The organism is Clostridium fessum (assembly GCF_027698965.1).
GTDB lineage: Bacteria > Bacillota > Clostridia > Lachnospirales > Lachnospiraceae > Otoolea > Otoolea fessa.
In genome coordinates, this window is the sequence record NZ_JAQEQF010000013.1 from 1 (window position 1) to 57,671 (window position 57,671).

54 protein-coding genes and 2 pseudogenes (1 of these 56 running past the window's edge) are annotated in these 57,671 nt (G+C 47.2%); 44 read left to right on the top strand and 12 right to left on the bottom strand.

All coding sequences use genetic code 11. From position 1 onward, the window contains the following. The 5 genes and pseudogenes from PG862_RS13755 to PG862_RS13775 all read left to right on the top strand — a co-directional run. Window positions 1–221, top strand: a pseudogene (locus tag PG862_RS13755) (RNA-guided endonuclease InsQ/TnpB family protein); the annotation flags it as partial. 329 nt (window positions 222–550) lie between these two features. Next, entirely contained in the window at window positions 551–1,192 is a 642-nt protein-coding gene (locus PG862_RS13760) for a type I phosphoribosyltransferase (protein ID WP_022359975.1), read from the top strand. A gap of 328 nt (window positions 1,193–1,520) precedes the next feature. Beyond that, complete coding sequence (locus PG862_RS13765; protein ID WP_022359976.1) at window positions 1,521–2,411, top strand: tetratricopeptide repeat protein; 891 nt, start codon at window positions 1,521–1,523, stop codon at window positions 2,409–2,411. Between the two features lie 147 nt (window positions 2,412–2,558). After that, on the top strand, window positions 2,559–3,539 hold the full coding sequence (locus PG862_RS13770) for a DUF4037 domain-containing protein (RefSeq protein ID WP_270707791.1): 981 nt from the start codon (window positions 2,559–2,561) through the stop codon (window positions 3,537–3,539). 108 nt (window positions 3,540–3,647) lie between these two features. After that, window positions 3,648–4,262, top strand: a complete 615-nt coding sequence (locus PG862_RS13775) for a DUF4125 family protein (RefSeq protein ID WP_118570546.1) — start codon at window positions 3,648–3,650, stop codon at window positions 4,260–4,262. A gap of 160 nt (window positions 4,263–4,422) precedes the next feature. On the opposite strand, the gene PG862_RS13780 is transcribed toward PG862_RS13775, so the two are convergent. Continuing rightward, window positions 4,423–5,574 carry a glycerate kinase family protein gene (locus tag PG862_RS13780; RefSeq protein WP_270707793.1) on the bottom strand — a complete coding sequence of 384 codons (1,152 nt, stop codon included), beginning with the start codon at window positions 5,572–5,574 and terminating at the stop codon, window positions 4,423–4,425. Window positions 5,575–5,776: 202 nt separating this feature from the next. On the opposite strand from PG862_RS13780, the gene PG862_RS13785 reads away from it, so the two are divergent. Genes PG862_RS13785 through PG862_RS13795 form a run of 3 tightly spaced genes read left to right on the top strand, consistent with a single transcriptional unit; the run spans window position 5,777 to window position 8,456 of the window. After that, window positions 5,777–6,580, top strand: coding sequence for an N-acyl homoserine lactonase family protein (locus PG862_RS13785; RefSeq protein WP_270707794.1), 804 nt, complete (start codon window positions 5,777–5,779; stop codon window positions 6,578–6,580). Between the two features lie 44 nt (window positions 6,581–6,624). Beyond that, window positions 6,625–7,869 (top strand): Tm-1-like ATP-binding domain-containing protein, encoded by a 1,245-nt coding sequence (locus PG862_RS13790; RefSeq protein ID WP_118471350.1) that lies wholly within the window; start codon window positions 6,625–6,627, stop codon window positions 7,867–7,869. Then, the gene (locus tag PG862_RS13795; protein WP_118471348.1) at window positions 7,866–8,456 is read left to right on the top strand and encodes a class II aldolase/adducin family protein; all 591 of its coding nucleotides are present in this window, start codon (window positions 7,866–7,868) and stop codon (window positions 8,454–8,456) included. Before PG862_RS13790 ends, PG862_RS13795 begins: the two co-directional genes overlap by 4 nt. 104 nt (window positions 8,457–8,560) lie before the next feature. On the opposite strand, the gene PG862_RS13800 is transcribed toward PG862_RS13795, so the two are convergent. Continuing rightward, on the bottom strand, window positions 8,561–9,220 hold the full coding sequence (locus PG862_RS13800; protein ID WP_107000626.1) for a GntR family transcriptional regulator: 660 nt from the start codon (window positions 9,218–9,220) through the stop codon (window positions 8,561–8,563). 288 nt (window positions 9,221–9,508) lie between these two features. On the opposite strand from PG862_RS13800, the gene PG862_RS13805 reads away from it, so the two are divergent. The 5 genes from PG862_RS13805 to PG862_RS13825 all read left to right on the top strand — a co-directional run bounded on the left by PG862_RS13805 (window position 9,509) and on the right by PG862_RS13825 (window position 14,726). Continuing rightward, window positions 9,509–10,633: a C4-dicarboxylate TRAP transporter substrate-binding protein gene (locus tag PG862_RS13805; protein ID WP_227589777.1), complete on the top strand. Its 1,125-nt coding sequence runs from the start codon at window positions 9,509–9,511 to the stop codon at window positions 10,631–10,633. A 140-nt stretch (window positions 10,634–10,773) separates the two neighbouring features. Then, window positions 10,774–11,307, top strand: a complete 534-nt coding sequence (locus tag PG862_RS13810) for a TRAP transporter small permease (RefSeq protein WP_107000625.1) — start codon at window positions 10,774–10,776, stop codon at window positions 11,305–11,307. Next, window positions 11,304–12,632, top strand: coding sequence for a TRAP transporter large permease (locus tag PG862_RS13815; RefSeq protein ID WP_022359989.1), 1,329 nt, complete (start codon window positions 11,304–11,306; stop codon window positions 12,630–12,632). The genes PG862_RS13810 and PG862_RS13815 overlap by 4 nt, the downstream gene beginning before the upstream one ends. 17 nt (window positions 12,633–12,649) lie before the next feature. After that, a complete protein-coding gene (locus PG862_RS13820) occupies window positions 12,650–13,294 on the top strand; it encodes a cysteine hydrolase family protein (RefSeq protein WP_022359990.1) in 645 nt (214 codons plus the stop codon). Between the two features lie 478 nt (window positions 13,295–13,772). After that, window positions 13,773–14,726, top strand: a complete 954-nt coding sequence (locus PG862_RS13825) for an L-lactate dehydrogenase (RefSeq protein WP_022359991.1) — start codon at window positions 13,773–13,775, stop codon at window positions 14,724–14,726. Window positions 14,727–14,817: 91 nt separating this feature from the next. Here PG862_RS13825 and PG862_RS13830 read toward each other — a convergent pair whose 3' ends face one another. Further along, window positions 14,818–14,967, bottom strand: coding sequence for a hypothetical protein (locus tag PG862_RS13830; RefSeq protein WP_181986225.1), 150 nt, complete (start codon window positions 14,965–14,967; stop codon window positions 14,818–14,820). Between the two features lie 129 nt (window positions 14,968–15,096). On the opposite strand from PG862_RS13830, the gene sfsA reads away from it, so the two are divergent. From sfsA to PG862_RS14400, 8 genes and pseudogenes are all read left to right on the top strand, one after another. Next, window positions 15,097–15,771 carry a DNA/RNA nuclease SfsA gene (gene sfsA / locus PG862_RS13835; protein WP_270707797.1) on the top strand — a complete coding sequence of 225 codons (675 nt, stop codon included), beginning with the start codon at window positions 15,097–15,099 and terminating at the stop codon, window positions 15,769–15,771. 29 nt (window positions 15,772–15,800) lie between these two features. Next, on the top strand, window positions 15,801–16,391 hold the full coding sequence (locus tag PG862_RS13840; protein ID WP_117796247.1) for a nitroreductase family protein: 591 nt from the start codon (window positions 15,801–15,803) through the stop codon (window positions 16,389–16,391). A gap of 55 nt (window positions 16,392–16,446) precedes the next feature. Beyond that, window positions 16,447–16,878 (top strand): N-acetyltransferase, encoded by a 432-nt coding sequence (locus tag PG862_RS13845; protein ID WP_118468320.1) that lies wholly within the window; start codon window positions 16,447–16,449, stop codon window positions 16,876–16,878. A 138-nt stretch (window positions 16,879–17,016) separates the two neighbouring features. Continuing rightward, window positions 17,017–17,931: a hypothetical protein gene (locus PG862_RS13850; protein ID WP_243032356.1), complete on the top strand. Its 915-nt coding sequence runs from the start codon at window positions 17,017–17,019 to the stop codon at window positions 17,929–17,931. Between the two features lie 108 nt (window positions 17,932–18,039). Continuing rightward, complete coding sequence (locus PG862_RS13855) at window positions 18,040–18,873, top strand: hypothetical protein (protein ID WP_118652472.1); 834 nt, start codon at window positions 18,040–18,042, stop codon at window positions 18,871–18,873. 18 nt (window positions 18,874–18,891) lie between these two features. After that, complete coding sequence (locus PG862_RS13860; RefSeq protein ID WP_270707800.1) at window positions 18,892–19,647, top strand: TraX family protein; 756 nt, start codon at window positions 18,892–18,894, stop codon at window positions 19,645–19,647. Window positions 19,648–19,717: 70 nt separating this feature from the next. After that, window positions 19,718–20,107, top strand: a pseudogene (locus tag PG862_RS13865) (translation elongation factor G); the annotation flags it as partial. 185 nt (window positions 20,108–20,292) lie between these two features. Further along, window positions 20,293–20,496 carry a hypothetical protein gene (locus PG862_RS14400; RefSeq protein ID WP_333563223.1) on the top strand — a complete coding sequence of 68 codons (204 nt, stop codon included), beginning with the start codon at window positions 20,293–20,295 and terminating at the stop codon, window positions 20,494–20,496. 31 nt (window positions 20,497–20,527) lie between these two features. Here the strand turns inward: PG862_RS14400 and PG862_RS13875 are convergent, their stop codons facing one another. The 5 genes from PG862_RS13875 to PG862_RS13895 all read right to left on the bottom strand — a co-directional run bounded on the left by PG862_RS13875 (window position 20,528) and on the right by PG862_RS13895 (window position 26,398). Continuing rightward, on the bottom strand, window positions 20,528–21,868 hold the full coding sequence (locus PG862_RS13875) for an amidohydrolase (protein ID WP_270707803.1): 1,341 nt from the start codon (window positions 21,866–21,868) through the stop codon (window positions 20,528–20,530). Between the two features lie 47 nt (window positions 21,869–21,915). Then, window positions 21,916–22,821, bottom strand: a complete 906-nt coding sequence (locus PG862_RS13880) for a MetQ/NlpA family ABC transporter substrate-binding protein (protein ID WP_270707805.1) — start codon at window positions 22,819–22,821, stop codon at window positions 21,916–21,918. A 69-nt stretch (window positions 22,822–22,890) separates the two neighbouring features. Next, window positions 22,891–23,559 carry a methionine ABC transporter permease gene (locus PG862_RS13885; RefSeq protein ID WP_022360002.1) on the bottom strand — a complete coding sequence of 223 codons (669 nt, stop codon included), beginning with the start codon at window positions 23,557–23,559 and terminating at the stop codon, window positions 22,891–22,893. Further along, window positions 23,556–24,581 carry a methionine ABC transporter ATP-binding protein gene (locus tag PG862_RS13890; RefSeq protein ID WP_107000613.1) on the bottom strand — a complete coding sequence of 342 codons (1,026 nt, stop codon included), beginning with the start codon at window positions 24,579–24,581 and terminating at the stop codon, window positions 23,556–23,558. The genes PG862_RS13885 and PG862_RS13890 overlap by 4 nt, the downstream gene beginning before the upstream one ends. A gap of 494 nt (window positions 24,582–25,075) precedes the next feature. After that, window positions 25,076–26,398 (bottom strand): sodium-dependent transporter, encoded by a 1,323-nt coding sequence (locus tag PG862_RS13895; protein WP_022360004.1) that lies wholly within the window; start codon window positions 26,396–26,398, stop codon window positions 25,076–25,078. Between the two features lie 314 nt (window positions 26,399–26,712). Between PG862_RS13895 and PG862_RS13900 the strand changes: the two genes are divergently transcribed. Then, window positions 26,713–26,997: a helix-turn-helix domain-containing protein gene (locus PG862_RS13900; protein WP_022360005.1), complete on the top strand. Its 285-nt coding sequence runs from the start codon at window positions 26,713–26,715 to the stop codon at window positions 26,995–26,997. 83 nt (window positions 26,998–27,080) lie between these two features. On the opposite strand, the gene PG862_RS13905 is transcribed toward PG862_RS13900, so the two are convergent. Continuing rightward, window positions 27,081–28,004, bottom strand: a complete 924-nt coding sequence (locus PG862_RS13905) for a LysR family transcriptional regulator (protein ID WP_118468310.1) — start codon at window positions 28,002–28,004, stop codon at window positions 27,081–27,083. A gap of 58 nt (window positions 28,005–28,062) precedes the next feature. Beyond that, complete coding sequence (locus PG862_RS13910) at window positions 28,063–28,947, bottom strand: LysR family transcriptional regulator (protein WP_181357188.1); 885 nt, start codon at window positions 28,945–28,947, stop codon at window positions 28,063–28,065. Between the two features lie 651 nt (window positions 28,948–29,598). Here PG862_RS13910 and PG862_RS13915 point away from each other — a divergent pair. The 14 genes from PG862_RS13915 to PG862_RS13980 all read left to right on the top strand — a co-directional run bounded on the left by PG862_RS13915 (window position 29,599) and on the right by PG862_RS13980 (window position 45,894). Then, window positions 29,599–31,104: an alanine/glycine:cation symporter family protein gene (locus PG862_RS13915; protein ID WP_118629077.1), complete on the top strand. Its 1,506-nt coding sequence runs from the start codon at window positions 29,599–29,601 to the stop codon at window positions 31,102–31,104. 393 nt (window positions 31,105–31,497) lie between these two features. After that, a complete protein-coding gene (locus PG862_RS13920; protein WP_270707809.1) occupies window positions 31,498–33,183 on the top strand; it encodes an ABC transporter substrate-binding protein in 1,686 nt (561 codons plus the stop codon). Window positions 33,184–33,280: 97 nt separating this feature from the next. Next, window positions 33,281–34,297 (top strand): ABC transporter permease, encoded by a 1,017-nt coding sequence (locus PG862_RS13925; RefSeq protein WP_233430204.1) that lies wholly within the window; start codon window positions 33,281–33,283, stop codon window positions 34,295–34,297. Continuing rightward, entirely contained in the window at window positions 34,297–35,202 is a 906-nt protein-coding gene (locus tag PG862_RS13930; RefSeq protein WP_270707811.1) for an ABC transporter permease, read from the top strand. Before PG862_RS13925 ends, PG862_RS13930 begins: the two co-directional genes overlap by 1 nt. Before the next feature lie 2 nt (window positions 35,203–35,204). Continuing rightward, window positions 35,205–36,209: an ABC transporter ATP-binding protein gene (locus tag PG862_RS13935; protein ID WP_270707813.1), complete on the top strand. Its 1,005-nt coding sequence runs from the start codon at window positions 35,205–35,207 to the stop codon at window positions 36,207–36,209. Then, window positions 36,209–37,177, top strand: a complete 969-nt coding sequence (locus PG862_RS13940; RefSeq protein ID WP_270707814.1) for an ABC transporter ATP-binding protein — start codon at window positions 36,209–36,211, stop codon at window positions 37,175–37,177. The genes PG862_RS13935 and PG862_RS13940 overlap by 1 nt, the downstream gene beginning before the upstream one ends. A gap of 80 nt (window positions 37,178–37,257) precedes the next feature. Beyond that, window positions 37,258–38,304: a M29 family metallopeptidase gene (locus PG862_RS13945; protein ID WP_107000987.1), complete on the top strand. Its 1,047-nt coding sequence runs from the start codon at window positions 37,258–37,260 to the stop codon at window positions 38,302–38,304. A gap of 32 nt (window positions 38,305–38,336) precedes the next feature. After that, window positions 38,337–39,569, top strand: coding sequence for a M20 family metallo-hydrolase (locus PG862_RS13950; protein ID WP_118629073.1), 1,233 nt, complete (start codon window positions 38,337–38,339; stop codon window positions 39,567–39,569). Between the two features lie 37 nt (window positions 39,570–39,606). Then, the gene (locus PG862_RS13955) at window positions 39,607–40,659 is read left to right on the top strand and encodes a M29 family metallopeptidase (protein ID WP_107000603.1); all 1,053 of its coding nucleotides are present in this window, start codon (window positions 39,607–39,609) and stop codon (window positions 40,657–40,659) included. A gap of 96 nt (window positions 40,660–40,755) precedes the next feature. Beyond that, complete coding sequence (locus PG862_RS13960; protein WP_147354015.1) at window positions 40,756–42,270, top strand: PucR family transcriptional regulator; 1,515 nt, start codon at window positions 40,756–40,758, stop codon at window positions 42,268–42,270. A 27-nt stretch (window positions 42,271–42,297) separates the two neighbouring features. Further along, window positions 42,298–42,960, top strand: coding sequence for an L-serine ammonia-lyase, iron-sulfur-dependent subunit beta (gene sdaAB, locus PG862_RS13965; RefSeq protein WP_107000601.1), 663 nt, complete (start codon window positions 42,298–42,300; stop codon window positions 42,958–42,960). 111 nt (window positions 42,961–43,071) lie between these two features. Further along, the gene (gene sdaAA / locus PG862_RS13970; RefSeq protein ID WP_107000600.1) at window positions 43,072–43,947 is read left to right on the top strand and encodes an L-serine ammonia-lyase, iron-sulfur-dependent, subunit alpha; all 876 of its coding nucleotides are present in this window, start codon (window positions 43,072–43,074) and stop codon (window positions 43,945–43,947) included. Beyond that, window positions 43,944–44,987 (top strand): asparaginase, encoded by a 1,044-nt coding sequence (locus tag PG862_RS13975; protein WP_270707816.1) that lies wholly within the window; start codon window positions 43,944–43,946, stop codon window positions 44,985–44,987. The genes sdaAA and PG862_RS13975 overlap by 4 nt, the downstream gene beginning before the upstream one ends. 166 nt (window positions 44,988–45,153) lie before the next feature. Further along, window positions 45,154–45,894: a YoaK family protein gene (locus tag PG862_RS13980; RefSeq protein ID WP_118468308.1), complete on the top strand. Its 741-nt coding sequence runs from the start codon at window positions 45,154–45,156 to the stop codon at window positions 45,892–45,894. Between the two features lie 131 nt (window positions 45,895–46,025). On the opposite strand, the gene PG862_RS13985 is transcribed toward PG862_RS13980, so the two are convergent. Both PG862_RS13985 and PG862_RS13990 read right to left on the bottom strand, forming a co-directional pair. Then, window positions 46,026–46,838, bottom strand: coding sequence for an ABC transporter permease (locus tag PG862_RS13985; protein WP_270707819.1), 813 nt, complete (start codon window positions 46,836–46,838; stop codon window positions 46,026–46,028). Next, the gene (locus PG862_RS13990) at window positions 46,828–47,610 is read right to left on the bottom strand and encodes an ABC transporter ATP-binding protein (RefSeq protein WP_118491667.1); all 783 of its coding nucleotides are present in this window, start codon (window positions 47,608–47,610) and stop codon (window positions 46,828–46,830) included. The genes PG862_RS13985 and PG862_RS13990 overlap by 11 nt, the downstream gene beginning before the upstream one ends. 347 nt (window positions 47,611–47,957) lie before the next feature. Here PG862_RS13990 and PG862_RS13995 point away from each other — a divergent pair, with 347 nt between their 5' ends. The 8 genes from PG862_RS13995 to PG862_RS14030 form a co-directional block, all read left to right on the top strand. After that, complete coding sequence (locus tag PG862_RS13995; RefSeq protein WP_022358927.1) at window positions 47,958–48,791, top strand: carbon-nitrogen hydrolase family protein; 834 nt, start codon at window positions 47,958–47,960, stop codon at window positions 48,789–48,791. Between the two features lie 112 nt (window positions 48,792–48,903). Then, complete coding sequence (locus tag PG862_RS14000; protein ID WP_270707822.1) at window positions 48,904–50,019, top strand: response regulator transcription factor; 1,116 nt, start codon at window positions 48,904–48,906, stop codon at window positions 50,017–50,019. A 39-nt stretch (window positions 50,020–50,058) separates the two neighbouring features. Beyond that, the gene (locus tag PG862_RS14005) at window positions 50,059–51,648 is read left to right on the top strand and encodes a sensor histidine kinase (RefSeq protein ID WP_186854859.1); all 1,590 of its coding nucleotides are present in this window, start codon (window positions 50,059–50,061) and stop codon (window positions 51,646–51,648) included. A 179-nt stretch (window positions 51,649–51,827) separates the two neighbouring features. Next, window positions 51,828–52,886, top strand: a complete 1,059-nt coding sequence (locus tag PG862_RS14010) for an ABC transporter substrate-binding protein (RefSeq protein ID WP_118629059.1) — start codon at window positions 51,828–51,830, stop codon at window positions 52,884–52,886. A 189-nt stretch (window positions 52,887–53,075) separates the two neighbouring features. Beyond that, on the top strand, window positions 53,076–54,590 hold the full coding sequence (locus PG862_RS14015; protein WP_107000592.1) for a sugar ABC transporter ATP-binding protein: 1,515 nt from the start codon (window positions 53,076–53,078) through the stop codon (window positions 54,588–54,590). A 2-nt stretch (window positions 54,591–54,592) separates the two neighbouring features. After that, entirely contained in the window at window positions 54,593–55,651 is a 1,059-nt protein-coding gene (locus PG862_RS14020; RefSeq protein WP_118524080.1) for an ABC transporter permease, read from the top strand. Window positions 55,652–55,654: 3 nt separating this feature from the next. Next, entirely contained in the window at window positions 55,655–56,668 is a 1,014-nt protein-coding gene (locus PG862_RS14025) for an ABC transporter permease subunit (protein ID WP_117796234.1), read from the top strand. Window positions 56,669–57,124: 456 nt separating this feature from the next. After that, on the top strand, window positions 57,125–57,671 hold the 5' end (the start) of the coding sequence (locus tag PG862_RS14030) for a sugar ABC transporter substrate-binding protein (RefSeq protein WP_107000589.1). It continues 656 nt past the right edge of the window; only the first 547 of its 1,203 coding nucleotides appear in the window; the start codon lies at window positions 57,125–57,127; its stop codon lies beyond the right edge, outside the window.

A 57,671-nucleotide genomic window follows, 5' to 3' on the forward strand; every position in this document is an offset into this window, starting at 1 on the left:
CCAGCCAGTGCAGCCCGTTTTCACCAGAACTATCAAAAAGATATGCAGAAGCATCAAACAGAAAAGAGCGTGGCATGTATATAACGGATGGAGTAAGATATAATGCGGATGCAGTAGGAGCATTTAATATTCTGCGTAAATATCTTTCCGTATCCGGAAAACAGAAAGAACTGTCCGTAACCGGACTAAAGAATCCAGAAATAATAAAAGTAGCTGTATAGCCGAAAGGCAAGCAGTAGTGGTGTCATGGACGCACCCTGAAAAAAGGCGGTATCCCGCCAGATTTCAGATGCTCTGGTAACTTAGTTACCGAGTAGTTCACAGTCTTAGTATCGGGTGTGTGTTCTGTTTGTGAGAAAAAATGCCTAGAGAAAAGACAGAAAAATAAAAAAATATACATATGATGACAGATTTTATCTTGTTAAACGCCACATTTTCTAGTATAATAAGGGTATCAATCCATGGATGGAAGTGACTGTGAACATGGAACTTTTAGAAGCAGTTTCAAACATTTATGAACACCTATTTAGATGGAGAAGGGGGCGTTTTTATGGAGAAAAGTTATACAAAGATCTACACAACTGGAGCGACAGTACCGTTAAAGATTCGGCCAGGACATTTCGCAACAAACCATGCACATATCAATTATTACATTGATGTGACGACCCTGAAAGCGAGAACGAAAGAGGCGGAGGAAGTTGCACAGGCGCTGGTTGGCATGTATCTGTATGACACTGTGATCGACACGATTGTCTGCATGGAGGGCACGGAAGTTATCGGTGCTTTTCTGGCGGAGGAGCTGGCAAAGGGCGGTTTTCTCTCGACGAACGCGCACAAATCTATCTATGTAATCAGCCCGGAGTTCAACAACAACAGCCAGATCATTTTCCGTGACAACCTGATTCCGATGATCCGCGATAAACACGTGATGATCCTGATGGCATCCGTGACGACGGGACGCACCTTAAATAAGGCAGTTGAGAGCATCCAGTATTACGGTGGTATCTTACAGGGCGCATCGGCGATTTTCAGTGCGATGGATTCGCTGGATGGTGTGCCGATCAAGTCAGTCTTTGGCAAGAAGGATTTACCGGATTATACGTATTCAGATTACCGTGACTGCCCGCTCTGCAAGGCAGGAAAGAAGATTGATGCGCTGGTAAATACGTTTGGATATTCGCCGATGGGGTGATGCGGCGATCGGAAGCTGCTTCGTTTGATGAATACAGGATTTGTAAAAGCTGAATCGTTGAAATGAAACGCGATCCGAATGCGGGTGCTGCATGGCAGCATAGAAAGCATTATTGAGAAAGAGATAGATTTTACAAGGTTTGAGAACAGATAGTGGATACCGCAAAACCACAGAATCCGTGCACTGACCTGTCAGAAATAAGAAGATGGGGAGCAGAGGGATGGGAAAAAGGTTTTGCGGTATCTATTTTTGTGTCAAAGGTGCCAAGGCACATTAATGAAAAAATAACAGAAACAAGAATAAAGAAGGGAAAGAAAGAGGGATAAAAATGGATACACAGCAGATGTTTCAGGAACTGGATCGCCTTTATGCACAGGGAAAACTGGACGAAGCGGAAGAGAAAATGATGGGCTGGATGAAGGAAGGGCTGGATTCAGGGAACAAAAGCCTCTGCCTGATGATGTGCAATGAGATGGAAGGACTCTACCGGAATACCGGACGGGTTGCACAGGCAGTCGATATGGCGGATATGGCGCTGTCCCTGATTGCGGGGATGGGACTGGATGGTTCGATCCACCATGGAACGACACTTTTAAATGCGGCAACCGCGCGCCGGATGGCAGGAGATGTGGAGAAAGCGCTTTCCCAGTACCGGGAGGCGGAAGCGATTTTTAAGAATCTTGGAAAAACGGATGGCTATGAGATGGCAAGTCTCTACAATAATATCAGCCAGATTTATCAGGAACAGGAGGAACATGAAAAGGCGCTGGAATCGCTGGATAAGGCGCTGGAACTGATTAAAAAGATGGAGAACAGCGAGGCGGAGGTGGCAACGACCCATGTCAACCGGGCGCTATCCTTGATGGCGCTGGGACGGCTGGATGAGGCAGACGAGGAGTTAAAGGAAAGCCTGACCTTTTATGCGTCCCCGGAGGGCGTGCAGTCGGGACATTTCGGTTCGGCGCTGGCAGCAGCCGGGGAGCTGGCATGGCGGCGCGGCAATTATGATCAGGCGATCGGGCTGCTGGAAAAAGCACTGATGGTAACGCAGTCACGGTTTGGCGAGAGCGATGCGTGCGCGGTGATCCGCCAGAATCTGGAAATGATCAAAAAAGAAAAGGAAGAAAAAGGTATTACCGGAGCTGCAGACAAGAAGGAAGACAAGGGCGGAAACCCGAGCCACTGTGCGAGCTGTCAGTTCAAGGATGCGAAATTCTGAGACAGGACAAGAAAAAAGCGTTTTTTGAAAAGTTTTCAGATGGAAGATTTGATAAAAAGCGTGCAAGAAACGCGCATGAAAAAAAGATACTGAAAATAGAGAAAACGTAGAAATAGAAAAAACCATAAAATCAGGTAGGGGGATCAGATGCAGGGACTGGAACTGGCAAAACGATATTATGAAGAAGTTGGGCGTCCGATGCTGGAGCGGGAATTTCCAGAGCTTCTGCCGCGGCTGGCGGCGGGGCTGGTGGGCGAAGGTTCGGAATGCCTGGGATTTGACGATGCGATATCGCAGGATCACGATTTCGGGGCAGGTTTTGACCTCTGGCTTTCGGCGGAAGATTATAACCAGTACGGGAAGGCGCTTCAGGATGCTTACGACCGTTTGCCGGGGGAGTTTGCGGGCATTCCGGCACGGCTTACAAGTGCGCGGGGCGGCGGACGTGTCGGTGTGTTTGAGATAGAGGCATTTTACAGCCGTTTTATCGGGATGGAACAGCCGCCAAGGAGCTTGATGCGCTGGCTGCATCTGCCGGAGGATAAGCTGGCGGCAGTTACAGGCGGGGCAGTTTTTGAGGATGGACTGGGAGAATTTTCCGCGGTCCGCGAGGAGCTTCGGAAGTATTATCCAGAGGATGTCCGGATCAAGAAGATCGCGGCGCGGGCAGCGAAAATGGCGCAGTCGGGACAGTATAATTATGGCCGCTGTATGCGGCGGGGTGATACGGTTGCGGCGATGCTGGCGCTCGATGAATTTGTGCGGCAGGCGATTTCGATGGTCTATTTACTAAACCGGACGTATATGCCTTACTATAAGTGGATGTTCCGGGGAATGGAAAACTTTCAGATTCTGCCGGAGGTGGCGGAAAAAATCCGGGAGCTTTCGGTGATGGGAGATACGAGCGAGATGTGGAAGCCGCCGTTTCCCCCGGGATGGAATCCTTATGTAAACCAGTTGGATCCGCGCGTGGGTCGGATCGAGGAAATCTGTCAGGCGGTAGTTGGGGAACTGCGAAAACAGGGACTGACTGACAGCCGGGATGCATTTCTGGAAGCGCATACGTGGGAGATCATGAAACGGATTCAGGATTCGGAGTTGAAAAAATGTCATGTGATGGAAGGATAAGCCGCGGATAGACACATCAAAATGGGAACGCGCATGGACTGTAACTGACAGAAAAGATGCAGGAAATTGATTTGGAAGGGATCTGGCAAGCGAAAGGGAGGACAGCGTATGACGAAACAGGAGAAAATAGAGAAACTGATTCAGATGGAGTGGGAAGATTTTCAGAAAGTCAATAACGAGGGCGGACGTGCTTCTTGTCAGGACGATCCGGAGACATTTTTTATCATGCGACGAAGCCATTTTGCACCGTGGACAGAGGAACTCATAGACTGCGTGCAGGCGGATATGGACCGCGCCCATGAGCAGGGGCGCAATCTGGTAATGGAGAAATATGCGTGGATGATGGCGAGCACCGCACCGGAGCAGTTTAAGAAACTGCATCATTTTCTGATTGATCCGACGCTGGCGGGCGAACAGTGGAGTGATGCGATCGTGAAACAGCAGCTTGCCTGGATGGAAGAGTACCAGGCGAAATATCCGGTGCTGGCGTCTGGAAACCGGCTTCTCTACAGTTCTGAAGATACGCCGTATGATACTTCCTTCCAGACGTACCTGCTTGGAGAACTGCGGACTTACTCGGACAGCACTCTGCATACGTACTGGCAGTTTATCAATGAACTGAAAAAGGAAGGAAAGAGTCTGGCACTTCTGACGATGGAGGCGGAAGTGAAGGCATATGGATATGAGGGGCTGGATGCGGCGGAGAAGGCGCTCTCTAAATAAAAATTAGAAGGATGTATATTCGAAAATTTATGGCAATGATTTCGAAAAAGTGAATGTATAATAGCTAATATACAAGGTAAGTTGAAAAAAATCGGAGAGAATGAATGATCAAAGTTCCTCTCCGATTTTCTTATATCAGCACATTCTTTGTTTCCAATTTTTACGAAAACCGCCGAACCACCCGCATCACCTGTTCCACCGTATCACTCAGATTCTTCCGGGCGGATGTCGGTTCCATTGCTTCTTCCTGCGAACAGATGGAGCGGAGAATTGGGAAAAAGGCGTCGATTCCGGCATCGTTACACTGGATGGCATCTGGGGTGACGCAGCCGGAGAAGGCGAAGACGGGCTTGCCGTATTTTTTAGCCAATCTGGCGACGGCGATGGGGGCTTTTCCCATAGCAGTCTGTCCGTCGAGACGACCCTCACCGGTGATGACGATATCGCTGTCCCGGATGAACGATTCCAGAGAAGTTTCTTCCAGCACGATCGAGGCGCCCGGTTCCAGGACGGCGTTCATATAGCTTAAAAAGGCAAATCCGAGACCTCCGGCGGCACCCGTGCCGGGAACCGTTGGATCGGCGTGTGGAAATTGCCGGGCAGTGAGGACGGCGTATGCCTGCATCCAGCGATCCATGTTTACGATATCTTCCCTGGAAGCGCCTTTTTGCGGACCATAGACGGCACTGCAGCCATTTGGACCGCAGAGCGGATTGGTGACATCACAGGCGATCCGGAAGCTGCACGCGGGCAGTTCGGGAAGAATGGAGCCGATACGGATGGAAGAAAGCTCTGACAGTCCGGCGGCACCCGGGGAGACGGGCGTTCCGTCTTCTTTGAGAAATTGATATCCCAGCGCGGAGAGCATGCCGAGTCCGCCGTCGTTGGTGGCGCTGCCGCCGATGCCGATCAGGAAACGCCGGCAGCCTTGGCGGATGGCGTCAAGGATCAGTTCTCCGACGCCGTAGGTGGTAGTGCGGAGTGGATTGCGTTCCGTAGCAGCCAGGAGCGGAAGTCCGGAGGCAGCAGCCATCTCGATCACCGCAAGCGGTTCGCCCTGTCCCGGTGAGGTGAGAATCCCGTAGTCGGCTTGAAGGGAGCGTCCGAGCGGATCGGAGACGGAGATGGTGCGGATCCTGCCGCCCAGTCCTTCCGTCAGGGCATCCACGGTTCCCTCGCCGCCATCTGCCAGAGGGCGCACGAAGACTTCTGCCTCGGGATAGACACGGAGAATGCCGCCTTTGGCGGCGTTTCCGGCTTCCATCGAGGCCAGACTTCCTTTCAGGGAATCGATTGCAACCGTAATTTTCATATGAGGTTCCTCCTTTTTGGTGTTTTGGATCCGATTCATTGTTACTTTCAGATGGAAATTGAAACTTTTCTTGACAGCTATGCTTCTTTTTATTATAATACTATTGGACACTGGATACAATATTGGATGCTCCATTTTAAGAAACAAATTTGGCATTTATCTCATGTTTGAGATAGCCAGACGAGCGACAGGAGGTACCGATATGAGTAACTTAACAATCAGACCAATCAACACTGGTTTCGTGACGATGATTCCGAAACAGTATCTTTACCACCATTCTACGGTGGCATATTATCCCGATGCTTCCGATCGGGAGGAAGAATACCCAGTTTTTACGTATCTGGTAGAGGGCGGAGACAAACTGCTGCTTGTGGATACAGGCATGGCATACACAGAGCGCGCCGATAAATACCACCATCATGGATCATATCAGCCGGAGGGCATGGCGATCGCGGATCAGCTTGCAAAGATTGGATATAAACCGGAGGATATTGATATTGTAGTGTTTACCCATCTGCACTGGGATCATTGCTTCTATATGGATAAATTCACGAATGCGAAATTTTATGTAAACAAGAAGGAATACGAATTTGCGATGGATCCAATCCCGCTCTATTACAAATCATACGAGGCGCCGCAGCTTGGCATTACCCGCCCATTTGAGGGAATTAAGATGGAACTGGTAGAAGGCGAGGCAGAGATCATGCCGGGCGTGTGCGTATTTGAGACGCCGGGACATTCCATCGGTCATCAGTCGGTTGAGATCGACACGGCAGCGGGCAGATATATTTGCTGCGGTGATGCAATTTTCATTATGGATAATACGAAACCGATCGAAGAGATTCATTATGATATTACGCCTCCGAACCGGTTTTCAGATATTGTCTCCGCCTGGAAGAGCATCGAGCTTATCAAAGCCCGGGCAGAGAGTCTGGATAAGATTCTGACCTGTCATGACCGCGAGATGTTAGATCGGGTTTCGAAAACACCGATCTTTGGTCTTTAAGACGAAAGGCAGGTGAAAGAAGAAGTTCGTGAGACTTCGAGAAAATGGCAGTGGTTGGGGTAATTGCAAGCTGTGACACGAAATATCATGAAGTACAGTTTGTACAGAAAAAAATAAAAATGAGCGGAAACAGTCCGCTGATACTCGATGTCAGCACGGGACCGCATATTCCGATGCGCGCAGATGTCAGCCGGGAGGAGATTCTGGCAATGGGTGGTTATACCTGGGAGCAGGTGCACGCGATGGACAAGAGCGGTGCGATCGCAGCGATGACGGAGAGTATTTCCAAGATGCTGTTAAAACTCGTCGGAGAGAAAAAAATTCACGGCGTGATGGGAATGGGGGGACTGCAAAATACAGTTATGTGTTCTGCGGCGCTGCGGCTGCTTCCGATCGGATTTCCGAAGATTATCTGTTCCACGATCGCCAGCGGATACCGGTATTTTGACACGGTTGTGGGCGATAAAGATATCATGGTGGTTCCGTCGATCGTTGATTTTGCCGGTATGAACCCCGTTAATGAGGCTGTGTTGGGAAATACAGTCAGCGCCCTGATTGGCATGGTGACATATGGGGGAAAACGGATCGATACACATGGGGAAAAATATATCGCGACAACGCTTATGGGGATTACGAATGATACCGTGATGCGGGCATCCGACGAGCTGACGGCGCGCGGCAGGAAGATGATCAGCTTCCATTCGACCGGAATCGGCGGCCGGGTGATGGAGTCGATGATCCGCGAGGGCGTTATTTCAGCCGTTATGGATCTCTCACTGCATGAGATGACAGCGGAATATTTGGGCGATTACGGATACAGCAAGGGTGCGGATAACCGCCTGTGTGCGGCAGCGGAGATGGGGATCCCGGCGCTGATCTGCCCGGGCGGCATTGATTTTGCGTGTCTGAGGAAAGAGGAACTTTTAAAAGATGAGGAAGATCGGGGGTACGTATGGCATAATCAGGATTTAACACATACGCGCCTGTATGAGAGCGAAATTCTGGATATTACACACACGATCGTGGAACGACTGAATCGTTCCAAGGGAAAAACGGAGGTCATTCTCCCGATGGGAGGACTGCGGACAATGAGTTATCCGGGGGAATTTTTCTATAAACCGGAGACAATTCAGAAGATGCGTCAGATTTTCGAGGCGGATCTGAAGCCGGAGATTGTGTTTAAAGCGTATGATCTGAATTTCTGTGATCCTGAATTTGCGGATATCTGCGCACAGGAGATGGAAGCGCTGCTGAATGAAGCGGAGGGCAGCAGAAAGGAGAGCGCATGAAATATCAGGAATACAAAGAGCTGAGCGATGCGATGGAACAGGCGGCTCACAAATTTTATCAGCTCCGCTATCAGATGAGCAACGGCGGAAATCTGAGTATGCGTGCGCCAGGGCATGACTGGATGCTTGTGAAGGCGACGGATGTGGCGTTTGACGAGGTGTGCGCGGACACAATTGTTGTGACGGATTTTGACGGAAACTTGATTGAGGGCAATCGGAAACCATCCAAAGAAGCTCTTTTGCACGGTGCGATCTACCGGGAGCTCCCGGAGGTGTGCGCGATCATGCACTGCCATTCCCCATATGCGACTGCATGGGCGGATAAGCATGAGACGCTTGATTTTTCGACGCACCATTCGGAAATGAAGCTGGGCGGAAATGTGCCGGTGTTTGACACCCATTCGTATGCCGTTCCGAAGGAATATTTCCCGATGATTCTGGAAGAGTTCCGGAAAAATAAAGAGATGAATGCATTCCTTCTGCGCGGTCACGGTCAGGTGACGGTGGCAGGGACGATGCGCGAGGCAGCTTATCTGGCGGAACTTGTCGAGGAGACGGCGCAGATTTCGCTGTTGGCGGGTAGATAAGAAAAGCAGAAAAAAGTAATAGGCGGTGAACGCAGAGAGACAGGAACTGCGCTCATCGCCTTTTGTAATTATACGGCTGTCGATGCTTGGTAGGTGTTTTGTCTTTAAGAAAAATTGGCTTGGCGTCCAACACATTCGACAACATCTTTCAGATGACCGTAGATCGCCTGTTTGGTGGCGTCGATATCGCGGTTTTTCAGTCCCTGGATGATCTTTGCATGCTCGGACAGAGTATCGTTGATGCGTCCCTCCAGAGAGTAGTAGATGGATTTGAAGGAATCACATTTATTCCAGAGTCCCTGCAGGATCTCAACGGTGTCGTCGCAGCCGGAGAGCTCACAGAACCGGGTGTGAAACTGGCGGTCCAGCTGCATAAATTCCTTCGAATTATTGGAAAAATCGAGCATTTTTAAACTAATCTCTTCCAATTGGCGGATATCGTCATCACTTGCCCTGATACAGGTTCTGGCGGCGCAGTACTGCTCCATCAGGATACGGATGTCGTAGATTTCCGTCAGACGTTCCTTGGAGAGCTGGAATACGACTGCCCCACAGTGCGGTTTCGTGATCAAAAGTCCCTCTGCTTCCAGACGTTTGATTGCGTCGCGGACCGGGGTGCGGCTGACTCCAAGTGTTTTGGTGAGGCGTTCCTGGGCGATATGTTCGCCTGGCTTAAACTCACCTTGAATAATTGCATTTTTGACCCAGAGATAGACTGAGTCGGAAACGGTTGTATATTGAATAATTGGTTGTGTCTGATCCATAAACCATGGCTCCTTTTAAATTTCTTTATGATTATTATAACCGAAAAGAAAAGGAATAGCAATAAAATTGGATAATGTATCCAATCTGAAACTAAAATATTGTTTAAACTGTACAGAATGATGTTTATATAAGAAAGTTTATTGACAAAACAGACAGGTGGTGTTAGAGTAATAGTATCAAATTGTATCCAATATCCGGTGTCCAACGGAGAAGCGAAACAAAAAAGAAACGCAGAACGTGAAAAAGAGAAAAAGAAAGGAAGAAGGAACATGAGGAGAAGACGATTTGTGGCATTAGGTTTAGCAGCGATAATGGCAATGACGGCAATGACGGGATGCGGTGGAAGTTCATCTGCGAAAACAGACAGTACAACAGGCGGCGATAAAAAACAGGCAGAAGCAACCAGCGGAAAAGAAAAGATTACACTTCGAATTGGATCCGGACATTCGGAATCCAACCCATGGATCACAGCGCTGGAAGATTATTTTGTGAAAAATGTATCGGAGAGAGTCAGTGAAGAGACAAATTATGAGATCGACTGGGTTAAATCCTACGGCGGTTCTGTTATCTCCCTGGGAAATGAGTTGCAGGGCGTGCAGGATGGTCTGGTCGATATCGGATGTACGATTCTTGTATTTGAGGCATCCAGACTTCCGTTACAGGATATGGTTTACAGTATGCCGTTCTCCTGCTCCGATCCGCTGATTGTGGCAGAGACGATCAAACAGATGTATGAGAAATATCCGGAATTCACTTCGATTTATGAAGACAGCTACAACCAGAAGTTCGTCGGAATCGGTGTATCGGATCCGTATGGATTCTTCAGCACGAAAGAAGTTAAGTCTCTGGAAGATGTAAACGGAATGAAGATCGGCGCGGCAGGCATCAACCTCTCCTGGATCGAGGGCTCTGGTGCAGTCGGCGTCCAGACTTCCTTAAATGATACCTATCAGAACTTACAGACGAATGTATGTCAGGCGACGATTCAGCCGACCCATTCCTGTGTCAACTTAAAGGTATATGAGGTAGCGCCGTATTATCTGGACGCAAACTTCAACGTAGTTCCGTTCAATGCAATTACTGTCAATATGGATACCTGGAATGACCTGCCGGAGGATGTACAGAACATCATTTCCGAGGTTGGCGAGGGCTATCTGGACTATGAGTCTGAGTATATCAATACGATTCACGAAGAAGATATCAAAGCACTGGAAGAGCAGGGCTGTACCGTTACAACTCTGAGCCGTGAAGAGCAGGAAAAATGGGCAGCAAGTCTTCCGGATGTTGTCAATGGTCTGGTAAAGAGCCTTGACGACGCTGGGTACAATGGTTCCGAGATCGTGGAAGATTATTATGAGATTCTGGAATCTCAGGGTGTAGAGAGAGTACGCGACTGGAAGATCAGCGAGTAAGAAAATTGAAGGGAGCGGCTTGTCGCAGAGGAGAGTGTGAGCCGTGTGAAAAGTGCATCGGGACATACAGCGAAGGTATGTCCCGATGTGTTCAGAAAGACAGAGAAAGAACAGACAGAAGAGAGAAAAGGTGGGATGATATGTCAGTCCTTAGAAAATTAGATCGGTGTCTGGAACGTTTTTTGAGTATTATGGATGGAATTGCAGCGATCTCAGTATTTGGAATCATGATTCTGATTACAGCGGACGTTCTAAGCCGATTGATATTAAATAAACCGTTCGCGGGAACGGCGGAAATTGTCAGCAGCATTATCATTATCGTATGTTTTCTGGAGATTCCGTATGTAGCAGTTAAGGGAGCCCATGTCCGGACAACTATGCTGTATGATAAGGTCGGTGTAAAGGGAAAACATGTGATCGATATTGTAGCAGCGCTGATTGGTGTTTTGGTGTATGCATTTATTATCCGGGCAAGCTGGGGAAATCTGTTAAATGCAATTTCGATTCATGAAGCGGAGATAGCCGGATCGGTCCGTATCACAACGGTTCCGGGGCGTTTTTCCATTATATTCGGTTCCGCGCTGATGATTCTGGAATTTATCAACCAGATTATAAAGTATACGTATGAATTAGTTACAGGAAAAAGCTTTGCAGAAGGGGGGAAGGCAGAATGAGTACAGGAGCAGTAGCAGCACTTTCACTGATTCTTTTGCTGGCGCTGATTTTCTTTGGTGTTCATCTGAGCACATCCCTGATGTTTACCAGTGTGCTCAGTGTATTCCTTTTCACGGGACGTTTTTCAACAGCGATGAACGTGCTAAGCCAGTCGGCGTGGGGCGCGGTCCGGCAGTATATGTTCGGCGTTATTCCGCTGTTTGTCTTGATGGGACTTCTGGCGAACTTATCCGGCGCCAGCCAGGATTTGTATGATTCAGCCAGCCTTTTATTAAAGAAAGTCCGGGGCGGCGTCGGAATCGCGACGGTTATCGCCAATGCGATTTTCGCAGCTATCACAGGTGTTACGGTTGCGTCAGCGGCTGTTTTTACGAAAATTGCACTTCCGCAGATGCTTCGTCTGAAATATAACCGTAAGATCGCGCTGGGAACGATCTCTGGCTCTGCGATCTTAGGTATGTTGATTCCTCCGAGTCTTCTGATGATTGTCTACGGCTCGCAGGCGGACGTATCGATCGGCAAGTTGTTTGTGGCGGCGGTTATGCCGGGTATTCTGATGACGATCGCATTTATCATCGTCATTTTGACGGTCGCACATATCAAACCGGATTATATTCCGGAGGTAGAGGAGCTGACTGAGTATGAAAAAGAAAATTTCTGGAAAATTGTGCTGCGTCCGTGGCCGATTGTTCTTCTGATTATCATCTCCCTCGGAGGTATCTGGTGTGGATTCTTCACTCCGACGGAAGCAGGCGGAGTCGGTGCGTTCGGCGCTTTCCTGATTGTGATTTTCCGGAAGCGATTCAACCGCAAGGAGTTCTGGGAGACGCTTTTATCGGCAGGTTCAACCTCCGGCAGCGTCCTGATTCTTCTGGTATCGGCATCCACATATTCCAAGACGTTGTCCATGTGCGGTGTCATCAATGTACTCCGGGATCTGGTAGAAGGTTTCAGCATCCCGCCGATCGGAATCGTTTTATTATTTATCCTGATTCTGATGGTACTGGGATGTATCCTGGATTCTACTTCGATTCTGCTTTTAACGACGCCTCTGATGTGCCCGATTATGGCAGATTTAGGCTATGACTTAGTATGGTTCGGTCTGGTTATGATCATTGCGATTGAAACCGGTATGATTACGCCTCCGTTTGGCATGAACGTATTTACCGTTAAATCGTCCCTGTACGGAATGGATGGCATGGAGGGGATCACAGTCAACGAGATTTTCGCCGGTTCGATGTGGTTCTTGGCAGCGATCATTATTGTCGATTTGATTTGTATTTTCATTCCGCAGATTGTATTATTCCTGCCGAATGCGATGTAATAGGAAAGGAGAAGTGTATGGCACAGATTAAGATTCCGAAAGAGAAAGTTGCGATTGTTTTGATTGAACCGCAGAATGACTTCTTGTCCGAGGGCGGAACGATGTACGCCCACATCAAGGAGCAGCTCGCCGAGCGTCATGTCATCGCCAATCTTCAGGATTTACTGGAGAAGGCGCGAGGTCAGGTGGCAAAAATCTTTTACTGCCCGTTCCATCCGTTTGATCCGGGATTTCCAGAGCTGAAAAAGGGTGGTCCGGCGTGTGAGGGTCTGCGTGGAATCGAGATGGATATGGAAGCAGACTGGGGAACCGGCGCATGGCTGCGCGGCACACCGGGACCGGAGATTATCAAAGAATTGACTCCGCAGCCGGGTGATGTGGTGGTTGAAGGCAAGAAAACGCTAGACGCGTTCCATTCGACTGGTTTGGACTATTATCTGCGGGCAAATGAGATCGAGTATGTAGCATTTACTGGTTTCCATACCGACTGGTGTGTAGAGTCATCGGCGCGTTCGGCGTATGATAAGGGCTACCGTGTCATCGTCATCAACGACTGCACCGCGACCGATACGCAGGAAGAGCAGGATTTCTGTGAAAAATGGATTTTCCCGAAGATTGGAAAAGTCATGAACCATGAGGAATTTCTGGAGGCGCTGGAGTAGCCAGAATGTGAGCGTGGCAGAGCTTTGAAATAAAAAAACGAAAACATCCCACGGGATTGCCGGAAGTAGCAGTTTCGTGGGACTTTTTTTGTCTATCGATGAAAATGTTGATTTTACATGTTTTTATTCAATTTTACATAAATAAGATAGTTACGAAGAACTCTGCCTGCTGTGATGCAAAGTGAAAATAGATTGCGGCAGGATCGAAGCAGCGGGAATGTGCGGAAAAATACATGATGGAAACTCCTCTTTGCTGGTAAACACATTGTCGTCGGATGATCAGAAAGTGTTATAGTTTCTATTTTCGTTGTTTAAACAACTGAAAAAATGTTCCAAAGCATGTATACTTCTTCTTGTAAGCGGTACAATACATATGAATGGCAGGAGAGACTAGAGGTATGCTTGTCCATATGCAGAGAGCGGATGCTAGAAACATGGACATGTAGTATAAGCCGGAGAAAAAAGGAGAAATGAGCGTATGAGCAGAGAGGTAAATCCAAGAAAAGCGGCAGTCATCGGGTGCGGATTTGTGGGTTCAGCAACGGCATTTACACTGATGCAGAGCCGGTTATTTTCCGAGCTGGTTCTGTTAGATGTAAATATGGAAAAGGCGGACGGCGAGGCGAAGGATATCGCGCACGGGATTCCGTTTGCAGGGCAGATGAAGATCTACGCGGGCACGTATGACGACGCGGCGGACGCGGCGATCATCATTATCACAGCGGGGGCGAACCAGAAGCCGGGGGAGACGCGGCTTGACCTGGTGCAGAAGAATACGGCAATTTATCAGAGTATCATCCCGGAGATTGTAAAACGCGATTTTGGCGGGATTCTGCTGATCGTATCGAATCCGGTGGATATTTTGACGTATGTGGCATTGAAACTGAGCGGGCTGCCGGAGAACCGGGTGCTCGGTTCGGGTACGGTGCTTGACACGGCACGGCTTAAATATGCGCTGGGCGAACACCTGGGCGTGGACAGCCGGAGTGTACATTCGTTTATCATCGGTGAGCACGGGGACAGCGAGATCGCGGCGTGGAGCAGTACGAATGTATCGGGCATTCCGCTGAACGATTTCTGCGAGATGCGCGGGCATTTTAACCACGATGCGGCGATGGACGCGATCGCGGAGAAGGTCAAAAACAGTGCTTACGAGATTATTTCGAAAAAACAGGCGACGTATTACGGAATTGCGATGTCGGTAAAACGTATCTGCGAGTGTATCGTCCGCAATGAGCGCTCGATTCTGCCGGTGTCTGCGATGATGCACGGGGAGTACGGCATCGAAGATATCACGCTGAGTATGCCGGCGATCGTGGGAATCGGGGGTGTGGAGACGCATGTACCGATTGCATTGAGTGAGGAAGAGGCGGAGAAGCTGGTGGAGTCGGCTAAGAAACTGAAAGAGGTAGCGAAAGGGCTGATAGAATGATGCCAGATGGGCTGCCGTACATTGGCACGGCAGCCCATCTGAACCAAGCGGTTTTACTATAAAATTCTTTTCTATCAGTAAAGGCCATCTTTTAGGCAGCCGCCTGATTTTCTTTCTGGGTCAGTAAGAAGACAACGATCAGGGTAAGGAAAGAAACCGGAACTGCAACCAGGATGGTTGCCAGACCGAACGGATGTCCCATAACTTCCCAGGTAATCGTAGCAAAGGTTCCGACAAACATGGAAGCGATGCCTTTGCTTTTTGTGTTATTTGAATTGATTGTGATTATTATACTGCAAAGCACAGGCCGCTGCCAGTGAATCCAATCGTGTAAAATGAATGTTTCAGTACATATAATAGGAAACGTCACATGAAATATGATAAGATAGTGAAAGCAATTTTCATAGAACGTCCCAATCGTTTTATTGCGCGGGTAAAGATTGATGGCTCGGAAGAGGTAGAATCGGTTCATGTAAAGAATACGGGACGTTGTCGTGAATTACTGCTGCGGGGGGCGGAAGTGATTTTGGAAGATTGCATAGAAAAGAATCCAAATCGAAAGACTCGCTATGATTTGATTGCAGTTAAGAAGAATAAGATATGGGTTAACATTGATTCTCAGGCACCGAATAAAGTGGTAAAAGAATGGCTGATGACACGGGGGTATGATTCTATTAAACCAGAGTATACCTTTGGAAATAGCCGGCTGGATTTCTATATGGAAAAAGGAAAGCAAAAATATCTAATGGAAGTCAAAGGCTGCACCCTTGAGATAGACGGAGTTGGATATTTTCCAGATGCCCCGACGGAAAGAGGAGTTAAGCATTTAAAGGAACTTGCAGCTGCGTGCGGACAAGGATATAAATGTTTGATAGCATTTGTGATTCAAATGGAAGGCATTAGTGAAGTCAGGCCGAATACGGAAACGCATCCCGAATTTGGCGCTGCACTTCACGAGGCAAAGGCAGCAGGTGTTGAGGTGCTTTTCCTGAAATGTCATGTTGGGATGGATAGGTTGGAAATCATAGGAGAAGATGAGTCTTGAGGGCAAGGTTCTAAAGGAGAGAGAAATCTATGATACGTGAAATTGAGAATAGAAGAAGTATAAGAAAATATAAGCCAGATGAGATCGAAAGGAAGTTAATTGACGAGATCATATACAGTGCTTCCCTTGCACCATCTGCTAAAAACAGACAGCCTTGGAAATTTATTGTATATCAGGGGAAAGAAAAAGATAAACTGGTTGATGTCATGCGTCATGGTATAAATTCAGAAAAAATGACCCATGAACTTATGCCGGAATGGGCATTTGCCATACCGGATGCTGAGAATACCGTTAGAATCATGCAGGAGGTCCCATGCCTTATAGCAGTGCTTAATACCAACCAGCATACTCCATTTGCAAGCATTGAAAATGAAAAGCGAATTGTTGAAATATGTGATTCACTGTCCATAGGTGCGGCGATTGAAAATATGATTCTGACAGCAACGGGATATGGATTGGGCACCTTATGGATTGCCAATACTTGTTTTGCCTATAATGAGCTGATGGATTTTATCGGAACAGACAGCCAATTGACAGGAATTGTTGCGATTGGATTTGCCAATGAAGCTCCGGCTAAAAGACCAAGGAAACCTTTCGAAGAAATTGTTGAGTACAGATAGGTAAATCGTAATGAGTTAATCGTGTTATAACCAGGTTGGATGGAGAATAATCGTTATGATTAGAAAGTTGCAGAAGGTAGATATAAATAGAGTCGCTGATATATGGTTGAAAACTAATCTGAAAGCACATTTTTTTATTCCTGAACAATACTGGATAAGTAATTATGAATTCGTGAAGGAAATGCTGCCACAGGCGGAAGTTTATGTGTATGAAGATGATAAAATGATTCAAGGCTTTATAGGAGTAAGTGATGAATACATAGAAGGTATTTTTGTTTCTGACGAAATGCAGTCATGTGGCATAGGTAAAATGTTGTTGGATTACATCAAGGATAAAAAAGACAAATTACAGTTAAAGGTATATCAGAAGAATGTCAGGGCAATGTCTTTTTATCAACGAGAAGGATTTACTATTCAGAGTGAAGAGATGGACGAATTCACAAGAGAAAAAGAATATGTGATGAATTGGGAATCGTCTGGAATTTGAATACCCATGGCAGGAGGGGATGAACCGCCTGTTTGTTTACAAGATGGAAGATGATTCCCATCGGATGTAGTATTTTGCAGCAAGAATGCCGATGAGATTCTTCACCAGAATAAAAATATCTGAAGGGAGGCTTTTGGTATGAAAAATAGAAAATACAGTCTTGTTTTTATAATGCTTTTGTGTATGATAATGGCAGTTTCAGCATTTCCGATGACAGTCAATGCCGATATGGGACCAAAGGCCTCTGTTCGGATTCAGTTTGAGCATATGGGGGATGAGCTCTGTTATGGAACTTTGCTGTCGAAGGAGAAATCTACTGGTCCGGCAAGTGCCTGGGATGGAAGAACGGAGAGTGCCCAGAAAGAGTACATGGATCCTGGTATCTGGAAGATCTTTGTGAATTACAAGGATCCGGATGGATACTATTTTCTGCAGCGGAGCTGGAAGGTAAGTGAAAGCAAAGAGCTTGCATGGACCTATTATCCGCCGGATGATTTTAAAATCCTTCTGTATTATCCGGAAACGGAAACCTTTGTATCCAGTGGAATTTATGCTCGTTATGCATTTGATACGTATTATACAGTGGATATGGATGGTGTGGATATCGGTTCGGTGGAATACAATGATGATTTGAGTACCAATGAGCGGATTGAGGCCTACCGTTCGTATAATTACCGGCAGGAGATGCTGGCTCTTGGAGCAAGGATCGTCCTTACTATTTTAATCGAAATGCTGGTGGCGCTGCTGTTTGGTTTCAGACAGAAAAAACAGCTGTTGATTCTGGCTGTTGTCAACATTATTACGCAGATTATCTTAAATGTGCTGCTCAATGTGATTAATTATAATTCCGGCCCTCTTGCATTTACATTTTTCTATGTACTTTTTGAGCTGATTGTATTTGCTCTGGAGGCAGTGTTGTATTGCACAATTCTTAAGAGGATATCAGAAAAGAAAAAGGAGGATGCATATTATATCCTGTATTCCTTTGTGGCCAATCTGATCTCATTTGGTGCTGGATTATTCCTGGCGGCAAAACTGCCAGGCATGTTTTGATATAGAGATAAGTTAAGGTGACTTCTCAACGTGTTCAAATAGAAATGGCTCAGAAGAAAGTTCATCCAAAGTGATAACATCTTTTTGAGCAGAGAGGAATGGATATATATGAAAAAACTTCTAACTTTTATGATTGTGTGGACTTGTTTGCTCACCCTGGCTGGCTGTGGCAAGAAGGACATGGATTATACGATGCAAAATGAGTCAAGTGTTGCAGAAAGTGTCCGGGAGACCGGTGAGGAGTCCATATTGATTCAAAATGAGGATGCAGGGGAAGGGGAAAATGCGGCTCCTGAAACTAAGTATATCACCATTGACTTATCCGGAGTTGGGGAGATTCATCCGAAGGGAGATGCAGTTTCACCGTTAACGTTAAAAATTGTGTCGGAAGAGGAAAATGGAATCGATTTTGCGAACGAATGGTATGAAAGCAAACAGTTATCCCTTCCTATGGTCGGAAAGGAATGGAATAATTTCTATGATGACGAATATCAGTATATCTGGTCCGGGGATGCGCTGTATATTTATGAAAATATTTCCGGAAATTGTCTGTATGTGCTGGAGTATCCAACGGATAAATGGTATATCAACGGCAATAATGCCTGCCTCCTGGATGATATCTTTTATGGCATCAGTGTGACAAATGGTTACGCACAGCCGGATAGCTGCTTTATGTTTGCCTATGATCTGGAAAATAACAAGCTTCTTTGGCGAAGTGGGGATCAGACCTGTAACACCATGAATTTTATTGTAAAAAAGGACGTTATTATCTGCGGGTATGGTTTTACCTCGGAAAAGGATTATCTTTATCAGCTCAACCTTCACACCGGCGAGGTTATTGCAAGCCTGGAGCTGAAAAAACAGCCGGATCTTCTGGTGCCTCAGGACAATATGCTTTATGTTCACACATACAGCTATAATTATACGATAGAAATGCAATAGGAAAGGAACAAGAACTGAATGGATTCATCTGCTTCAAAAAACTTTGAACTTACTGCAGCTGTCCTGCACATTATCGCCATGACACTTATGCTGATGGATCACCTTTGGGCGACGCTTCTTCCTGCTAGGGAGTGGCTTACCTGTGCCGGAAGAGTGGCATTTCCTATCTTCGCGTTTATGGCGGTGGAGGGGTACTTCCACACCAGAAGCTTTAAAAAGTACATCCTTCGGATGCTGCTGTTTGCAGTGCTTTCAGAAATTCCCTTTGATTTGATGTACGGCGGTACCTGGTTTTATCCGGTTCACCAGAATGTCCTCTGGACATTCCTGTTGGGCCTTTTAGGTGTCTGGCTTATGGAACAGGTACGGAAAAAAGGAAAAACCTGGATGTATCTGCTGGTGTGCGTTTTGGTTGTGCTGGCAGGTCTGGTACTGGGAACTCTTTGCATGGTGGATTACTACGGGATCGGTGTTCTGACGGTATTTGTGTTCTATTTCCTCCATGGGCGGAAATGGTGGTGCTTCTTGGGACAGCTGGCTGCCCTATACTGGCTGAATGTGGAACTGCTGGGCGGTCTGATGTATCCGGTTCAGCTCTTTGGCATGGAATTTGAACTGTGCCAGCAGGGGCTTGCGCTTCTGGCATTGATCCCCATTTGGCTGTACCGCGGCAGACAGGGCTACCACAGTAAACCATTCCAGTATCTCTGTTATGCATTTTATCCAGTTCATATGCTGCTGCTTGTGGTGGTACTGAATTTCATCAACCGATGATAAAATTTTACAATCCCCGCCATTCATGGTATCATAACAGGTAGTAAAATTGCCTGTGAATACCTTGAATGGCGGTGATTTCCGTCAGTCGGTTTACCGGGCTATCCGTCATGGCCTGATGCAGGCACATTCGATGCTTTTGGAGCCATTTTATGCATTTCATCTGACGATACCGGACAAGATGGTAGGACGTGCAATGACGGATCTGGAACGCCGGTTTGCGGTTTTTGAAGGACCGGTTCTGGAGGATGGAAAGGCGATACTTACCGACCGTGCACCGGTTTCATCCCTGGATGGATATGGACCCTGCCATAATGAGGAAGAGGTCATCGAAGCAGCCGGCTACGATCCGGATGCGGATTTGGCAAACCCAAGCGGCTCGGTCTTCTGTTCCCACGGAGCCGGATTTGTGGTAAATTGGGACGAAGTAAAGGATTATATGCACCTGGAAAGCTGTCTTGGCTCTTCCAATGGACGCCGCCGGATGACCGGATTACGATTATATCGGCCATCGGCAACCATGATGAGTCCACCGGAAGTCCGGAGGATGTAATATCCGCAGCTCTGATTATCGCTGATAAGACGGATGTACGAAGAAGCCGTGTTCGTGAAAAAGAGAGAGCTGCTTTTGATATCCACGACCGTGTGAATTATGCGGTAACAGAGTCCAAACTTAAGATTGAAAAGGATCGTTCAGTTATTGCCCTGAATCTTCAGGTAGATGAAAAGATATGTTCCATGTATGATTATTTCGAGATTTTCCTGGGAAGAATGATGCTTTGCCGGAAGTCGGCGGAGATACTGGGAACGACCTTTAAGTTGACTGTAAATGGACGGAAGGTGCTGTAAAAAGTACCTCCCGTCCTTCTTTTCTGTTATCTTACTGATACGTCTCCGTCCCAATAAAGGAATCCATATATTTGATATACTCCTCTTTGGTAAAGATGGGCTGATAATTCTCTACAATTTCTTTTGCTTTCACAGCCCCGTCCCGAAGCAGGCGGTAAGCGGAGAGTGCGAAGATTTTTGCAGTGACCACATAGGCAAGTTCCTCATCCACGATATCGAAATCAACGGAGTGGAGGCCGCTTACTTTACCGCCGGTGTTGAAGGTAAGGACCGGCTGCAGATGCTGTACATCCCCCACATCGGTGGAACCGCCGCTGTAGGCGTGGGTATCTTCCTGGACGATCTGGTAATCTTTTTCACTGGTTTGTGCGGCAATCTCAGCGGCTGCCAGGACTGATTCATCGGCTTTTTCACTCAGAGCCGGAAGATATCCGGGCATAGTGGTGATTTCGCAGGCAGCACCGACGGCGATGGCACCGGCTTTGAAGGCACGGTCCGTTTTGGCAGCAGCATCTGCGATGGCATCCTTGTTGGCGGCACGTACCAGAGTTTCGATTACCACCTCATCTGGTACTACATTGACGAGATTACCGCCTTTTGTGATAATGGGATGAATCCGGACATGGTCATCATCCCGGAAGGTTTCACGCTGGTAAGCCAGGGCGGAAAGTCCGAGGGAGGCTGCATTTAATGCATTGACTCCCAGATGCGGGGCGCCGGCTGCGTGGGCAGCCAGTCCCTTATAACGAATGACCTTGGAGACGAAACCATTGTTGGAGTGGGAACCCACACTGATATCCTTGTCACCGGTGTGGTGGACGATATCCAGGTCGATATCATCAAAAGCACCGATGCGGATGAGTTCACATTTTCCGCCGCCATATTTGATTTTTCCCTGGGCGGTCAGGGAGTTCTTGAATTCAATCTCACCATATTCCTCTGCCGGTACGGCGAAGAATACAACCTGTCCGTCCAGCTCTTTTTTTACATCTGCATGAGTCAGAGCCAGGGCTGCACCGATGACACCGGCCAGCTGGGCATGATGTCCGCAGCAGTGAGCTCCCTGAGTCTCCGGATTGGCATATTTATGTTCCGGGATGCGGAGCGCATCCAGTTCCCCGATGAGAGCCAGACTTACATTCTTTTTCTCTTCTTCATTTAAGTAGGCTTTGACACCGGTGACAGCCAATCCTTCCTTTGTCTCAAGACCCAGATTTTTCATGAAAGAAGCAAATTTTTCTGCAGTTCTGTATTCTTTATAACCCAGCTCTGCATGGGTGTAGATATCTTTGGCAAATGCGATGATCTCGTTGCGGTGTGCGTCGATGATATCGACAATTTTCTGTTCGGTTTTATCTAAAATGAGAGCCATGTGAAATCCTCCTGTTTCCTGCTGGTGCCTTTTGATGCTGTTTTCTATTAGTTAAACAGTTTCTCCGGAACAAACCATAAACCATTGTTATTCTTGTCTAAATATTCTTTGAATTCATCGGAGTGGTAAGCAGCAACGATATCTTTTGCCCACTGAGCATCTTTATTTTCCTCTTTTACAACGACCTGCAGAATCAGATGCGGCAGAATGTCTTCCTGAAGAAGGGCAGTGGATGGATCGATTCCTGCATTGTATACAATACTTCCGGTGATAACCGCATAATCAAAGTCATCTAAAACAGCTGGAATATTGGTGGAGTTCATTTCGGTAAATTCGATGTTGTAAGGGTTTTCCGTGATGTCTGCCTGGGTGACAGTGGAGAGATCCACATCCGGGTTTAAGGTGATCCATCCGGCTTTCTGTAAGAGTACATAAGCGCGGGCTGTGTTGGCGGCATCGTCCGGAACGGCTACTATGGCACCGTCATGAATGGCGTCCAGAGAGGTTTCGGTGGCAGAAAAGATGGCAGCCGGAACGGTAGGAATCGGGGAAATCGGGACCAGGTTACCCTTCTGGGCTTCGTTGAAATTTTCGGCATAAGCGGTATGCTGCTCTACATTGAAATCGATCTCGCCGTCATTTAAAGCAAGGTCATTCTGGAGAAGGTCAGAGAAATCAACCTCGGTGAGTGTATAGCCCTCTTTTTCCAGAATTGGTTTGATGGCATCCTCAAATAAGACAGTGTACGGACCGGCAGCTTTTCCGTATTTGAGCTCCTTCTTATTAGAATTGGAAGCATCGGCGGAAGCAGCAGATTCAGCGCTGGAAGAAGCAGCTGCAGTATCAGCAGCGGAGCTTCCAGCATCACTCTTTGAGCAGCCTCCCAGAACAGCAGCTGCGAGGATCAGACCGGCGGTCAGGGTGGTTCTTACATAAGCTTTTACATTTTTCATAATTGAGTTCTCCTTTTTCTTTTAAGTGTATTTAAATTAGCAGTTTCTTCAATAGAAATAAGTTATAAGTTACTGATGTGTCCGTCTCTTCTGTGACAGCCGGTTTCCCAGACTCTGGATGATCCAGACAAATGCGATCAGGATGAAAACGGTCGCAAACATTAGCGGGAAGTTAAAGGTCTGATAGCCGTAGGTCAGGGCGATGTTTCCGATGCCGCCGCCTCCGATGTAGCCAGCCATCGCAGTTGCTCCGATGAGGGCGATGGTTCCGGTTGTCAGAGCCAGGATAACCGAAGCAAATGCTTCCGGAAGTACAAAATGAACGATAATCTGGAACGTGGTCGCTCCCATCGACTGGGCTGCCTCGATGATGCCGCCGCCGACTTCCAGAAGCGATGTCTCAAGAAGTCTTGCTAAAAATGGGGCGGTATAGATAACTAACGGCACGATAGCCGCCCTGGTACCGATCCGGGTGCCGACGATGATTTTCGTAAAGGGCATTACACATACCAGAAGGATGATAAACGGTGTGCTTCGGATGATGTTGATGAAACCGTTTAAAATCGTGTAAAGCAATGGATTTTCCTTGAGCCCGCCTTTGCGGGTCAGCCATAAGACAATAGCGATGAAAAATCCGACGATGGAACCGATAATCAGGGAAAAACCGACCATATACAGGGTTTCCCAACCGGCCTTGATGAGTTTGTCCGGCGAAATGCCTAAATACTGCTGAATCATGGTAATACAACCTCCTTATATTCTTCGTTTGATTCGAGAATGTAGCGCTCGGCTTTTTTGATTTCCTCGTCGCTTCCGATGAAGAGGACGAGCATGATGCCGACGACGATGCCCTGAATGACGTTGATGGTGGAGTAGAGAATGTTGGTTTCCACCTCAAACCGCCGGTTGATATCCCAGAGAAGCGGCTCGGTGCTGTCTGTATTTTCCAGCTTGATGCGGAGCAGGCGGCTGTTCCGCGTTTCCCTGCGGATGCTCTCGACGAGCGGTTCCGGAATAACGTCGTGGATGAGATTGCCGACAAACCGTTTGGCGATATCGGACTGCGGGTCTGAGAAAACCTGGATGACAGAGCCCGTTTCTACGACTTTACCGAAATCCATGACGGCGACTTTATTACAGATTTTCTGGATGACATTCATCTCATGTGTGATAATCACAATTGTAATATGAAGAGTTTCATTAATCTTCTTTAGCAAATCGAGAATGGAATCGGTCGTTTTCGGGTCGAGGGCGCTGGTCGCCTCATCGCAGAGAAGAATCGACGGATTATTTGCAAGTGCCCTTGCGATACCGACGCGCTGTTTCTGTCCGCCGGAGAGCTGTCCCGGATAGTAGGACTTCTTATCGGAAAGTTCGACGAACTCCAGCAGCTCATTCACACGCGCTTCGATGTCTTTTTTGGGGGTGCCGTTTAGTTTCAGGGCAATCGCGACGTTGTCGTAAATTGTCTTGGATTCCAGGAGGTTGAACTGCTGGAAAATCATTCCGATTCCCTTTCGGAGGCTGCGAAGCTCTTTTGCACTCAGGCTTCCAATGTCCTTATCTTCGACGAAAATCTTTCCGGAAGTCGGTCTTTCTAGGGCGTTTACCATTCGGATCAGGGTGGATTTTCCGGCACCGCTATAACCGATGACGCCGTAGATATCGCCCTTTTCGATTTCGAAGGACACATCCTTCAGTGCTTCAAATGCACCGTCTTTCGTCTGGAATGTTTTACTTAAATGTTCAAATCGAATCATTTCTGGTCTCCTTTAACTTTGTTTATCTGGGGAAGCACATTTTTAAGGGATAATTCCTGAAAAATGACTTCTGTATGTGTCGCGTTTTTTATACGAATGATATATCTGGATGCAATATAAATATTCAATTTTGCATATTGAAATATAAATGGGTACAAAAAAGGAGGTCTGGTTGTCCAGACCTCCTAAATTGGATTGTATCTATCACTTTCCAGTGAAAGCAAGATGAGAAAAACCTCATGAAGATATCATCCAGTTATCTGTCTGCACAACAAAAGTAAGAGTGTCACAGCAACAGCAGCACATACACTCCATACAACAACACATAGCAGACATAACTGAATAAGATGTTCTCATGAGGGTTTCCTCCTTTCCTTAAAATTCATAAACGGTTATAAAAATATATTTCCTACTTGTTTTGTGGGTTTTAAATGATAGTTCTTATTATAGCGCGGAAATGAGATTTGTCAATCATTTTTTTATATCGTCCAATATCATCCAATACCGCCCAATGCGATGCCTAATATTAATACCAGCACACATACCGGAATATAAATATAGCGGCACACCGGTACAAACCATTTTGAAAATTTCTTTTCGCGGCCTTTGTTGACCTGCGTTTCTGCATAGTCTTTTCCGAATACCCAGAAGAACATGATTCCGGCGAGTCCGGCACCGAGGGGGCAGATGTAGATGGAGAGAACGTCCATCCAGTCGGAGACGATGCCCTGGATTAACAGGGAGACGGCAGCTCCGATGATACCGATAACCGCGCAGGCAGGGACGCGGCCAAGGTGGAGTTTTTCCTGGACGGTGGCGATCGGTGCTTCGTAGAGGTTGAGCAGGGAGGTCATCCCGGCGAAGAGAACGGCTACGAAGAAAATGATCGCGATCAACGTACCGCCCGGCATTGAGCGGATGAGGTTCGGGAGGTAGATGAAGAGAAGTCCCGGACCACCCTGATCAAGTTTTGCACCGGTGGTTGCCATTGCCGGGATGATGACGAGGGCGGCGAGAATCGCGGCGATCGTATCAAACAGGGCAACCCGCGCGGCAGATGCCGGGATGTTTTCCTCATCGGAGAGGTAGGAACCGTAGATTAAGGTTCCATTTCCGGCGACGGACAGGGAGAAAAATGCCTGCCCCAGTGCGAAAATCCATGTTTTTGGGTCTGCGAGGATCTCAGGATCGATGCGGAAAATGTAGCGGTAACCCTGCATCGCACCCGGCTGGAATGCTACGTAGATGCCTAAAAAGACAAACAGGATGAAGAATACCGGCATCATCAGCTTGTTGGCGTTCTCGATTCCGCTTCCGACGCCGAACATCAGAATCAGAATGCAGAAGAAGAGGGCGGCAAGCTGCCAGCCATTGTTTCCAAATGCGGACGCCATCGAGCCGAAAGCAGAGGCAAAACCGTCTGTGTCGGCCGGGGCAAGCGTGGCACCGGTAAAGGCTCCGATGGCATATTTTAGGATCCAGCCCATGACGACGGTATAGCCGATCGCCATCGCGAGGGAACCGGCTGCCGGGATGAAACCGAGCGCGTCACCTAGTTTGCGCCTGCCGCGTGTCTCGCAGGCAGCGCCGAACGCGTCGATTGGACCGGAGCGGGTGCCGCGTCCCAGGCACATTTCCCCGATGACACCCGTGGAGCCGATCAGGGCGACGAAGATAAAGTACGGGATCAGGAACGAGCCGCCGCCGTACAGGGAGACGCGGGTGGGAAACATCCAGAGATTTCCCATACCGACCGCTGAGCCGATACAGGCGAGGATGAAGCCCCACTTACTGTTGAAAGATTCTCTTTTTTCCATGAAATTGTAACTCCTCAAACATTATATAAGATTTGCCGCAAATATCTGGGAGTCCGCCGATTGGAAGCGGTCAGGCAGATGTTTGCATAAGTCCATCTATTATACCAGAAGAGAGGCATTGCTTTCAAGTGGCAGAGCGCGCGAATCGTATGTTTTAGGGGAAAAGGCGATCTAAAGTAATTGCCGGTGGACCGTTACAGGGAAATACCTTGATTTATAGGGTGGAAAGATGGTATTCTATAGAGGACGGCAGCGGCGAGCTTTGGGAGGGTGGCGCCGCGGCAGAGCAGATTCGAAAAGGAGAAGGTAGCACAATGAAAAACGCAAACAGGATTCCGGAGACGTTTCAGACGGATGCGGAATACAGACAGTGGATGGAGCGCTGGCAGCAGGAGGCGCGGGAGGCGACGATCGAGGGATTTAAGCAGAACCGTAAGTTAAACGGCATGACACAGACGGAGCTTGGCAGAAAGGCGGGGATTTCCCAGCCGAATATCACCCGCTTCGAGAGCGGCAGCTACAATCCGTCGCTGGATTTTATGGTAAAGATCGCAGCGGCGATGGGGAAAAGGGTACAGATTACATTGGTAGATGAATAAGAGGCGTGCGCCGAGGCGCACAGGGACCATTTGGGGAATAAACAGGGGAGACAGCGGTGTGTGTGAGGCTGTCTCCCCTGTTTTTAATGAGTGCATTTCAGCGACGATTCAATAAACCGTGAAATCATATTCCACTCATAGCTCTGTTCCAGCCACGCAAATTTGATCGGGTACCGCGCTTCTTCCCCGAGCGTAAAGACATGGAGTGTATCCAGCTGTTCCTTGCTGAGAATAGAAAATGCGAGGTTTTTTGGGCTGATGCAGGCACCTTTTCCCATCGCGCAGAGGGCAAGCAGGGTAGCGATGTTGTCAGAGCAGGCATGAACCGAGGGGACGAAGTTGTCTGTCGCGAGGATATTCCGCCCGATGCGTCCGACTAGATCATGTTCACGGTTTAGGAGAAACGGACATGGAGCCAGAAGGGAGTAGCGGTGATGGCGGCTGACTTCCTGGATAATGGCTTCGGTCTGTTTGCCGTAAATGTTCTGCAGCAGGGCAGTGGAGACGATGAGAACCATCTCTTCCTCATAGAAATCCCGCAGAATGATGCCGGGAATGCGAACTGAAAAATTGGCGATCGCCAGATCAATTGTGCCGTCCAGCAGGTATTTTTGCAGCACATCGTTGGAAGATTCGACGAGTTCCACATCCACGCCGGGATATTCCTTTTGAAAGGCGGCGATCAGCTCCGGCATGATGGCGTGTCCGCGCGTGAATGCGATGCCGATCCGCAGTTTTCCTGTCTGGTTATTTAAAATATCGCCAAATTCGTGAAGCATACAGTCATATTTTGTATTAAATTCCGTTGCATAGCGCAGAAATACCTCCCCCGCATAGGTAAGCTCCAGCGGGATGTGACGGATTAGGAGCGGACATCCAAGCTCCCGCTCGATTCCGGCGATATGGGCGCTTAATGTCTGCTGGGTAATATGCAGCGCATCGGCGGCCCTAGTGAAGCTGCGGTTTTTCGCAACCGCGGCAAAATATTCCATTGATTGAAAATTCATATTCGAATGACTCCTCTTTTCCCAAAACTTTCATCTTAAGTTTCTAAAAAGCATCTGACTATAAAAGTGGCCCTTCTAACTCAAACACCGTCCGCTGCAGCTGCGCGATCAGCAGGCTGGCAGCTGGGGACGCTTTTTTTGCTGACGGAATCCGGACACCGAGCACGCGCTCCATCGGCGGATTGAGCGGCAGCCGGACAACATTTTTAGAAATATCACGGACGACCAGCTCCGGCAGGATGCAGACGCCCAGGTTGTGGCTGACCATCGCGAGCATGGAGTAGGTGTTCTGCGAGGTAAACGACGGCTTTGGCGGTGTGATGCCGAGCTGCTGGAACTGGCGCAGCAGGTCATTTTCACCTTTTTCTTCTATATAAGAAACCTTGGGGAGATCCTTTAAGTCAAAGCGCTCATATTCAGCATAAGGGGAATCGTTCGCGCAGACAGCCAGGTAGGGTTCTTTTTTCAGGGGAAGCCAGTCCATCTTTCCGTCCGGGTGGGGGCCGACGATGCCGAAATCGATGGAGCTATTTTCCAGCCATCCTTCAATCTCCTGTGAACACCCCTCCAGCACTTCAACGGTCATATCCGGGTAATCGGTAAGAAACTTTTTGAGGGCGGGCGGCAGCCATTGGACGGAAGCGCTTAAGTAAGCGCCGATCCGGATGTGCCCGGTCTGGACACCCCGGATGGAGGCAGCTGTCTGATCAAAATATTCCGCCGCCGCCAGCGTCCGCCGGATCGGGGAAAGCAGTGCCTCGCCGTTCCGCGTCAGGGCAAGTCCTCTCTGGGAACGCGAAAACAGGGAAAACCCGAGTTCTGTTTCAATATTTCGCAGCATATGGCTTGCCGCCGACTGCGTGTAACCGTTTTTCTGGGCGGCACGCGTCAGGTTATTTTCTTCTGCAATGGCTAAAAAAAGCCGCATATCTTTGAGATCCAAAAAATACTCCCTCCATTTTCGTAATAAGCGTTCGGTCTGATTCATAAAATGTACAGAGCTGACAGATACCAAAGGAGGATGAGAAGATTTGTAAGAATTATGTAGAATACGAATCTGATTCATACGGAATATCCGGGCGGATTACATGGGTGCGTGTGCGGCGGACATTCATTCCGATGGCTCTGCCAAGTGTCCCTAGTATATCATATTCGTGAAAGAAATGGGAGAAAAAGATAGAAATATGCCCACGATCTCAAATACAACATAAAAATTTCATTTAAATGAAACACACAAAAGGTTAAAAAATAAACAAATGGTAAACAAAATTCATGAAACTCCGAAAGAAAATGGACAAAATTCCGAACGGGAGTCTAACGGAAAATGGTGCAGTTGTAGACAAAATATCATGATATCTTGTGCATTTATACTAATTGACGCCCGAAAAAGTGCAATTTATTTCATGAAAAAAACAGATGAATTCATGATCCTACGCTATATCATGAAAATTCTGCATAATAAATTCAAATAATTTTGTTGAACAAATTTCACTTTAGTGATATAATTTTTTCAAAAGCAAGAAGTTTTTTGAGCGAATTGAAAAACTTGCTTAGCCAGCGCGCGGCACTACATCAAATAAAGGGGGAACTTTATATGGAAGCAATTAACAACATCGTCAATATGTTGAACGGACCCATTTGGGGCGTTGGAATGTTAGTTCTGATTGTTGGCAGTGGTTTATACTTTACAATCCGTCTCGGCTTTTTCCAGTTTGTTCATTTTAAAGATATGTGGAGCCGAATCATTGATAAGTCGGAGTCTGAATCCGGTATTTCTTCATTCGCATCCTTCTGTACAACCATGGCGATGCGTGTTGGTACCGGTAACGTAGCCGGTGTAGCCGTAGCTCTTTACATGGGCGGACCTGGCGCACTCTTCTGGATGATCATCGCTGGTATGACAAACTCTGCTGTTTGTTTTACTGAGTGTACATTATCCGTACTTTATAAGAACCGTATCGATGGTCAGTATCGAAGCGGCGGTGCTTACTGTGCTGAGAGAGGTCTTGGCTGGAAAGCTTATGGTACCTTCTATGCAGCATTCTTCGGACTGGGCGTTGTATTATTCATGCCGGCAGCAGCTACCTATACAATCTGCGATGGATTTAAGAACGCTTTAGGTATTCCGATGTGGATTACGGCTCTGGTTATCGCACTGGCTATGGCAGTTGTAGTTATGGGTGGTGTTAAACGAATCAGTTCTGTAGCATCTATGCTGGTTCCGCCGATGGTAGGCATTTACCTGATTGCAACCGTTGTTATCTTAATCGCAAACGCAGGTCAGATTCCGAGCGTTATCGCTCAGGTTGTATCCTGTGCATTTGGTTCCAAAGAAGCTCTTCTGGGCGGCGGCGTTGGTATCGCTATCCAGCAGGGTGTTAAACGAGGCACATTCTCATCTGCATCTGGTATGGGTGAGTCCATGCCGACCGCAGCAGCAGCAGAGACCAGCCACCCGATTAAACAGGGTATGGCAAACGCAGCTGGTGTTTGGCTGGATACCGTTATCGTATGTACCGCTTCTGGTCTGATGATGCTCTTAAGCGGATGCTACAATACACAGTTTGGTTACATCGGTGGTACCGGTGCAATGCACGATCAGATGGCTCAGTTAGCAGCAGATGGAACATATGGCGTTATCTTCGTTCAGAATGCCTGCAGCACCGTTATGGGAAGTATTGCTCCTCTGTTCATTGCTATCATGCTGGCTCTGTTCTCCTTTACATGCTTAATCAGCTACTATTACGAGGGCGAGACTTCGGTTCTTTACCTGTTCCAGGGCGATGATAAAGCAGCTACCCGTAAAGTAGTTATCAGAATTATGCAGATTGTTATGCCTATCCTTATCTTCATCTGGGGCAATATCGATTCCGGTCTGGCTTGGAATCTTTCCGACCTTGCACTTGGTGGATCTACATGGATCAACATGTTAGTTGTACTGCTTCTGTCTCCGAAGGTATTTGCACTGTACAAAGACTACGAAGAGCAGATGAAAGCAAAGAAAGACCCGTACTACAACCCGGATAAGCTTTGCTGGAAGGGCGTAGACGTTGAGATGTGGAAAGACATCAACAAAAAACGTATCGCAGAAGATAAATAATCGGATGCAAATCGTTACATATTATTAGATATAGAGCTTAACTTCTAGAGTCTAAATATAAAAGGCAGTCCCTGTCGTGTGGCAGGGGCTGTTTTTTTGTTTCATAGGATGTTCCTATGAAACAAAACGCTCCGCTTCACGTGTACAAGTGCTAAAACTGTCCGCCCTTGACGGAAACTGTCCTCCCAGTAAAGGCGGGCTGTTTGTTGGAAACAAAAAAAATGAGATGAATTTGTGGTTGAACACAATTGAAAGAGGAAGGGGTGAATTGCTATAATAATCACATATCAATGAGCGAATCTGAAAATAAACACAAAAAAGAAGAAAATGCCATGAGATGTACGTCTCTTTGGCGGGATAAACCGAAAGGTTTCAGCAGTAAAGGAGGACCAAATGAAAAAAAGACGTGTTTTGAGTGTTGTATTGGCAGCGTCGATGTTTGCTATGCTTTTAACTGGATGTGGCGGTGGGAATCAAGGTAGTGCAGAAGGAAGCCAGGCGGCAGCAATCGGACAGGGGGTAGCGGAAGCGGAAAGCTGCATCAAGATTGGTGTGTCCGGTACACCGGATCTGGATCCGGCCATTGTAAATACTGGTTCTAGCTTAATTGCAGCGATCAATATTTATGATACACTGATATTCCCGTCAAATGAAGCGGATGAAGGCGTTATCCCGAGAGTGGCAGAAGATTGGACAATCAGTGAGGATGGTCTTACTTATACCTTTAATTTGAAGAAAGGAATCAAATTCCATAATGGGGATGAGTTAACAGCTTCAGACGTTGTGTATTCGATGGATCGTCTGTTAACGATTGGTGAGGGATATGCTTATATTTTTACAAGCTATGTTGAGCCGGGAACGACAGTAGCCGTCGATGATTATACAGTTGAGTTTCATCTGAAACAGGCATATGGACCATTTATTAACGCTCTGGTTCGTTTGTATATCCTGAATGAAGATGAAGTAAAGACAAATACACAGTCAGCCGGAAATTACGGTGAGAATGGTGACTACGGAAGAACCTATCTCCTGACACATGATGCAGGTTCGGGTGCGTATAAAGCAGTTGAACTGGTACAGCAGGATTATTTCTATGCTGAGCAGAATCCGGATTGGTTTATGGGATGGGAGAATGAGAAAGCTCCGAAAGCTTTCAAACAGATGGCTATCACCGAAGCAACCACAGTTCGAACGATGATCAACAATAAAGAGATGGATATCACAGATACCTGGCAGAGTGTTGAGACATTGTCTGCATTAAGCAAGATAGATGGTATTTCGATTGCTAAATACAGCAATGGTCTGGAATATAATGTATACATGAACACACAGGCAGCTCCGATGGATGATATTAATTTCCGTCGTGCGATGAACTGCGTAATTGATTACGATACGATCCTTAATTCTATTTTCCCAGATTCCGTTAAGGCAACCGGTCCGGTTCCAGCAGGTGTTATGGGTCATGTAGATACAAAGGCTTTTAAATTTGATATTGAGCAGGCTAAGAAATACATCGCAGCATCTAAATATGCAAATGATTATGCAAACTATCCGATCGAAATTGTTGTTAACTCGGATGTATCTGACCTTGAAAAGATTGCACTGATGATGCAGTCAGCAGCAAAAGAAATTGGAGTGACAATTACAATTGCAAAAGCTCCGTGGGTTTCTCTGATTGATCAGATGGGTTCAGTAGAAACTTCTCCGCAGATTACAATTATCAACTCTGCTCCGCCGTTCGATGATGCAGGTATCTATTTACAGAGCCGTTATGGAGATGAGACAAAAGGAACCTGGGAGAATGGTGAGTGGTTAGCTGATTCAACCGTTAACGATATGATTGAAGATGCACTTGGAACTACAGATACGGATGAGCGTCTTGCAAAATACGCAGATATCCAGAACTATATTGTTGATGAAGTCTGTCCGAGTGCTTGGCTCTGTGACCTTTCAGAGAGATGTGCTTACCAGAGCTCTTATGTTACCTGGCCGTTTGTAGAGCAGGGTGGCGTTCCACAGTGTGTAAATGGTTATAGTCAGGTTTACTCTGAATTTGAGTATAATCTGGATCAAAAGTAAGATTTGTGAAAGGCTCTGCTGCAAAATAAAACATGTTTATAATCTGAATATATGATTTTGCAGCATCCTTTTTGCAGACAATAAGAGGTGAAGCGTAGTGATTAAATACATAATAAAACGGCTATTGATGGGAATCCTGGTATTGTTTGGAACATCATTATTGATATTTACCATTGCCAGAGTTGTTCCCGGTGATGTAGCTACCATCGCTCTGGGAGCCAGAGCCACTGAGGCAGCTAAAGAAGCGCTTCGCATGGAGATGAACCTCTATGATCCGTTCCCGGTTCAATATGTAAAATGGCTCACTAGTGCAGTAACAGGAAATTTTGGAAACTCTTTTGTAACTAAGAGACCGGTAGCCATGGACGTGGCACAGTTTCTTCCAGCAACATTGGAATTGATTATCATGGCTGGTGTATTTATGGTAATCGGAACATTTATTCTTGGACTTCTGGCTGGTAAATACAAGAATACATGGGTAGATGGTTTGATTCGAGTTCTGTCTTATATCGGAGTAGCACTTCCGGCATTCGTAATCGGAATTCTGCTTTTGCTTCTGTTTGGATATAAATTACAGGCAATTCCGGTTTTGGGACGGTTAAGCACAACACTGGTAGCTCCGAAAACGGTAACTGGATTTTTTGTGCTGGATGCGTTGCTGGCAGGTGATTTCACAGTGGCCTGGGATGCATTTTTACATTTGCTTCTTCCGGCACTTGCACTTGCCGTACCGCCGATGGTTCAGGATGCCAGAATCCTTCGCTCTTCTCTGGTTGATAACTCAGCCAAAGAATATATGGCAGTTTCTACGGGACATGGACTTCCTCCGAACCTGTTGATCAGGAAGTATCTTCTGAAACCGTCAGCAACCTCGGCAATTACGACCATGGGTATGGACTTTGCGTCTTTGATGGGAAATGCATTCCTGGTAGAGCGTATTTTCAACTGGCCTGGTATTTCCAGATATGGAATTAATGCAATGTTGTTTAAGGATTTAAATGCTATATGTGCGGTTGTTTTGATTATCGGTATTACATTTTTTGTAGTGAATCTGGTGGTAGACCTGATTGTGGCTGCTCTGGATCCTAGAATGCGGAAGGGAGGAAGTAAGTAATGAGTACGCAAGGTGAAACAAAAGCGGCTCGTAAACCGCTTCTATCTCCATCCACAAGAGAGAATCTTCGAATTTATAAATACAAATTCAGTCGCAATAAACTGTCAGTATTTGGACTTGTGCTTGTATTGCTTTCGTTTTTCTTCGCAATTTTTGCAGAAGTAATTGTTCCGCATCCGGAAAGCATCGGTAGTTTTGTTGATTACGCAAATGCCAGCCTTCCGCCTTGTAAGGACTACTTATTTGGAACTGATCAGATGGGACGTGACGTTTTTTCGCGAGTTATCTTCAGTTTCCGCGGTGCACTGATTATGAGTATCGTTGTTCTGGCTATTTCTGTTCCGGTAGGAACGGTACTTGGACTTTTGGCCGGATATTATCATGGAACTAAGATAGATGCAGTTATCATGAGAATCTCGGACGTATTCCTTTCTGTACCGTCTCTGATTCTGGCACTGTGTGTAGCTTCGATTCTGGAACCGAACATGATGAACTCCATGCTCGCAGTAACAATTATGTGGTGGCCGTGGTATACACGACTTGTATACAGCCAGGCATCATCTATTTCGGAAGAATACTTTGTTAAAAATGCAGAATTAATAGGAGCTTCCAAGGCGCACATTCTCTTTAGAGAAATTCTTCCTAATTGTCTGTCTCCTATTTTTACAAAAATGGCGCTGGATGTAGGCTGGGTTATTTTGATGGGAGCATCCCTAAGCTTCGTTGGCTTGGGTGAGCAGCCTCCTACACCGGCATTTGGACAGATGATTTCTGACGGTGCTGCATTAATGCCGGATATCTGGTGGCTGACAGTATTCCCAGCTGCTGGTATTGCATTTATGATTTTAGGCTTTAACTTCCTGGGAGACGGTATCCGCGACATGTTTGATAAGGGAGGACACTAAGGATGAGAGAAAACATTTTAAATATTGAAGACCTCTCCATTTGGTATCGTACCTATCGCGGTTATTCTAAAGTGGTTGATCATATCAATCTGCAGGTAGGAAAAGGAGAGAAAATAGGTCTGGTTGGTGAGTCTGGCTGCGGCAAGACAACAACAATGAAAACAGTAATGGGAGTTCTGGGAAAGGATTTAATCCATGTTCCAGATGGCAAGATAGATTTTGCAGGAAAAAATGTTCTGGAAATGAAGCAATCAGAACTTTTACAGTTACGACGAACCGGAATATCCATGATTTCTCAGTCTCCTATGTCAGCGTTGAATCCAGTATTTACAATTGGTCAGCAGCTGACAGATATTATCAAGTATTCCGGACTTTATAAAAAGAATGATAAAACAGCCATCACGGAGGCAGCACATCAGGCACTTACCAGTGTTATGTTATCGGATCCGGATCGTATTATGGCAAGTTATCCACATCAGTTATCAGGAGGCATGAGGCAGCGTGTCTGTATTGCATCAGCGTTGGTTACACCGAAGGAACTCTTGATTGCAGATGAACCGTGTACAGCACTGGATGTTACAATTCAGGATCAGATTCATCATCTTTTGCGAGTGCTTGTAGAAGAAAAAAAACGTTCATTGATTATGATTACTCATTCTCTTGGTGTGGCCAGAGAACTGGTAGACCGAATCTATATCATGTATGGCGGAAATATTGTGGAGACGTGTCGGACAGAAGACTTGTTTAAATCGCCGTCTCATCCATATACTCAGGGACTTCTTTCCTGTGTACCGAGGCTTTCAGGCGGCGGATTATCAGCAGGAATTTACGGTTATGTACCAGATTATGTAAATCCTCCGGAAGGATGTCGATTTGCACCTAGATGTCCATACGCAATGGAAATATGTAAGAAAAAACGTCCGCCAGTAGTGGAGATTGAACCGGAACATAAAGTTGCCTGTTTCCGCTATGCAGATGGAGAAACGGAAAAGGAGGGGGCGGAGTAATGGGAAAAGAATTATTGATTGCAAAAGATTTAAAGCAGTATTTCCCCATTGGAAAAGATCGCTTTGTCCGTGCCGTTGACGGAGTTAATTTTTCCATCAATGAAGGAGAGGTTATGGGGCTGGTCGGTGAGTCTGGTTCTGGAAAAAGTACGATTGCCTATACAGTTATGGGAATGTACCGTCAGACGGATGGAGAGATCATTTTTAACGGGCAGACCATTACGAATAAGACAAAGGGACGAAGCAAAGATTTTCGCCGGTATGCACAGATTGTATTCCAGGATCCGGGCTCATCCCTGAATCCGTATCAAGATGTTCGTCAGATTTTAAGTCTTCCTCTTCGCGTACACAATGTAGTTTCAAAAGACGGTATAGATGACAAAATTCGTGAAATTCTTCAGATGGTAGAATTGCCGCCGGATTTCATGTATAAGACACCGAACTCCATCGGAGGCGGCGAGCGTCAGCTGGTATCAATTGCAAGAGCTCTTTGCAGCAATCCGAAATTTATTATTTTGGATGAGCCAACTTCTTCTCTGGATGTTTCTATTCAGGCGAAGATTCTGAATATGCTGATGAAGCTGAAGGAAGAGCAGAAGCTGACATATATGTTTATTACACATGATATGGGTGTTATGAGAAACGTATCCACAAAGATTGCTATTATGTACTTGGGCAAGATTTGTGAGATTGCTCCAACAAAAACGTTCTATGAAGCACCAATGCATCCATATACACAGATGCTGCTTTCGGCGATTCCGGTTGTTACACCGGAAGAAGAAGCATTGAAACCAAAGAAAGTGAAGAGTGAAGGGGAAATTCCATCTCCTGTTAATATTCCAAGTGGCTGTAGTTTCCACACCAGATGTGCCTTTAAGCAGAAAATCTGTATGGAAGTGGATCCTGAAATGCAGGAAGTAGAACCTGGTCACTTTGTCCGATGCCATTTGTGTGGAAAATGTAAATAGTGATTCAGAGATTCCCGAATGCCGGGAATTAAGAATAAAAAAGACACATTGTCCCAAGAGACAATAGAATGGAGGGTGTTATGTTAGAATATGAAGTTCTCGATGCTTGTTTGAAGCTGCTTCGCGACATGTTCATGTTGAAACCTGGAGAGACAATTGCGATTACAACTGATACAATGTCCAGTGATGAGATTGTAGAAGCAACTGCACAAGCAGCAGTGATTCTCGGAGCTAAGCCACTTATCTTTAAGATCGCTGCACCGGAAGGCGCAAAAGCTGGCGATAAAGATATGCCGATGAAAGCACTGATTGATGGTATTAAAGCTTGTGATGCCTGGGTAGAATTCAACTATAAGCTGATCTTCTATTCCACCGTTTATGACAAGATTACAGAAGATCCGAACAATCGTCCGAGATATATGAATCAGAACGGTGTTCATCCGGAACTGTTGGTTCGCAACATTGGTAAAGTAGACAACATTCTTCTGAACAAGTTTATCCAGGGATTCTCGGATTACTGTGAGGCAGGACATCATATGCGCTTTACAACTCCGGCAGGAACGGATTTGGAGTGTGATAATGAACCGGGTCGTGATTATGTAACGGCGGATGGATTCGTTCGTAAGAATGATATTAAGATGTTCCCAGGTCAGATCAGCTGGTCTCCGAACTTTGAGAGTGTAAATGGCGTGCTTGTGGTTGATGGAACTCTTTCTCCGCCAATCGGAGCATTACAGGGACCGGTTAAGTTCTATATCGAGAAGGGCTATATCAAAAAAATTGAAGGTGGAAGAGATGCTGAAAACTTCCGTGCATGGCTGGAGAGCTTCGATGATCCGAATATGTTCCTGATGGCTCATAGTGGTCTTGGATTTGGACCGATGGCACAGCTTAACGGCGACATCGTAGAAGATGAGCGTGTATGGGGCTGTACAGAATGGGGTATCGGAAATGTTGGTCCGCAGCTGGTATCTGATATGGAAGGTGGAATTGCTGCAGCTTCTCATTCGGACGGTATTGCATTGAACTGCAGCCTCTGGATTGATGGTGTGCAGGTTCTTGATGAAGGTAAGGTGGTCGGCCCGACCGAAGAGTTTGTAGAGCTGGCAAGACAGCTTGGTCATTAATCAATAAGTAATAAATTACGGAGAGGTACACGATGGATGTTCAGAAATTGCAGAATCTGATTTCAGAAAAACGGGAACAGATGGTTGCAGATATGATAGAGATGAGTTCGATACCTGCTGTCAATCCGAAGATGGGAGGCACCGGCGAATATGCAAGAATGCAGTGGATCATGCGATGGTTCGATAAGCGCCAGATCCCCTATGAGGTATACGAGGTTCCGGACGAAAATGTCAAAGAAGGCGTGCGCCTCAACGTAGTTGTGACAATCCCCGGAACTAAGCTTACGGATCGTTCTCTGTGGTTTATCAGCCATGTGGACACCGTAGGTCCGGGAGATTTAAGTGCCTGGGATACGGATCCTTTTACTCCTACAGTAAAGGATGGAAGAATCTATGGACTTGGATGTGAAGATAACAGCCAGTCAGTGATTACTACCATGTATGCATGCGAGGCGTTGTTTGCCGAACATATCCAGATAGATAGGAATTTGTGCTTCTATTATGCGTCGGATGAAGAAACTGGAAGTGATTTTGGCATGAAGGCACTTCTTGATAAAGGACTCATTCAGCCGAAAGATGAGGCAATTGTTCCGGATGGGGGCAGCGCGGATGGCTCTTTTGTTGAAATTGCAGAAAAATCGCAGATTTGGCTTAAATTTACAATAAACGGAAAAACATCTCATGCAGCGATGCCACATCTGGGTATCAATGCATGTTATATAGGAATGAAATTTGGTGTTGAATTGGAGGATGCTCTTAAAACGAGATATGATAAAGTAGACACCATGTTCAATCCACCAATGTCGACCTTTGAGGTGACACAAAAATTTGCCAATGTGGAAAGTCCTAATGTCATGCCGGGAAAAGATGTATTTTGTATGGATTTAAGAATTTTACCGGATTATTCAGTGGATGAAGTGATGGAGTTTATCCAAGGACTTATGAAGCAATATGAGGCAAAATACCCGGGAATTAACATGAATGTGGAGTATCTGACCCGGGTGGTAGCACCGCCGCCTACCTCGCCGGAAAGTAAGGTAGTACGGAGCTTGATGGAGGCAATCTCGGAGACGGGAACAAAGGCCTACTGCGGTGGTATCGGAGGCGGCACCTGCGGCGCCATTCTCCGGGAGAAAAATATTCCTGCTGTAATCTGGTCTACACTGGATGATATGTGTCATACACCAAATGAATATGTGGTAATTGATAACTTGGTTCGTGATACAAAGATTTATCTGGCTGCGTTGGCTAGATACGAAGAGTAGGATAAGAAAACAATAAAATGATAGGAGGTACACATACATGTACGAATTAGAATTAACGAATGCGTGCTATAAGCTGCTTCATGATATGTTTGATTTGCAGCCCGGAGAATCCCTTGCTATTACGTGTGATACAGAGTCGAATATGGACGTTGTAAACGCAACAGCAAAAGCTGCTTTTGCTCTTGGGGCAAAACCGCTGGTCCTGAAAATGTCAACACCAAGAGACTGTGGAAAAGCCGGCGATATTGATATGCCGATTGAGCCGTTAGTGGCAGCTATCAAGGGATGTGATGCCTGGGTAGAGTATAACAATAAATGGATCTTCTATTCAACTGCATATGATAAGATTGTAGCGGATCCAGAAGATAGACCAAGATACATGAATCTGTGCGGAGTTAATCCGGAGCTGATGGTTCGTAATATTGGTAAAGTTGATAATAATCTTCTGACCAAATTTATCATGGCAATCTCTGATTTCTGTGAGGCTGGAAAACATTTTGTAATCACATCTCCAAATGGTATGCACCTGGAATGCGATAATGAGCCGGGTAGAGCTTATGTGACAGCAGACGGACATGTACGTAAGGGTGAAATTAAGATGTTCCCAGGACAGATTAGCTGGTCTCCGAACTTTGACAGCATCAATGGAACGATCGTTGTAGATGGTACTATCACACCGCCTCTGGGAGCTGTAAAGAATCCGATTACATTTACTATTGAAAAGGGTTATGTTACCAAGATTGAAGGCGAAGGAACTGATGCAAAGGCTTATGCAGAATGGATGAAATCATTCAATGACAAACAGATTTATCTGGTTGCGCATGGAAGCTTTGGTTTTGGACCGAATGCAATGCTCAATGGCGATATCGTAGAAGATGAGCGAGTATGGGGATGTACAGAGTGGGGATTTGGTAATGTTGGTCCTCAGCTTGTTTCGGATATTCCGGGTGGTATCCCGGCAGCAACCCATTCTGATGGTATTTGCTTAAACTGCAGCGTATGGGTAGATGGTGTTCAGATTCTTGACGAAGGAAGAGTTGTTGGCCCTACTCCTGAAATTGTAGAAATGGCACATCAGTTAGGTCATTGATCAGGATAGAAAAATAGGCAAGGGGGTGCTGCAGATTTGCAGCATCCCCCTTTTTTGAGGGTTTGTGTAATGTGTTGATTTTAACCTTTATTTTAGGTGCAGGTTCGGGCAATTTGTAGTATAATTAATCGCTATATAACACGACTCGGAGGTGCTGGCAGAATGATAAGAGCAATTGATATATTGAATCTGCCTTCCATGCGTGAAGGCTATATTGCAGCGGGAGGAAATGGTGCGTATCGTGTGATACGACGATTCGAGATTCTAGAAGAGACCTATCCAGCGGTTGTTCAGTATTTGGATGAGGGGATTTTTTATCTGACGAGTTTCTGGAGCCTGGCGGATAATAAAGAAAACCGGATACATCTGATTGAGGCGATGATCGAGCATCGATGTGCTGGGATCGGGATAATGCCTGGAAGTTACCTAAATGAGGAGATAGATCCTGAGATATTGAAATTGGGAAATGAATGTGGTTTTCCGATTTTATATATTCCTGTAACTGTTCGGTGGGGAGATATGGTTTCGGAATATAGCATCATCGCAAACAACAGCATGGAATCGATCGAACGCAGTTGGATGGATATGGCATTGGGGACCTTTGTTGATTTTCATGTGAATAAAGATCCGGATATGCTGTGCCGGAAAATGAGTGAGATTTTGCAGCTTCCGATTGTGATGAGTGCATTGACGGTTTACAGTTATGGAACAGAAGGAATTACGGTAGCTTTTTTGATTTCCCGGATTCAGAAGATACGACAGAATGAGGGGAATACGATGCAATCGCCGATGATGCTTCGAATTGATAGTTCACGCCTGGCAGTTGTATATTTTGGAGAAAACAGCATGGTGGCCTGCTGTCCGAGCCGGGGGTCAGTGCAGGAGAATATGCTTCAGCTATATCATCAGATGGCGCCTTATATAGTTCGGGAACTGGATAATATTTCTCAGGGCAGTAAAATACGAAAAATTGAACCAGCAATACCATACTACGGGAAAGCAAAAATATACATAGTGTTCATGCGATTTGATAGTTTTGACAAATCGAAATTAAACTTTGACAGAAAGTATATTTTGTATGAAAGTAACTATAATCAGAAGTACTGTATTTTGTTAATTCCGGAAGAGGAAGGGATGAAATCGCCGTATGATGTTTATTGCAGGTTGTCAGAAGATAATAAACCGAATCTGTTTGTGTTTTCACAAAGAAAATATAAAAATAAGGAACTGCATCGAGAGATCATGCGAATAAAAAATTTATTGAATTCTCTTCTGTTTTTGAAGGGGCTTTACAGTATGGATGAGCTTTCTTTACTTTACCTGCTTACGAATGCGCCGAGGGAACAGAAAGTTCTTTTGTATTCGGCGGATCAATTAAAAATCAAATATTCAGATGAAGTGATAATTTTTTTGAACACACTTCGCCTTTATCTGGTTCTTCGCAGTATTAAAGAAGTATCACAGCTTTTGGGAATTCATGTTAATTCCGTAAAATATAGAATTGAAAAAGCAGTACAGTATATGGAAATGGGGAGCGATTTATCATTGAATGAAATATCATCGCTAGGAACACTTCTTTATCTGGAACGGATGACGGCAGAAAGACGTTAATGCACTCTGACTATTAGGAGGAGAAAGATGGATATTAGTATTATGGATGTGATAGGACCGGTTATGATAGGACCGTCCAGTTCCCATACAGCAGGGGCTGCAAGATTGGGAGGGGCTGCCCGCGCACTTTGCGGAAAAACGTTTAACAGAGCAGAATTTGGCTTACATGGATCGTTTGCGAAAACATATCGCGGACATGGAACTGATCTGGCATTACTTGCGGGTATTATTGGTATGAGTCCGGAAGACGGGCGGATTCCCGACGCGTTCCAGATTGCTGCTGAACAAGGACTCACATGGAAATTTTTTGAAAAGCAGATGGAGGGAGTTCATGAAAATGCAGTAGAAATTCGCCTTTTTGATGGAGAGGAGCAGGTTCTTTGTATGGTAGGATCGTCTATTGGAGGTGGTCGTATCATGATTAATGATTTAAATGGCTGCCGGATTGATCTTTCAGCTGAGTTGCCTGCAATTGTGATTAGTCACATGGATCGAAAAGGCATGATTCATCAGATTACCAGCGTTCTTTTGGACGAAGACATGAATGTAGGAACTCTGAAGCTGACGAGAAATACGAAAGGAGAGCATGCACTGAGCATTATAGAGGTGGATGAGTCGGTGGATGATAAAATTCTTGAACGTCTTCGCCGGATTCCGGATGTATTGAGTGTACAGGCAGTACAGATATAACTTTCGGCAGGAAGGCCTAAGGTTACTGGGCACGTATGCGTGAACAGTAACGACCTAAGATATGTGCCAGGAATATGCAGTAGAATATAGAAGAAAGTGGGGAAGGCAGAGGTGTATAATACAATTGAGGATTTGTGCCGTACAGCCGAGGAACGAAATCAGCCGATGTGGATGGAGATTCTTGAAGATGAGATGCGTTGTACGGATAAATGTGAGGATGATGTCTGGAAAGAGCTGGAGAATCGATATGACATCATGAAAAATGGAACGACAGCGGCACTTGGTGAATCTGGAAAACGCCTTCGGAAAACAATGATCACCGGTATGGCGGAGCGCCAGTTCAGCTATGCAGAAAACGGAAATAGTCTGTGTGGGGTGGGTATCAATAAAATGATGGCACGTGCCATTTCGTTAAGTGAGACGAATGCGGCGATGGGTAAGATTTGTGCGGCCCCGACTGCAGGCTCGTGCGGAATTCTTCCAGCCGTTCTGGTTACGATGGAAGAAGAGTGGAATCTATCTAAGAGAAAGATCCTAGAAGGACTTCTCATTGCTTCCGGAATTGGAGCGGTGGTAGTGAAAAATGCCACTGTTGCAGGAGCGGAGGGAGGATGTCAGGCAGAATGTGGAGTGGCGGCTGCTATGGCAGCTGCAGCCGTAGTGTATCTGGCAGGTGGAACCTGCAGACAGCAGGCAGCAGCGGTGTCATTGGCATTGATTAATGTGATGGGATTGGTCTGTGATCCGATTGCAGGATTAGTTCAGATACCATGTGCACAGAGAAATGCGTCTCAGGCGGTGAATGCCATTGTCAGTGCAGATTTGGCACTGGCAGATACGGTGTGTCCGGTTCCGGCAGATGAGGCAATTGAGGCTATGTACAGAGTAGGGAAGCAACTGCCAAGAGAACTTCGGGAAACTGCATTAGGAGGAATTGCGGAGTCTGAGACAGGGAAGAGAATTGCCGATGAAATAAGGAATCAATGAGTAGTTTAGTAAAAGACAGGGTATTAAAGCGAATTTTAATGGTTGGAACGGGAGGCACGATTGCCTGTAAAAGCAGTGAGGATGGGCTCAAGCCCCTTCTTACATCGGAAGAATTGCTTAGGTATGTTCCGGATACAAAAGAGTTTTGTAAGGTGGATTCGCTGCAGGTGATTAATATTGACAGTACGAATATGCAGCCGCGTTACTGGCTGATGATTGCAGAGACCATTGAAAAATACTATGAAGATTATGATGGATTTGTGGTCTGCCATGGAACCGATACCATGGCTTATACGGCGGCAGCGCTTTCTTATCTGGTGCAGAATTCGAGAAAACCTATCGTTGTGACCGGCGCACAGAAGCCGATTGATTTGGAAATCACCGATGCCAGAACAAATCTTTCAGACAGTCTGCGGTTCGCCAGCTGCGATAAGGCATATGGTGTAACGATTGTCTTTGACGGCAAGGTGATTGCCGGAACCAGAGGAAAAAAAGAAAAAACGAAGAGCTACAATGCCTTTTCCAGTATCAATTTCCCTTATATTGCAGCCATCCTAGATGGGCATATTATTTTCTATCTGGATGATAAAGAGCAGATGAAAGAACCGGTGAGGTTTTATCATTCATTGAATCCGAAAGTGGGCCTTTTGAAGCTGATACCGGCCATGGATTCCGGCGTGCTGGATTACATGGCAGAACACTGTGATGCGGTGATTTTGGAGTCCTTCGGTGTCGGAGGCATTCCAACTTATGATTCGGGTGATTTTCATAAATCCATTGAAGATCTGGTGCGGACCGGAAAAACAGTTGTCATGACCACTCAGGTAACCAATGAGGGCAGCAATATGTCAGTCTACGAGGTGGGAAAAAGCATTAAAAAGGAATTTGAACTCTTGGAGGCCTATGATATGACGCTGGAAGCGGTTGTGACAAAATTAATGTGGATTCTGGGACAAACCAGTGATCCGGAAGAAATACGGGAGATGTTTTATAAAACCATTAACCGGGACATGCTTTTTACTTGTGCGGTGCATGATTAAAGGAGATAGAAAAAACACTTCGGACAGTTTTTTTGGGAGACTATCCGGAGTGATTTTTTTGCCATTATATAGATAATGTCTATGATAGAAATGGTAATTTTTTGTAAATTGTCATTGACGATCCAGCCGCCGCGCGATACAATCAACCGCGAAAGGCGGTAATGGTATGGTACAGAAAGTGATTCGGGATCGTCTGGATGCGATCCTTCATTGGAATATATCCCTGGTCGGGGGATTTCTCGGAGCCTATGCGATTTTGCTTCATGCCGGAAACTTTGGCTCCGCTCAGACAGGCAACCTGATGGAGATGGGAGCGGAACTGGTATCGATGGAATGGTTTAACGTCCTTCTGCGCCTGGCTGCGCTGGTGCTGTTTGGACTGGGCGTGGCATCCGCATATCTGCTCACGAACTTTACGAAGATAAACATGCGGAAACTTGCCCTCTGGGTGGATGCGGCTGCGCTGGCACTGGCGTCGATGCTGCCGCTTGAACCGGCGCTGGTCGGAATTTATCCGATTTTCTTTGCATCCGCATTTCAGTGGGGCGTCTATTCCGGTGCCGACGGATTTAACAGCGCGACGATCTTTATGACGAACAACTTCAAACAGTCGGTGCTTGGCTGGCTGCAGTACGGTCTGACAAAGGATAAGGAATTTAAGAGAAAAGCAATTCTTTATACCTATACGGTCATCAGCTTTTTCCTGGGCGTGGTACTCGGAGCGTGGGCGGTCGGTCAGTTCGGCATCTACAGCGCCTATGTAGGCTTTTTGCCATTGGCGGCTGCGAGAACCTTTATCGCGGTCGGTACGGCTCCGCTTGAAAGCGAGACTCCGGAGGAGACGGCAGTCGAGGCGGCAGAGGAGATGGAAGAAGCAGAGAAGCTGGAGAAGGAGCAGAAGCTGTAAAGTCTGTTCCCTGCAAGTTTTCTACAAGATGCAGGAAAGAAAAGCGGCAGGAAACAGGCTTTGGCGGGAACAGGATGCGGAAAAATGCAGGCGCTTAAGAACAGCAAACGTGAAGCAGTGGACAGATTGCTTTAATGCTGGTGATATTGCTGCTGTAGGAATTTTCCCAGTATTCCTACTCCTTGATATAGCGCCGCAGACATAATACATAAAAGAATAATACTCATCACAACCATATCCATCTGGAATACCTGTGAGCCGTAGATGATCAGATATCCGAGTCCCTGTTTGGCAGCGAGAAATTCACCGATGATGACGCCGACCAGGCAGAGACCGATGTTGACCTTCATGTTGGCGAGAATCAGCGGGATTGAGCCTGGCAGCAGGACTTTGGTTAAAATATGAATCCGGTTTCCTCCGAGGGACCGGATTAATTTGATCTGGTCGGTATCTATCGAGGAAAATCCGTTGTGGAGTGTCAGGATCGAGCCGAAGACAGCGACCGAGATGGAGGCAACGATGATCGTGCGGATGTTGCTCCCAAGCCAGACGATGAGAATCGGGGCGAGGGCGGATTTCGGCAGACTGTTGAGCATGACGAGATACGGCTCCAGAATCTCTGAAAGATTCCGGCTCGACCAGAGGAGAACCGCGCCGATCAGCCCGCAGAGGATGACCAGTGTAAAGCTGATCAGCGTTTCATAGAGCGTCACGCCGGTGTGGATGAGGATGCTTTTGTCCTGCATCATCCGCAGGAAACAGCGCACGGTGCGTGACGGGGAACTGAAAATAAACGCGTCGATGAGCCCCAGTCGGGCGCTCATTTCCCAGCATATTAAAAAGAAAACGAATAAGAAAATCCGGCAGAAGAGAACCAGACGGCGCCGATGGAGCTGGCGGCGGAGGTAGGCTTTCTGGGCGGTGGACTCTTTCTTACATTTCATACTTTTTGCCCTCCCCTTGCAGTGTCTTCCATAGTTCATTGAAATAAAGAGAAAAAGCCGGATCATTCCGGCGTTCCAGCGGTCGGTTAGCGGACAGCGGGAAGGTAACCGGCAGGATGCGGCAGATGGTTCCGGGGCGTTTAGTCAGAACCAGGATGCGGTCGGCGGCACTCACGGCTTCGGAGAGGTCGTGGGTGATCAGAATCGCTGTTTTGCGGCGCTCCCGGATGATGGTGCTGATATCGTCGCAGACGGTTAAGCGTGTCTGATAATCGAGCGCCGAAAATGGTTCGTCGAGAAGCAGAAGCTCCGGTTCTAGCGCCAGTGTCCGGATCAGGGCGGCGCGCTGGCGCATTCCACCGGATAGTTCGGAGGGGCGGGAATGCTCAAATTGTTCCAGTCCGTAGATTTTTAAGAGCCGGTGGAGGCGGTCTTCCGCGGCATGATCCATTTTTTTCTGAATTTCCAGCCCGAGGGCAGCATTCTGGATGATCGTCCTCCACTCGAAAAGCTGGTCGCTTTGCAGCATATAACCGATGCGGCACTGGCTTTTCGAGAGCGGAACCCCATTTATAAGAATGGAACCTTCTTCCGGCGGCAGGAGCCCGCTGATTAAGGAGAGCAGCGTGGATTTTCCGCAGCCGGACGGTCCGACAATGGCGATAAATTCGCCGGTTTCTACCTGAAATGATATATCAGAAAGGGCTTTCGTCTCCCCGGATATCGTGTGGTAGGAGTAGGAAAGCCCGGAAACTTCCAGAATGGGCGGCATAAGCAAATACCTGGGTAACTGTGTATCAGTGGGACAGTTACGCTCCTTGAAACATTCTTACTTTATAATATGCGGAAGTGAAAAGCCGGGTTACTGTACACGGGTAGGCACTTTTGGAACCGAAAGTGCCGTAAGAAAACGTGGTGGCAGCAGGAATTTGCCGTATTGAAATGCGAAGCCACGGCAAATTCCGTTACTGGACACGTATGCGTGTACAGTAACAGCCGGGTTACTGTTCGCGCATACGTGCCTTGCATTGGTTGACCCGTGTGGAAAAGAGATGCTATAATAAAATATAGGTAATTGTGGAGAGAAAAGCGCTTATAGACAGGATACAGGGGGTATTTATGATACGCAGATATACAGTGGCATTGATGCAGATGGATACACAGAATGATAAAGGAAAGAATCTGGAGACGGCATGCGCCTGGATTGACGAGGCGGCGGCAAAAGGGGCGAAGCTTATCTGTTTCCCGGAGGTGATGAATCTGATCGGCAAAAATATCGGTGAAGGCGGCGGACGCGAGGAAATTCCGGGGTACACGACCGAGCGCCTCTGCGCGAAAGCGAAGGAACACGGCGTCTATATTCACGGGGGCAGTATCACGCAGGCACTTCCGGGGGAAAAACGATCGGCAAATACGAGTGTGCTGATTTCGCCGGAGGGGAAGATTCTGGCGACATACAGCAAACTGCATATGTTTGACATCACGCTGGCGGACGGCACGCCGTACCGGGAGTCGGATCGGGTCAAACCGGGCGATTCGATTGTGACGGTGGAGACGGAGCTGGGCGTTTTTGGAATGTCGATCTGCTATGATGTGCGTTTTCCGGAGATTTACCGGCTCATGGCGCTTCGCGGGGCGCAGGTTATCTTTGTTCCAGCGAGCTTTACAATGCCGACGGGAAAGGATCACTGGGAGGTTCTTCTGCGGGCGCGGGCGATCGAGAACGGCTGTTACATTGTGGCACCGGGACAGATTGGACAGAAACCGGCGTATGCGGCATACGGCAACAGCCTGGTGGCAGATCCGTGGGGAACGGTGATTGCACGGTCAAAGGATGCACCGGGGATCACCTATGCGGAGATTGATTTAGATTATCTGGATAAGATACGGAAGCAGATTCCGTCGCTGGAAAACCGGCGGAGTGATTTGTATGAAGTGAGTGAGAAGAAGTAAGGTGTGAATATTTTCAGTCGGCAAAATGGCGTGTGGACGGAAATGAAAAACGGGTGTATTCGGGCAAATGGATAAAAAGGACAGAGAAAAATGGAGTCCAGGGGGGAAAACCATGGTAAAGGTGTTTCTGGTAGAGGATGAGGCGATCATCCGGCACGGTATACGGGATAATATTGACTGGGCGAGCCACGGATTTGAATTTGCGGGGGAGGCGGGCGACGGCGAGTACGCGTATCCGCTGATATTGAAGGCACAGCCGGATATTCTGGTAACGGATATCAAGATGCCGTTTATGGACGGGCTGGAGCTGAGCCGTCTGGTGAAAAAGGCGCTTCCGCGCACGCGGATCATCGTGCTCAGCGGCTACAATGAATTTGAATATGCAAAAGAGGCGATCAAGATAGGAATCAGCGATTATCTGCTGAAGCCGGTATCCTCGGCGGGACTCATCGATGCGTTGAAAAAGGCGGCGGACGAGATCCGGGAAGAGCGGGAAAAATCAAAGCTTCTGGAGAGGTATTTTGTCAGCTACGAAAAATATACGGAATTTCTGGATAAAACGGATTACAGCGGTGTTGACCGGAAGCTCATCAACGATTTTTTAAAGCTCGGCTCAGTCGAAGAGTGCAGTCCGTTTGTCGAGGAGTATTTTGCAGCGATCGGTGAACATAATTACAAATCGCTCTTGCTGCGTCAGTATATGACGATGGATATTTTTTACTGTGTGCAGGAGTTTTTGAAGAAATTGAAAGCGGAGCCGCCGGAGGTTCCGGAAAGCGTGGTTGACATAAAACGGGTTCCGAAGGTGATCGAGAGCGTGGAGATGACGAAAGCCTATCTGATCGAGGCGTTTACGGCTGCCCTGCAGGCGCGTGACCGGGCGTCGAACGACCGTTATGGCAGCGTGATCCGGGATGCAAAGGAATATATCCGGGCAAATTTCAGCCAGAGCGACCTGTCACTGAACCGGATTGCCGTGCACATTGGCGTCAGTCCGAGCTATTTCAGCTCGATTTTCAAGCAGGAGACGGGGCAGTCCTTTGTGGAGTATCTGACGCAGGTGCGGATGGAACGGGCATGTGAGCTCTTGAAATGTACCTCCTACCGGACTTCCGAGATCGGAGAGCAGGTGGGATACAACGATTCACACTATTTCAGCGCGGCGTTCAAGAAAGCGATGGGACAGTCGCCGAAAGAGTATAAGGCGAGCCAGACGCGGCAGGAGTAAGAAAAGTGTCAGTACATAACTGAAAAAGGGAGGAAAGATATGGGAGTGGAGCAGGGGCAGATTGGAAAAACAGAAGAGATGGCAGATTTGAATAAAAATCAGGATCCGGGCGCTGATTCATTATCCGTTGCCCGTCCATATCGCCCTCTTTCTCTCCGCGCCCGTCTGATCCTTCTCCTCTTCGTGATCGCCATTCCATTGACAGGCATGGCGCTCGGATTCCAGAAGATGATCGCTTCCTATTCTGCTTCCTATGACGCGATTCTGGCGAATCTAAAGACGGCGAATGAGTACAACATAAAGTTCAAATCGGATATGGAGTATTCGATGTACCGTGTTATGATCGGGCTGATTGACGCGGAACAGTTCGAAAATGGAGATATTGTCGAGGGCGAGACGAAGTATGCGACGGTGGTCAAGAATCCCCACAGCCTGATTGCGTCGGCGAGACAGGCGTTCGGAACGACGATCGAGCGGGAACCGGGGTCGGACTGTGATATCAAGATAAGAGGTATCCTCTCCTGTCTGGATTCCCTGGAGCGGGCAGTGGATAAAATGATTGGAAATGCCGCCGCCGGTGGATATTACGATGAAAATGTCAATATCTGGGAGAATGACATCCAGGGTCTGTGCTCGATGATTCAGGATTACATCACGCAGTATACCTATTATGAGATGATCAACATGGAGCAGCTTCAGAAAGAGCTGAAGGTGCAGATGGCGGATCAGATGCAGAGCTATCTGGCACTTCTTCTGGTGGTGCTGGTGGTCGGTATGTTTCTGGCAGTTACGATCACGAAATCCATCACGGAACCGCTGCAGCAGTTACAGAGGACGGCAGAACAGCTCGGCCGCGGGAACCTGAATGCGAGGGCGAGAACGGGCGGATTGGAAGAGATCAACGTGCTGGCACGGGCGTTTAACCAGATGAGCGACCGCATCCGGCGGCTGCTTGATAAGACGAGGCAGGAGCAGAAGAACCTGCGGGAGCTGGAGTTGCGCCTCCACCAGGAGCAGATCAGTCCCCATTTCCTCTATAATACACTTGATTCGATCGTATGGATGGCAGAGGGCGGCAACAACCGCCAGGTCGTGGAGATGACGACGGATTTAAGCGACTTTTTTCGCACGGTTTTATCGGGCGGGCGCGATTTCATCACGATCGAGGAGGAAGAATCACACATCCGGAGCTATTTAAAGATTCAGAAGATCCGGTACGAGGACATTCTCGACTATTCGATCGAGATCGAGCCGTCCATCCGGCACCGGATTGTGCTGAAAATGCTGCTGCAGCCGCTGGTGGAAAATGCCCTCTACCACGGTATCAAAAATAAGCGCGGCGGCGGATGCATTGTGCTCCGCGGCTATGAGGATCGGAATGGGCTTGTCTTTGAGGTGGAGGACGATGGGATTGGCATGGATGAGGCGGAGCTTGCCGCCGTGCGCGCCAAGCTGACACTGGAGCCGGAAGAGGAACTTGCCCCGATCGGCAGCGGCGGATTTGGGTTACATAATGTGGCACAGCGGATTCAGATGTATTATGGCGATCAGGCTGAGATCCTGGTTGAATCTGAAAAGAATATCGGCACCTGCTTTAAGGTTTATTTGGGAAATCAAAAAAAATCATAACTTTTTCGAAAAAAATTGTAATTTTTTAAAGACATACCCGGAAAAACACAGAAAACGACAAACATCGCAAAAAAATAATATACCTTTTTCCAAAGATGCCCCGTATCCATGATGCGGGGTACTTTGTTATAATAAATACGCAAAAACAAATATATTGGGTCTTATAAGGAGGAAACAGTATGAGAAAAAGATTAGTGTCCGCAGCTTTAGCAGCAGCAATGGCGTTATCCATGACCGCTTGTACAAGCAATCCGGCTGAGAAAGAGACGGAGGCAGCAGCTCCGGCTGATACAGAGGCAGCAGAAGAGGGCGAAGAGAAAGAAGCGGCAGCAGACGGCGATCTGATTACCGTAGGTTATGCACAGGTTGGTGCTGAGTCTGACTGGAGAACAGCCAACACCGAATCTTTCAAATCTACATTTACTGAGGAAAATGGTTACAAACTGATTTTCGACGATGCACAGCAGAAACAGGAAAATCAGATTAAGGCAATCCGTTCTTTCATCCAGCAGGGTGTTGACTACATCGTAGTTGCTCCGGTTGTTGAGACTGGCTGGGAGACCGTTCTGGAAGAAGCAAAAGAGGCTGGTATCCCGGTTATCCTTTCTGACCGTCAGATGCAGCTTTCCGATGACAGCCTGTATGAGGCATGGGTAGGCGGAAACTTCGTAAAAGAAGGCGAGACCTGCGGCGAATGGCTGGCTGATTACTTAGACAAACAGGGACGCGGAGACGAAGAGATCAACATGGTTACCATTCAGGGTACCATCGGTGCATCCGCACAGGTTGGCCGTACAGAAGGTATGGACAACAAGCTGAAAGAGCACTCCAACTGGAAGATGCTTGACAGACAGTCTGGTGAGTTCACACAGGCAAAAGGACAGGAAGTTATGGAGTCCTTCTTAAAGAGCTATGATGACATCGACGTTGTTATTTGTGAGAATGATAACGAGGCATTTGGCGCCATCGATGCTATCAAGGCAGCTGGCAAGACCTGTGGTCCGGACGGCGACATCATCGTTGTAAGTTTTGATTCTGTAAAAGCAGCTTTCGAGTCCATGATCGCTGGCGACTTAAACGCAACCTTCGAGTGCAACCCGCTTCATGGTCCGCGTGTAGCTGAAATCATCCAGAAGCTGGAAAAAGGCGAAGAGGTTGAGAAGATTCAGTACGTAGACGAAGCATACTTCGATACAAGCATGGATCTGGAAGAAATCTTAAAGACAAGAGCTTACTAATTCGATTTTGAATGGTATTTTTAAATGTAAATAATCGGACAGGCAATCGCTTTTGACCGTAAGTGAATGAGTGTCAGACCGGAGGTTTCGGCGGACGGCAGGCACTTGGCAATCAGGAGGCGCGGGGCTGGAGGCTTAGGTTTCCGTCCCTGCGCTTTCTTTTTCAAAAAATAAGGAGGCAAAGCTTTTATGGAAAAGGATTCCGTTCTTGAGATGAGGCATATTTATAAGACATTCCCGGGTGTAAAAGCTCTGCAGAATGTGGATTTTACCTTAAAAAAAGGCGAAATTCATGCCCTGATGGGGGAAAATGGCGCAGGAAAATCCACGCTGATCAAAGTCCTGACGGGTGTAGAGGAGTTTGAAACAGGGGAAATCATGATAGACGGCTGCGATCATGCGATCATCAACCGCAGCCCGCAGGAAGCACAGAACCGGGGCATCAGCACCGTGTATCAGGAAGTCAATCTCTGTCCGAACCTGACGGTTGCAGAGAATCTGTTTATCGGACGCGAACCGCGAAAAGGCGGATTGATTGACTGGAAAACAATGAATAAAAAGGCCAGCAAACTGCTGCAGGACCTTGACATACATGCAGATGTAACACAGACGATCGACAATTATTCGATTGCAATTCAGCAGATGGTAGCGATCGCCCGTGCAGTCGATATGTCGGCAAAGGTATTGATTCTTGATGAACCGACCTCCTCCCTTGATGATGGGGAGGTAGAAAAGCTCTTTAATCTGATGCGCCGCCTGAAATCCGAAGGCGTCGGCATCATATTCGTTACCCATTTCCTGGAGCAGGTGTATGCAGTCTGCGATAAGATCACCGTTCTTCGGAATGGGCAGCTGGTAGGACAATTTACGACGGCGGAGCTTCCGAGAGTCCAGCTGGTTGCCAAGATGATGGGAAAGGATTTCGATGATCTGGCAGCGATCAAGAATTCCAAGAGTGAGGAGAAACACGGCGAAGAGGACATCGTCATCAAGGCGGTGGGACTCGGAAAGAAAGGATACATAAAACCGTTTGATCTGGTGATTCACAAGGGTGAAGTTGTCGGATTTACCGGGCTTCTGGGTTCGGGACGTTCTGAGACGGTTCGTGTCCTCTATGGAGCGGAAAAACCGGATGAGGGCGAGCTGAGCGTCAAGGGCAGACCGATCGCGGCGCGCCACCCGCTGACTTCGATGAATGCCGGCATGGCATATCTGCCGGAGGATCGGAAAAACGAGGGTATCATCGCGGATCTGTCCGTGCGTGAGAACCTGATCATGGCCCTTCAGGCAAAACGTGGTATGTTCCACCTGCTCAGCCGCAAGCAGCAGGAAGAATTTACCGATAAATACATTGATATGCTTCAGATTAAGACCGCCAGCCGTGAGACACCGATCAAATCACTCTCCGGCGGCAACCAGCAGAAGGTAATCATCGGACGCTGGCTTCTGACAAACCCGGATTTCCTGATTCTGGACGAGCCGACCCGTGGTATCGACGTCGGAACCAAGACAGAGATTCAGAAACTGGTCGTAAAACTGGCAGAACAGGGCATGGCAGTCGTGTTTATTTCTTCCGAGATCGAGGAGATGCTCCGTACCTGCGATCGCATGGTCGTTATGCGTGATGGTGCAAAGGTAGGAGAACTTTCCGAGGATGAGATGAACCAGTCCAACATCATGTCAACCATTGCAGGAGGACAGTAGCTATGAAAAATATGACGTTCAAAAAAATTACCTCGCAGAGGCTGTTTCTCCCGATTTTCTGCCTTGCGCTGGTATTGCTGGTAAATATCGTCACGACGCCGAACTTCTTCGCGATCGAGGTGCGGAACGGCGTTCTCTACGGATACTTAATCGATATCATCAACCGTGCGTCAGAGCTGGTGATTCTGGCAGTCGGCATGACGCTTGTCGTATCGTCCTCCGCTGGAACGGATATTTCCGTCGGTGCGATCATGGCGGTCAGTGCGGCAGTCTGCTGCAACATCTTAACCGGCGGCGAGCGCGCAGCAACTGCATATGCCAATCCGCTGATTCTTGGCTTCCTGGCAGCGCTCATCGTCGGCGCGGCGATTGGCTGCTTCAACGGTTTTCTGGTTGCAAAGTTAAACATCCAGCCGATGGTAGCGACTCTTATCATGTTTACCGCCGGGCGCGGTATCGCCCAGCTGATCACGGATGGACAGATCACATACGTGCGCGTGGACAGCTACCGTACCCTGGGCGCTTCCCTTCCGGGATTCCCGGTTCCGACCCCGTTTATCGTGGCGGTCGTCGTTGTGGCGCTGACTTCATTACTCTTGAAGAAAACGGCACTGGGTATGTACATCCAGTCGGTCGGTATCAATAAACGGGCGTCCCAGCTTGTCGGCATCAAGTCGGTTATGATTATTTTCCTCACCTACGCGTACTGTGGACTCTGTTCCGGTCTTTCCGGTCTGATTGCTTCCAGCCGTATCTACTCGGCGGATGCGAATAACATCGGTCTTAATATGGAACTGGATGCGATCCTGGCAGTTGCCATCGGCGGAAACTCCCTCGGCGGAGGTAAATTCTCGCTGGCAGGTTCCGTCATCGGCGCGTATACAATTCAGGCGCTGACGACCACCCTGTATGCGATGCACGTATCCTCGGATCAGGTTCCGGTTTACAAGGCGATCGTGGTTGTCATCATCGTAGCACTCCAGTCTCCGGGATTTGCTAGATGGAGAAAATCCCTGGCACAGAAAAAAGAACTGAGCGCGGCAGGAAAGGAGGCGGCATAAATCATGAAAGAAAAGAAGAAATTAAATCAGAACACGTTCCTGCTTCTTGTCACGATCCTGCTGTTCTTCGTGATGTACGCGATCGGCTGCGTGCTCTTTAATGCACAGGGCTTTGCCAAGACACAGAACTTCTTAAACCTCTTTATTTCCAATGCGGGTCTGATTGTCATCGGTATCGGCATGACGATCGTCATGATCACCGGCGGTATCGATATCAGCGTCGGTTCCTTCGTGGCGATGGGCTGTATGATGCTGGCATGGATGATGGAAAAAGGCGGTATCGGTGCGGTTCCGGCGGTTCTCATCGTGCTGGTGACCGGGATTGTCTTTGGTCTGGTACAGGGATTCCTGGTTGCCTACATGGATATCCAGCCATTCATTGTTACCCTGGCGGGTATGTTCTTTGCCCGCGGCATGACTGCGATCATTTCCAAGGACATGATCAGTATTACGAATGAAACTTTCATGGCATGGGCGAAGATGAAACTTTATATTCCGTTCGGCGGCTATCTCAACAAAAAAGGCATGATGATTTATCCATATATCTATCCGACGGTTGTGATTGCGCTGGTTCTTCTGGTTCTGGCATTTATCATGCTGAAATATACGAAATTTGGACGCAGCATTTATGCGATCGGCGGCAACGAGCAGTCAGCGCTGATGATGGGCTTGAATGTGCGCCGGGTAAAACTGAAAGCCTATATCCTGGACGGTTTCCTTTGCGGCGTCGGCAGTGTCCTTTTCTGTCTGAATACGCTGGGCGGCTTCGTTGAGCAGGCAAAGGGCTTCGAGATGGATGCGATAGCTTCCTCTGTTATCGGCGGCACGCTCTTGACCGGCGGCGTCGGTAATGTATTCGGAACCCTGTTTGGCGTCCTCATCAAGGCGACGATCGAGGCATTTATCACTTTCCAGGGAACACTTTCTTCCTGGTGGACCCGTATCACGATCGCGGCGCTTTTATGCTTCTTCATCGTGCTTCAGTCGATCCTTGCGATGGTAAAGAAGAAAAAGTAGAAATTCTCTTCCGGAGACAGACAAACCGGCATGAATGTCTGGTATGACAGCATCAAGATAGAACAGTCAAAATGACGGGAAATATCCATGCAAAGAGAGAGAAGACATCTGAAAAAAGTACAGTACATATCAGAAACAATATAAAGTTGTATTCCCCTGATTCGGCATAATTCGAGAGGGAATCAGCGAACCTATACATGATGCATAAATATTTAGCGAAAATAGCCGCTTTAATTTATGCATCATTTGTATCTTTGATAAAAGAATGTCAAAATCGGACGTGAAATTTATAACAATCTACAAAATAAAATACAACTTTATGAAAAAATGCTCTTGTATTTACTTGCACAATTTGTCCTGGGTTGCTATAATAAAATTACTAAAAGTTGTGAAAAGCAACAAAGCAGTGCGGCTGGGGTGCCGCTTGCAAAGAAAATTTTATGGGAGGTAGTTAGAATGAAAAAAATGTTCAAACGTGCCGCTGCATCCATGACAGCAGCAGCGATGGCAGTGAGCATGACCGCATGCGGCGGCTCTGGAGCAGCAAATGCGACACAGGCAGCAGATGCTTCTGCAGCAGAAGGAAGCGAGGCAGCAGCTTCGACGATCGACAACAAAGACATCAAGATCGGTGTTTCCATCTGGTCCTCCACCGATGTACTTGGTTCCCAGTGTAAGCTGATCATCGACGAGGCAGCAAAGGCTCTGGGCGTTCAGGTTCAGTATGTTGACCAGGGTCATGTGTCGGAGAAGGTTACCGCATCCGTAGAGCAGTTAGCAGCAGCAGGATGCCAGGGTATCATCATCTGCAACTCTTCTGATACAGAGATGACATCCGCTATTAAGACATGTAATGACAATAAAGTATATCTGGCACAGTTCTTCCGTGTTATCAGCCAGGAGAACAGCAAGGATATCTATGATTTAGCAACCGCATCACCGTACTACATCGGCGCTGTTCATGAGAACGAGCCGGAGAACGGTGAAAAATTAGTTCAGATTC

Coding starts and splice junctions, on each gene's coding strand:
- PG862_RS13760 (WP_022359975.1), top strand. CDS start 551: ATGGAGAAAAGTTATACAAAGATCTACACAACTGGAGCGACAGTACCG.
- PG862_RS13765 (WP_022359976.1), top strand. CDS start 1,521: ATGGATACACAGCAGATGTTTCAGGAACTGGATCGCCTTTATGCACAG.
- PG862_RS13770 (WP_270707791.1), top strand. CDS start 2,559: ATGCAGGGACTGGAACTGGCAAAACGATATTATGAAGAAGTTGGGCGT.
- PG862_RS13775 (WP_118570546.1), top strand. CDS start 3,648: ATGACGAAACAGGAGAAAATAGAGAAACTGATTCAGATGGAGTGGGAA.
- PG862_RS13780 (WP_270707793.1), bottom strand. CDS start 5,574: ATGAAAATTACGGTTGCAATCGATTCCCTGAAAGGAAGTCTGGCCTCG.
- PG862_RS13785 (WP_270707794.1), top strand. CDS start 5,777: ATGAGTAACTTAACAATCAGACCAATCAACACTGGTTTCGTGACGATG.
- PG862_RS13790 (WP_118471350.1), top strand. CDS start 6,625: ATGGCAGTGGTTGGGGTAATTGCAAGCTGTGACACGAAATATCATGAA.
- PG862_RS13795 (WP_118471348.1), top strand. CDS start 7,866: ATGAAATATCAGGAATACAAAGAGCTGAGCGATGCGATGGAACAGGCG.
- PG862_RS13800 (WP_107000626.1), bottom strand. CDS start 9,220: ATGGATCAGACACAACCAATTATTCAATATACAACCGTTTCCGACTCA.
- PG862_RS13810 (WP_107000625.1), top strand. CDS start 10,774: ATGTCAGTCCTTAGAAAATTAGATCGGTGTCTGGAACGTTTTTTGAGT.
- PG862_RS13815 (WP_022359989.1), top strand. CDS start 11,304: ATGAGTACAGGAGCAGTAGCAGCACTTTCACTGATTCTTTTGCTGGCG.
- PG862_RS13820 (WP_022359990.1), top strand. CDS start 12,650: ATGGCACAGATTAAGATTCCGAAAGAGAAAGTTGCGATTGTTTTGATT.
- PG862_RS13825 (WP_022359991.1), top strand. CDS start 13,773: ATGAGCAGAGAGGTAAATCCAAGAAAAGCGGCAGTCATCGGGTGCGGA.
- PG862_RS13830 (WP_181986225.1), bottom strand. CDS start 14,967: ATGTTTGTCGGAACCTTTGCTACGATTACCTGGGAAGTTATGGGACAT.
- sfsA (WP_270707797.1), top strand. CDS start 15,097: ATGAAATATGATAAGATAGTGAAAGCAATTTTCATAGAACGTCCCAAT.
- PG862_RS13840 (WP_117796247.1), top strand. CDS start 15,801: ATGATACGTGAAATTGAGAATAGAAGAAGTATAAGAAAATATAAGCCA.
- PG862_RS13845 (WP_118468320.1), top strand. CDS start 16,447: ATGATTAGAAAGTTGCAGAAGGTAGATATAAATAGAGTCGCTGATATA.
- PG862_RS13850 (WP_243032356.1), top strand. CDS start 17,017: ATGAAAAATAGAAAATACAGTCTTGTTTTTATAATGCTTTTGTGTATG.
- PG862_RS13855 (WP_118652472.1), top strand. CDS start 18,040: ATGAAAAAACTTCTAACTTTTATGATTGTGTGGACTTGTTTGCTCACC.
- PG862_RS13860 (WP_270707800.1), top strand. CDS start 18,892: ATGGATTCATCTGCTTCAAAAAACTTTGAACTTACTGCAGCTGTCCTG.
- PG862_RS13875 (WP_270707803.1), bottom strand. CDS start 21,868: ATGGCTCTCATTTTAGATAAAACCGAACAGAAAATTGTCGATATCATC.
- PG862_RS13880 (WP_270707805.1), bottom strand. CDS start 22,821: ATGAAAAATGTAAAAGCTTATGTAAGAACCACCCTGACCGCCGGTCTG.
- PG862_RS13885 (WP_022360002.1), bottom strand. CDS start 23,559: ATGATTCAGCAGTATTTAGGCATTTCGCCGGACAAACTCATCAAGGCC.
- PG862_RS13890 (WP_107000613.1), bottom strand. CDS start 24,581: ATGATTCGATTTGAACATTTAAGTAAAACATTCCAGACGAAAGACGGT.
- PG862_RS13895 (WP_022360004.1), bottom strand. CDS start 26,398: ATGGAAAAAAGAGAATCTTTCAACAGTAAGTGGGGCTTCATCCTCGCC.
- PG862_RS13900 (WP_022360005.1), top strand. CDS start 26,713: ATGAAAAACGCAAACAGGATTCCGGAGACGTTTCAGACGGATGCGGAA.
- PG862_RS13905 (WP_118468310.1), bottom strand. CDS start 28,004: ATGAATTTTCAATCAATGGAATATTTTGCCGCGGTTGCGAAAAACCGC.
- PG862_RS13915 (WP_118629077.1), top strand. CDS start 29,599: ATGGAAGCAATTAACAACATCGTCAATATGTTGAACGGACCCATTTGG.
- PG862_RS13920 (WP_270707809.1), top strand. CDS start 31,498: ATGAAAAAAAGACGTGTTTTGAGTGTTGTATTGGCAGCGTCGATGTTT.
- PG862_RS13930 (WP_270707811.1), top strand. CDS start 34,297: ATGAGTACGCAAGGTGAAACAAAAGCGGCTCGTAAACCGCTTCTATCT.
- PG862_RS13935 (WP_270707813.1), top strand. CDS start 35,205: ATGAGAGAAAACATTTTAAATATTGAAGACCTCTCCATTTGGTATCGT.
- PG862_RS13940 (WP_270707814.1), top strand. CDS start 36,209: ATGGGAAAAGAATTATTGATTGCAAAAGATTTAAAGCAGTATTTCCCC.
- PG862_RS13945 (WP_107000987.1), top strand. CDS start 37,258: ATGTTAGAATATGAAGTTCTCGATGCTTGTTTGAAGCTGCTTCGCGAC.
- PG862_RS13950 (WP_118629073.1), top strand. CDS start 38,337: ATGGATGTTCAGAAATTGCAGAATCTGATTTCAGAAAAACGGGAACAG.
- PG862_RS13955 (WP_107000603.1), top strand. CDS start 39,607: ATGTACGAATTAGAATTAACGAATGCGTGCTATAAGCTGCTTCATGAT.
- sdaAB (WP_107000601.1), top strand. CDS start 42,298: ATGGATATTAGTATTATGGATGTGATAGGACCGGTTATGATAGGACCG.
- PG862_RS13975 (WP_270707816.1), top strand. CDS start 43,944: ATGAGTAGTTTAGTAAAAGACAGGGTATTAAAGCGAATTTTAATGGTT.
- PG862_RS13980 (WP_118468308.1), top strand. CDS start 45,154: ATGGTACAGAAAGTGATTCGGGATCGTCTGGATGCGATCCTTCATTGG.
- PG862_RS13985 (WP_270707819.1), bottom strand. CDS start 46,838: ATGAAATGTAAGAAAGAGTCCACCGCCCAGAAAGCCTACCTCCGCCGC.
- PG862_RS13990 (WP_118491667.1), bottom strand. CDS start 47,610: ATGCCGCCCATTCTGGAAGTTTCCGGGCTTTCCTACTCCTACCACACG.
- PG862_RS13995 (WP_022358927.1), top strand. CDS start 47,958: ATGATACGCAGATATACAGTGGCATTGATGCAGATGGATACACAGAAT.
- PG862_RS14000 (WP_270707822.1), top strand. CDS start 48,904: ATGGTAAAGGTGTTTCTGGTAGAGGATGAGGCGATCATCCGGCACGGT.
- PG862_RS14005 (WP_186854859.1), top strand. CDS start 50,059: ATGGGAGTGGAGCAGGGGCAGATTGGAAAAACAGAAGAGATGGCAGAT.
- PG862_RS14010 (WP_118629059.1), top strand. CDS start 51,828: ATGAGAAAAAGATTAGTGTCCGCAGCTTTAGCAGCAGCAATGGCGTTA.
- PG862_RS14015 (WP_107000592.1), top strand. CDS start 53,076: ATGGAAAAGGATTCCGTTCTTGAGATGAGGCATATTTATAAGACATTC.
- PG862_RS14020 (WP_118524080.1), top strand. CDS start 54,593: ATGAAAAATATGACGTTCAAAAAAATTACCTCGCAGAGGCTGTTTCTC.
- PG862_RS14025 (WP_117796234.1), top strand. CDS start 55,655: ATGAAAGAAAAGAAGAAATTAAATCAGAACACGTTCCTGCTTCTTGTC.